Annotated in this window: 53 protein-coding genes, 1 tRNA gene and 1 pseudogene (1 of these 55 only partly in view); 28 read left to right on the top strand and 27 right to left on the bottom strand. The window is 70.5% G+C overall.

The features are described 5' to 3' along the window. Positions 1-278: 278 nt before the first annotated feature. Positions 279-1,100, bottom strand: coding sequence for a class I SAM-dependent methyltransferase (locus OG798_RS25940; RefSeq protein ID WP_261685927.1), 822 nt, complete (start codon positions 1,098-1,100; stop codon positions 279-281). A 267-nt stretch (positions 1,101-1,367) separates the two neighbouring features. Between OG798_RS25940 and mshA the strand changes: the two genes are divergently transcribed. From mshA to OG798_RS25925, 3 genes are all read left to right on the top strand, one after another. Then, the gene (gene mshA, locus OG798_RS25935) at positions 1,368-2,705 is read left to right on the top strand and encodes a D-inositol-3-phosphate glycosyltransferase (protein ID WP_095853927.1); all 1,338 of its coding nucleotides are present in this window, start codon (positions 1,368-1,370) and stop codon (positions 2,703-2,705) included. Between the two features lie 53 nt (positions 2,706-2,758). Further along, positions 2,759-3,250 (top strand): YbjN domain-containing protein, encoded by a 492-nt coding sequence (locus OG798_RS25930; protein WP_095853928.1) that lies wholly within the window; start codon positions 2,759-2,761, stop codon positions 3,248-3,250. Between the two features lie 138 nt (positions 3,251-3,388). Beyond that, positions 3,389-5,071 (top strand): glycosyl hydrolase family 28-related protein, encoded by a 1,683-nt coding sequence (locus OG798_RS25925; protein ID WP_095853929.1) that lies wholly within the window; start codon positions 3,389-3,391, stop codon positions 5,069-5,071. Between the two features lie 6 nt (positions 5,072-5,077). Here OG798_RS25925 and OG798_RS25920 read toward each other — a convergent pair whose 3' ends face one another. Next, the gene (locus tag OG798_RS25920) at positions 5,078-5,878 is read right to left on the bottom strand and encodes a helix-turn-helix domain-containing protein (protein WP_121415728.1); all 801 of its coding nucleotides are present in this window, start codon (positions 5,876-5,878) and stop codon (positions 5,078-5,080) included. Here OG798_RS25920 and OG798_RS25915 point away from each other — a divergent pair. Then, positions 5,877-6,353: a DUF2000 family protein gene (locus tag OG798_RS25915; RefSeq protein WP_179436524.1), complete on the top strand. Its 477-nt coding sequence runs from the start codon at positions 5,877-5,879 to the stop codon at positions 6,351-6,353. The genes OG798_RS25920 and OG798_RS25915 overlap by 2 nt on opposite strands. A 122-nt stretch (positions 6,354-6,475) precedes the next feature. On the opposite strand, the gene OG798_RS25910 is transcribed toward OG798_RS25915, so the two are convergent. Beyond that, positions 6,476-7,729, bottom strand: a complete 1,254-nt coding sequence (locus tag OG798_RS25910; RefSeq protein ID WP_179857107.1) for an MDR family MFS transporter — start codon at positions 7,727-7,729, stop codon at positions 6,476-6,478. A 151-nt stretch (positions 7,730-7,880) separates the two neighbouring features. Between OG798_RS25910 and OG798_RS25905 the strand changes: the two genes are divergently transcribed. Further along, the gene (locus OG798_RS25905) at positions 7,881-8,642 is read left to right on the top strand and encodes a phosphoglyceromutase (protein ID WP_095853931.1); all 762 of its coding nucleotides are present in this window, start codon (positions 7,881-7,883) and stop codon (positions 8,640-8,642) included. A gap of 384 nt (positions 8,643-9,026) precedes the next feature. Here OG798_RS25905 and OG798_RS25900 read toward each other — a convergent pair. The 4 genes and pseudogenes from OG798_RS25900 to OG798_RS25880 all read right to left on the bottom strand — a co-directional run. After that, positions 9,027-9,104: pseudogene (locus OG798_RS25900) on the bottom strand (transposase); the annotation flags it as partial. 1,012 nt (positions 9,105-10,116) lie between these two features. Beyond that, positions 10,117-10,482 (bottom strand): hypothetical protein, encoded by a 366-nt coding sequence (locus OG798_RS25890; protein WP_143669715.1) that lies wholly within the window; start codon positions 10,480-10,482, stop codon positions 10,117-10,119. Positions 10,483-11,973: 1,491 nt separating this feature from the next. After that, positions 11,974-12,498: a hypothetical protein gene (locus OG798_RS25885; RefSeq protein WP_097225493.1), complete on the bottom strand. Its 525-nt coding sequence runs from the start codon at positions 12,496-12,498 to the stop codon at positions 11,974-11,976. A gap of 619 nt (positions 12,499-13,117) precedes the next feature. Beyond that, the gene (locus OG798_RS25880) at positions 13,118-13,528 is read right to left on the bottom strand and encodes a cupin domain-containing protein (protein ID WP_095853934.1); all 411 of its coding nucleotides are present in this window, start codon (positions 13,526-13,528) and stop codon (positions 13,118-13,120) included. Between the two features lie 188 nt (positions 13,529-13,716). Between OG798_RS25880 and OG798_RS25875 the strand changes: the two genes are divergently transcribed. Both OG798_RS25875 and OG798_RS25870 read left to right on the top strand, forming a co-directional pair. Beyond that, on the top strand, positions 13,717-13,848 hold the full coding sequence (locus tag OG798_RS25875; protein ID WP_267062205.1) for a hypothetical protein: 132 nt from the start codon (positions 13,717-13,719) through the stop codon (positions 13,846-13,848). A gap of 193 nt (positions 13,849-14,041) precedes the next feature. After that, entirely contained in the window at positions 14,042-14,314 is a 273-nt protein-coding gene (locus tag OG798_RS25870; protein WP_121415731.1) for a hypothetical protein, read from the top strand. An 84-nt stretch (positions 14,315-14,398) separates the two neighbouring features. On the opposite strand, the gene OG798_RS25865 is transcribed toward OG798_RS25870, so the two are convergent. After that, positions 14,399-14,551, bottom strand: coding sequence for a hypothetical protein (locus OG798_RS25865; protein ID WP_167552125.1), 153 nt, complete (start codon positions 14,549-14,551; stop codon positions 14,399-14,401). Positions 14,552-14,738: 187 nt separating this feature from the next. Further along, entirely contained in the window at positions 14,739-15,428 is a 690-nt protein-coding gene (gene phoU, locus OG798_RS25860; RefSeq protein WP_095853937.1) for a phosphate signaling complex protein PhoU, read from the bottom strand. A 238-nt stretch (positions 15,429-15,666) separates the two neighbouring features. On the opposite strand from phoU, the gene OG798_RS25855 reads away from it, so the two are divergent. Next, a complete protein-coding gene (locus OG798_RS25855; protein ID WP_054232435.1) occupies positions 15,667-16,944 on the top strand; it encodes a sensor histidine kinase in 1,278 nt (425 codons plus the stop codon). Beyond that, positions 16,941-17,621, top strand: coding sequence for a response regulator transcription factor (locus OG798_RS25850; RefSeq protein WP_009340348.1), 681 nt, complete (start codon positions 16,941-16,943; stop codon positions 17,619-17,621). Before OG798_RS25855 ends, OG798_RS25850 begins: the two co-directional genes overlap by 4 nt. 112 nt (positions 17,622-17,733) lie before the next feature. Here OG798_RS25850 and OG798_RS25845 read toward each other — a convergent pair whose 3' ends face one another. Further along, the gene (locus OG798_RS25845) at positions 17,734-18,411 is read right to left on the bottom strand and encodes a DUF461 domain-containing protein (protein WP_095853938.1); all 678 of its coding nucleotides are present in this window, start codon (positions 18,409-18,411) and stop codon (positions 17,734-17,736) included. 646 nt (positions 18,412-19,057) lie between these two features. Here OG798_RS25845 and OG798_RS25840 point away from each other — a divergent pair. From OG798_RS25840 to OG798_RS25815, 6 genes are all read left to right on the top strand, one after another. Next, a complete protein-coding gene (locus OG798_RS25840) occupies positions 19,058-19,540 on the top strand; it encodes a CarD family transcriptional regulator (RefSeq protein ID WP_003953493.1) in 483 nt (160 codons plus the stop codon). A gap of 425 nt (positions 19,541-19,965) precedes the next feature. After that, positions 19,966-20,718 (top strand): 2-C-methyl-D-erythritol 4-phosphate cytidylyltransferase, encoded by a 753-nt coding sequence (gene ispD, locus OG798_RS25835; protein ID WP_121415732.1) that lies wholly within the window; start codon positions 19,966-19,968, stop codon positions 20,716-20,718. After that, positions 20,708-21,217, top strand: a complete 510-nt coding sequence (ispF, locus tag OG798_RS25830) for a 2-C-methyl-D-erythritol 2,4-cyclodiphosphate synthase (RefSeq protein WP_095853941.1) — start codon at positions 20,708-20,710, stop codon at positions 21,215-21,217. The genes ispD and ispF overlap by 11 nt, the downstream gene beginning before the upstream one ends. Positions 21,218-21,340: 123 nt before the next feature. Next, a complete protein-coding gene (cysS, locus tag OG798_RS25825) occupies positions 21,341-22,741 on the top strand; it encodes a cysteine--tRNA ligase (protein ID WP_095853942.1) in 1,401 nt (466 codons plus the stop codon). A 143-nt stretch (positions 22,742-22,884) separates the two neighbouring features. After that, positions 22,885-23,826, top strand: a complete 942-nt coding sequence (gene rlmB / locus OG798_RS25820; RefSeq protein WP_095853943.1) for a 23S rRNA (guanosine(2251)-2'-O)-methyltransferase RlmB — start codon at positions 22,885-22,887, stop codon at positions 23,824-23,826. A gap of 155 nt (positions 23,827-23,981) precedes the next feature. Continuing rightward, the gene (locus OG798_RS25815; RefSeq protein WP_328757741.1) at positions 23,982-25,742 is read left to right on the top strand and encodes a DoxX family protein; all 1,761 of its coding nucleotides are present in this window, start codon (positions 23,982-23,984) and stop codon (positions 25,740-25,742) included. Positions 25,743-25,886: 144 nt separating this feature from the next. Here the strand turns inward: OG798_RS25815 and OG798_RS25810 are convergent, their stop codons facing one another. From OG798_RS25810 to OG798_RS25800, 3 genes are all read right to left on the bottom strand, one after another. Next, entirely contained in the window at positions 25,887-26,618 is a 732-nt protein-coding gene (locus OG798_RS25810) for a nucleotidyltransferase family protein (protein ID WP_054232442.1), read from the bottom strand. A gap of 95 nt (positions 26,619-26,713) precedes the next feature. Beyond that, positions 26,714-27,163 carry a hypothetical protein gene (locus tag OG798_RS25805; RefSeq protein ID WP_095853945.1) on the bottom strand — a complete coding sequence of 150 codons (450 nt, stop codon included), beginning with the start codon at positions 27,161-27,163 and terminating at the stop codon, positions 26,714-26,716. A gap of 246 nt (positions 27,164-27,409) precedes the next feature. Further along, positions 27,410-28,546, bottom strand: a complete 1,137-nt coding sequence (locus OG798_RS25800; RefSeq protein WP_095853946.1) for an ABC transporter ATP-binding protein — start codon at positions 28,544-28,546, stop codon at positions 27,410-27,412. A 225-nt stretch (positions 28,547-28,771) separates the two neighbouring features. On the opposite strand from OG798_RS25800, the gene OG798_RS25795 reads away from it, so the two are divergent. The 3 genes from OG798_RS25795 to fxsT all read left to right on the top strand — a co-directional run bounded on the left by OG798_RS25795 (position 28,772) and on the right by fxsT (position 34,759). Then, positions 28,772-28,848, top strand: a tRNA-Thr gene (locus OG798_RS25795). A 123-nt stretch (positions 28,849-28,971) separates the two neighbouring features. Next, positions 28,972-30,444 carry a VMAP-C domain-containing protein gene (locus OG798_RS25790; RefSeq protein ID WP_143669716.1) on the top strand — a complete coding sequence of 491 codons (1,473 nt, stop codon included), beginning with the start codon at positions 28,972-28,974 and terminating at the stop codon, positions 30,442-30,444. A gap of 412 nt (positions 30,445-30,856) precedes the next feature. Continuing rightward, positions 30,857-34,759 (top strand): FxSxx-COOH system tetratricopeptide repeat protein, encoded by a 3,903-nt coding sequence (gene fxsT / locus OG798_RS25785; protein WP_097225497.1) that lies wholly within the window; start codon positions 30,857-30,859, stop codon positions 34,757-34,759. Between the two features lie 10 nt (positions 34,760-34,769). Here the strand turns inward: fxsT and OG798_RS25780 are convergent, their stop codons facing one another. The 4 genes from OG798_RS25780 to OG798_RS25765 all read right to left on the bottom strand — a co-directional run bounded on the left by OG798_RS25780 (position 34,770) and on the right by OG798_RS25765 (position 38,325). After that, positions 34,770-36,584 carry an HEXXH motif domain-containing protein gene (locus tag OG798_RS25780; RefSeq protein ID WP_328757740.1) on the bottom strand — a complete coding sequence of 605 codons (1,815 nt, stop codon included), beginning with the start codon at positions 36,582-36,584 and terminating at the stop codon, positions 34,770-34,772. Between the two features lie 17 nt (positions 36,585-36,601). After that, the gene (locus tag OG798_RS25775; protein WP_177324000.1) at positions 36,602-36,772 is read right to left on the bottom strand and encodes a hypothetical protein; all 171 of its coding nucleotides are present in this window, start codon (positions 36,770-36,772) and stop codon (positions 36,602-36,604) included. Between the two features lie 131 nt (positions 36,773-36,903). Next, the gene (locus OG798_RS25770; protein ID WP_097225499.1) at positions 36,904-38,019 is read right to left on the bottom strand and encodes an effector-associated domain 2-containing protein; all 1,116 of its coding nucleotides are present in this window, start codon (positions 38,017-38,019) and stop codon (positions 36,904-36,906) included. Between the two features lie 3 nt (positions 38,020-38,022). Continuing rightward, positions 38,023-38,325 (bottom strand): trypco2 family protein, encoded by a 303-nt coding sequence (locus OG798_RS25765; RefSeq protein WP_095853951.1) that lies wholly within the window; start codon positions 38,323-38,325, stop codon positions 38,023-38,025. A 195-nt stretch (positions 38,326-38,520) separates the two neighbouring features. Here OG798_RS25765 and OG798_RS25760 point away from each other — a divergent pair, with 195 nt between their 5' ends. Further along, the gene (locus OG798_RS25760) at positions 38,521-38,691 is read left to right on the top strand and encodes a hypothetical protein (protein WP_159064382.1); all 171 of its coding nucleotides are present in this window, start codon (positions 38,521-38,523) and stop codon (positions 38,689-38,691) included. A gap of 11 nt (positions 38,692-38,702) precedes the next feature. Then, a complete protein-coding gene (locus OG798_RS25755) occupies positions 38,703-40,454 on the top strand; it encodes an HEXXH motif domain-containing protein (RefSeq protein WP_328757739.1) in 1,752 nt (583 codons plus the stop codon). A 13-nt stretch (positions 40,455-40,467) separates the two neighbouring features. On the opposite strand, the gene OG798_RS25750 is transcribed toward OG798_RS25755, so the two are convergent. After that, positions 40,468-41,442, bottom strand: a complete 975-nt coding sequence (locus OG798_RS25750; protein WP_413253556.1) for an aminoglycoside phosphotransferase family protein — start codon at positions 41,440-41,442, stop codon at positions 40,468-40,470. Between OG798_RS25750 and OG798_RS25745 the strand changes: the two genes are divergently transcribed. Together OG798_RS25745 and OG798_RS25740 are read left to right on the top strand one after the other, a co-directional pair. Next, on the top strand, positions 41,441-42,094 hold the full coding sequence (locus tag OG798_RS25745; protein ID WP_179436529.1) for a rhomboid-like protein: 654 nt from the start codon (positions 41,441-41,443) through the stop codon (positions 42,092-42,094). The two genes, OG798_RS25750 and OG798_RS25745, sit on opposite strands and share 2 nt — an antisense overlap. 10 nt (positions 42,095-42,104) lie before the next feature. Next, positions 42,105-43,514 (top strand): NAD(P)/FAD-dependent oxidoreductase, encoded by a 1,410-nt coding sequence (locus OG798_RS25740; protein WP_121415737.1) that lies wholly within the window; start codon positions 42,105-42,107, stop codon positions 43,512-43,514. A 29-nt stretch (positions 43,515-43,543) separates the two neighbouring features. Here the strand turns inward: OG798_RS25740 and OG798_RS25735 are convergent, their stop codons facing one another. Together OG798_RS25735 and OG798_RS25730 are read right to left on the bottom strand one after the other, a co-directional pair. After that, on the bottom strand, positions 43,544-45,052 hold the full coding sequence (locus tag OG798_RS25735) for an MFS transporter (protein WP_328757736.1): 1,509 nt from the start codon (positions 45,050-45,052) through the stop codon (positions 43,544-43,546). A 57-nt stretch (positions 45,053-45,109) separates the two neighbouring features. Further along, positions 45,110-46,090, bottom strand: a complete 981-nt coding sequence (locus tag OG798_RS25730) for a zinc-binding dehydrogenase (protein ID WP_267062198.1) — start codon at positions 46,088-46,090, stop codon at positions 45,110-45,112. Positions 46,091-46,255: 165 nt separating this feature from the next. Between OG798_RS25730 and OG798_RS25725 the strand changes: the two genes are divergently transcribed. Continuing rightward, on the top strand, positions 46,256-46,960 hold the full coding sequence (locus tag OG798_RS25725) for a pentapeptide repeat-containing protein (protein WP_095853957.1): 705 nt from the start codon (positions 46,256-46,258) through the stop codon (positions 46,958-46,960). Between the two features lie 29 nt (positions 46,961-46,989). Here the strand turns inward: OG798_RS25725 and OG798_RS25720 are convergent, their stop codons facing one another. Beyond that, complete coding sequence (locus tag OG798_RS25720; RefSeq protein ID WP_075027404.1) at positions 46,990-47,490, bottom strand: hypothetical protein; 501 nt, start codon at positions 47,488-47,490, stop codon at positions 46,990-46,992. Between the two features lie 143 nt (positions 47,491-47,633). On the opposite strand from OG798_RS25720, the gene OG798_RS25715 reads away from it, so the two are divergent. Beyond that, positions 47,634-49,064 (top strand): M1 family metallopeptidase, encoded by a 1,431-nt coding sequence (locus OG798_RS25715; RefSeq protein ID WP_328757735.1) that lies wholly within the window; start codon positions 47,634-47,636, stop codon positions 49,062-49,064. 1 nt (position 49,065) lies between these two features. On the opposite strand, the gene OG798_RS25710 is transcribed toward OG798_RS25715, so the two are convergent. The 5 genes from OG798_RS25710 to OG798_RS25690 form a co-directional block, all read right to left on the bottom strand. Then, the gene (locus OG798_RS25710; RefSeq protein WP_328757734.1) at positions 49,066-49,584 is read right to left on the bottom strand and encodes a GNAT family N-acetyltransferase; all 519 of its coding nucleotides are present in this window, start codon (positions 49,582-49,584) and stop codon (positions 49,066-49,068) included. Positions 49,585-49,666: 82 nt separating this feature from the next. Beyond that, positions 49,667-50,488, bottom strand: coding sequence for an SgcJ/EcaC family oxidoreductase (locus OG798_RS25705; RefSeq protein ID WP_328757733.1), 822 nt, complete (start codon positions 50,486-50,488; stop codon positions 49,667-49,669). Positions 50,489-50,492: 4 nt separating this feature from the next. Continuing rightward, positions 50,493-50,675: a hypothetical protein gene (locus tag OG798_RS25700; RefSeq protein WP_328757732.1), complete on the bottom strand. Its 183-nt coding sequence runs from the start codon at positions 50,673-50,675 to the stop codon at positions 50,493-50,495. Positions 50,676-50,722: 47 nt separating this feature from the next. After that, entirely contained in the window at positions 50,723-51,136 is a 414-nt protein-coding gene (locus OG798_RS25695) for a hypothetical protein (protein WP_328757731.1), read from the bottom strand. A 199-nt stretch (positions 51,137-51,335) separates the two neighbouring features. After that, complete coding sequence (locus tag OG798_RS25690) at positions 51,336-51,911, bottom strand: TerD family protein (protein WP_054235130.1); 576 nt, start codon at positions 51,909-51,911, stop codon at positions 51,336-51,338. A 204-nt stretch (positions 51,912-52,115) separates the two neighbouring features. Here OG798_RS25690 and arfB point away from each other — a divergent pair, with 204 nt between their 5' ends. The 3 genes from arfB (at position 52,116) to OG798_RS25675 (ending at position 54,024) form a co-directional block, all read left to right on the top strand. Next, a complete protein-coding gene (gene arfB, locus OG798_RS25685) occupies positions 52,116-52,544 on the top strand; it encodes an alternative ribosome rescue aminoacyl-tRNA hydrolase ArfB (RefSeq protein ID WP_328757730.1) in 429 nt (142 codons plus the stop codon). Positions 52,545-52,677: 133 nt separating this feature from the next. Then, complete coding sequence (locus OG798_RS25680) at positions 52,678-52,965, top strand: hypothetical protein (protein ID WP_067371743.1); 288 nt, start codon at positions 52,678-52,680, stop codon at positions 52,963-52,965. Between the two features lie 84 nt (positions 52,966-53,049). Beyond that, the gene (locus tag OG798_RS25675) at positions 53,050-54,024 is read left to right on the top strand and encodes a sigma-70 family RNA polymerase sigma factor (RefSeq protein WP_095853959.1); all 975 of its coding nucleotides are present in this window, start codon (positions 53,050-53,052) and stop codon (positions 54,022-54,024) included. A gap of 25 nt (positions 54,025-54,049) precedes the next feature. Here OG798_RS25675 and OG798_RS25670 read toward each other — a convergent pair whose 3' ends face one another. Continuing rightward, entirely contained in the window at positions 54,050-54,559 is a 510-nt protein-coding gene (locus tag OG798_RS25670) for a flavin reductase family protein (protein WP_267062193.1), read from the bottom strand. A gap of 443 nt (positions 54,560-55,002) precedes the next feature. Here OG798_RS25670 and cdgB point away from each other — a divergent pair, with 443 nt between their 5' ends. After that, positions 55,003-56,388 carry the 5' portion of a diguanylate cyclase CdgB gene (gene cdgB, locus OG798_RS25665; RefSeq protein ID WP_095853961.1) on the top strand. 339 nt of this gene lie beyond the right edge of the window, so only the first 1,386 of its 1,725 coding nucleotides appear in the window; it begins with the start codon at positions 55,003-55,005; its stop codon lies off the right edge, out of view.

The raw sequence follows: 56,388 nt of genomic DNA, 5'->3' as shown, positions 1-56,388 counted from the left end.
GAGCCAGTCACGCAGTTCGTTCCATGCAGCTCACGGGCATGCGGTGGCCACCCCTCCACCGACCAAGCACGCCCGCGCGACCCCCGGCGTCCACCGTCCGCGCGACACTCCGGCCTCGCACGCCCGTGCGTCCCGGTTCGCCGCACCCCAGCCTTCAACGCCCGTGCCTCGCCCGGGTGTCCCGTGTCTGTGCGGCGCTTGACGCCCGCGCGTCATCCAGACGTCGCACGCCTGTCCGGCACCCTCACGACCCGCGTCCCACACCCCGCGCTCCGCGTTTACGCGAAGGCCCCGCGGGGTGCCAACGCCTCCCAGCGCACCGTGACTTCGCCCTGGCGCCAGCGGGATATTCCGTCCGTCACCGGCCAGTCCGCCGTCAGGTCGCCGACCGTGCGTATCCAGCGCTGCCGCGCGCCGTACGAGGCGTACGGCGCGGCCGCGGCCCAGGCGCGGTCGAAGTCGCGGAGGAACGCGTGCACGGGCTCGCCCGGGATGTTGCGGTGGATCAGCGCCTTGGGCAGGCGCTCGGCGAGGTCGGACGGGCGGTCCAGGGAGCCCAGGCGGGTGGCGAAGGTGACCGTGCGCGGGCCCTCGGGGCCCAGGGCGACCCAGACGTGCCGACGGCCGATCTCGTCGCAGGTGCCCTCGACGAGCAGCCCGCCCCGGGAGCCGGGGCCCGCCGGTGCGAGGCGTGCGCACAGACGCTGCCAGACCTCGGCGACCTGCTCCTCGTCGTACTGGCGCAGCACGTTCGCCGCGCGGATGAGCGAGGGGCTGCCCTGCACCGGGACCTCGAAGCCGCCGTGCCGGAAGACGAGTCCCTCGCGCTCGTACGGCCGGGCCGCCGCGACCCTCGCCGGCTCGATCTCCACGCCCACCACGCGGGTGCGGGGGGCGGCCGCGCGCAGGCGGGTCAGCAGCTCGACCGCGGTCCAGGGAGCCGCCCCGTATCCGAGGTCGACCGCCACCGGGTCGGCGCTTCTGTGCAGCTCGGCGCCGTGGGTGGCCGCGATCCAGCGGTCCATGCGGCGCAGTCGGTTGGGGTTGGTGGTCCCGCGCGTCACCGTACCCACGGGGCGGGACGCGGCGCGGGTTGTCATGCGTACGAGAGTAGGCGGCCGGGAGGAAGCCCGTGCGGGCCTGTGGATAACCTCCGGCAGCCCACCGTCGACCTGTGGAAAAGAAGGGAAGAGGGCCGCGCACGCAACACGCCCTCGAACGGTTGAGCGACTCTCGGTAATGATTCGGCAAAGGGGTGCGGGAGGGAACGCGGAAGGGAAATGGAGCGGACCGCTCCGGCGTTGGCGCTCTTTGGAGGGTGCCGTGCGTCCTCCGACCGGCATGCCCGCAGCAAGGAGGAACGCCACGTGAGCCAGTACGTCAGCAGGCTCGGGCGACGCTCCCCGGCGACGCCCTCACGGCTCAGGCTGCACCGAAGGCCCCGTCGCGTCGCGATGCTCTCCGTCCACACCTCTCCGCTGCACCAGCCCGGCACCGGCGACGCCGGCGGCATGAACGTCTACATCGTGGAGCTCGCCCAGCGCCTCGCCGCGATCAACATCGAGGTCGAGATCTTCACCCGGGCCACCACGGCCGCCCTCCCGCCGACCGTCGAACTGGCCCCCGGCGTCCTCGTCCGGCACGTCGACGCGGGCCCGTACGAGGGCCTCGCCAAGGAGGACCTGCCCGCCCAGCTGTGCGCCTTCACGCACGGCGTCATGCAGGCCTGGGCCGGGCACCGCCCCGGTTACTACGACCTCGTGCACTCGCACTACTGGCTCTCCGGCCACGTCGGCTGGCTCGCCGCCGAACGCTGGGGCGCGCCCCTGGTGCACGCGATGCACACCATGGCCAAGGTCAAGAACGCCGCGCTCGCCGAGGGCGACACCCCCGAGCCCGCCGCCCGTGTCATCGGCGAGACCCAGATCGTGCGCGCCGCCGACCGCCTCATCGCCAACACCTCCGAAGAGGCCGACGAGCTCGCCCGCCACTACGAGGCCGAGCCTGGCAAGGTGGCCGTCGTCCACCCGGGCGTCAACCTCGACCGCTTCCGCCCGGCCGACGGCCGCGCCGCCGCCCGCGCCCGCCTCGGGCTCCCGCAGGACGCGCTGATCCCGCTCTTCGCGGGCCGCATACAGCCCCTGAAGGCCCCCGACGTGCTGCTGCGCGCGGTCGCCGTCCTCCTGGACGAGCGCCCCGAACTGCGCGGCAACATCGTCGTCCCCGTGGTGGGCGGCCCCAGCGGTACCGGTCTCGCCAAGCCCGAGGGGCTGCAGAAGCTCGCCGCCCGGCTCGGGATCGCCGATGTCGTGCGCTTCAGGCCGCCCGTCGACCAGGAGCAGCTCGCGGACTGGTTCCGGGCCGCGTCGGTGCTGGTCATGCCCTCCTACAGCGAGTCCTTCGGGCTGGTCGCCATCGAGGCGCAGGCGGCCGGCACGCCGGTCCTGGCGGCCGAGGTCGGCGGGCTGCCCGTCGCCGTGCGCCACCAGGAGACCGGATTCCTGATCCCTGGGCACGATCCCGTCGCCTACGCGCGCGTGCTGCGCGATTTCGCCGACGACCAGGCGCTGTCGGCCCGGATGGGCGAGGCCGCCGCCCGGCACGCGCAGCGCTTCGGCTGGGACACCGCGGCCGCCGCCACGGCGGACGTGTACACGGCGGCGGTACAGGCCCACCGCCGCAAGGTGCGCGCCCACCAGGGCTGACGCGCGCACCGCCCGAGGGCCGGTCCGCCGGACGCCTGACGTACGCTCCCTCCATGGCTGACGCAGCGTCGATCATCGAGCAGGTCCTCACCGAGGCCGAGCTGGAGTGGGAGAGCCCCAAGGCGGGCTCGTACGTCGTGAAACTGCCCGGCACCCGCAAGCTCTCGACGACCGTGTCGCTGATCGTAGGCAAGCACTCCCTGTCGCTGAACGCCTTCGTGATCCGCCACCCCGACGAGAACCAGGAAGGCGTCCACCGCTGGCTCCTGGAGCGCAATCTCAAGCTCTATGGCGTGAGTTACGCGGTCGACCCCCTGGGGGACGTGTATCTGGTCGGCAAACTGCCGCTCGTCGCGGTCACGCCGGACGAGGTCGACCGGCTGCTCGGCTCGGTCCTGGAGGCCGCCGACGGCGCTTTCAACACTCTCCTTGAGCTCGGTTTCGCCTCCGCGATCCGCAAGGAGTACGCCTGGCGGGTGTCCCGCGGCGAATCGACCCGCAATCTGGATGCGTTCACCCACCTGACTCAGCGTCCCGCTGGCTGAATTCCAGGTCCAGTCCAACTAAGTAGTGCATGACCCCTTCCGGGCCGGGGGTCTCAGTGGCATGCTCACCGCCGACGCGGATCTGAACGTCATTCACATCCATGGATATCCATGGAATGCGACGGAAGGCGGGCGGGTATGAGCAAGGAGTACGTGAGCATCACCAGACGGGGCTTGCTCGGCAGCGCCGTGGCCGTGGCGGCCGCCACGGTGACCGGCGGACCGGCGACGGCCGCGACCGCTGTCGCACGCCCCCACGACCCAGGTCGAGTCCCCACCATCTGGCGCGAGTTCACCCGCACCCCCTTCACCCATCCGCAGATCCCGTACGTCGGCAGGGCCGGCCACCGGGGCGGGTCGGCGCGCTTCCCCCGCCACCCCGTCGTGGCCGACGTCCGCGCCTACGGCGCCGTGGCGGACGGCACCACGGACTGCGCGCCCGCGATCAACCGTGCCATCGCCGCTGCCGGGAGGGCCGGCGGTGGCACGGTACTCATCCCGCCCGGCACCTTCCGCATCGACGACCTCATCCGCATCGGCCACTCGAACGTCGTGCTGCGCGGCGCCGGAAGCGACCGTACGAAGCTGTACGCGACCAGGAACCTCACCGAGCTGATCGGCGTCTACGGCTCGCGCTACGGCGGCGACAAGTCGTCCTGGTCCTGGGCGGGCGGCCTCATCTGGCTCGCGCCCACGGCCCGTTGGGACTCCCTCGTCGCCGCCATCAAGGACAAGGCCTGGCCCTTCGAGGGCTGGACCGGCAACAAGCGCGACGAGTGGGAGACCCTGACGACCGTCGCCCCCGCCACCCGCGGCTCCTGGTCGGTGACGGTCGCCGACCCCCGCCCGCTGAAGCCGGGCCGGCTCGTCCTCCTGCGGCTCGCCGACGACGCCGACCACACCCTCCTGGAGCACATGGCGGGCGGCGGTCCGGGTCCTGAGGCGTACTACTGGGACGACAAGACCAAGCTCACGAGTTACGTCCCCTACGAGTGGCCCGTACGCATCACGCGGGTGCGGGGCAGAAAGGTCACCCTGGAGCGCCCGCTGCCCCTCGACGTACGCCCCGAGTGGGACCCGCGTCTGACCACCCACGTCGAGCCGCTGACCGGCTCCGGCGTCGAAGGCCTCACCCTGGAGGCCGTCGAGACGCCGCAGTCCCCGCATCTCCTCGACAAGGGCTACAACGGGGTCGTCCTCCAGTGCGCGTACGACTGCTGGGTCGACGACGTGACGGTCCGCCACGTCGACAACGGCTTCGGATTCGTCGCCGCCTCCGCCTGCACCCTGCGCCGCACCCGTGTGGCGGGTCGTGGCTCGCACCACCCGTACTTCTGCCGCGAGGGCTCGCACGACAACCTCGTCGAGGACTTCACCATCGAACAGCGCACGGTCCCGGCCCCGCCGAACACCCAGCTCCACGGCATCAACGTGGAAGGCCTCTCCTCCTACAACGTCTGGTCGCGCGGCGACCTGCGGATGGGCACCTTCGATTCCCACCGGGGCCTGCCCTTCGCCAACGTCCGCACCGACATCACCGTCGACAACAACGGCCGGCACGGCGGCGACGCGAGCGCCGGTCCGCTCTTCGGCGCACGCTTCACCCACTGGAACGTACGTGTCACGAACGGCCGTGCGGGGCTGATGAAGATCGACGGTCTGGCGCCCTACTCCGCCACCGTCGGCCTCAACGAGGTGACCGAGTTCGACCAGATCGACGTCCCCGACTTCACCGGAGACCTGCACTCCCGCCTGGAGCTGTACGGGACCACGGACGTCGTACGCCCGCGCAATCTGTACGAGGCCCAGCGGGACCTCTGACGGGGGTCACGCCGGCCTCGAGCGTGCGTAGCGCCCCGGAGTCACCCCGACGAACTTCTTGAAGTGCCGGGTGAGATGGGACTGGTCGTAGAAGCCGGTCGCCGACGCCACCTCGCCCGGCGGCCGGCCCTCGAGGAGGAGACGGCGGGCCCGTTCGACACGGCGGGACATCAGGTACTGGTGGGGTGCGATGCCGTAGGCGCCGCTGAACGCCCGTACCAGATGGGCGGGATGCGCGTGCACGAGCCGCGCGGCCTCGTCGAGGCCGATGCCCTGGGTGAGGTGTCCGTCGAGGAGTTCGCGCAGGGTGCGGGCGAGACTGGGGGAGTCGCGCGGGGTGGCGGCGGGAGTGCTGGGCCGTAGATGCGTGCGCAGCCGCTCGGCGATGAGCGTCAGTCTGCTCTCGGCCTCCAGTTCGTCACCGGGGTGACCGAGCGCGGTGTGCAACTGGCCGACGCGCAGTCGCAGCACGGGGTCACGCAGGTCGGGCCCGTCCACCGCGGACCCGATGAGATCCTCGCCCAGATGCGTGCCGTCGAGATAGACGACGCGCTTGCGGAAGCCGTGCGCGGTGACCGGGGAGCCGTTGTGCGGGACGTGCGGCGGCAGCAGGGACACCGTGTCGTGCGGGGTGCCGTGCTCGTGCCGGTCGAGGTCGTACCGTACGGCCCCGTCGTCGACGATGAGCAGCGTCCAGGCCTCGTGCACGTGCATCGGATAGGCGTACTCGGTGAAGTGGGCGTGGAAGACCTCCACGACACCCGGAACGCGCGAGCGCCAGGCGGAGACCTCCGGCTGAGCGACCATGCAAAGAACGTACAAGACGGCGCCGTACGGCGGTCGGCAGTCTCGACGTATGAACAGCGAACCGATCCGCTTCGACACGAAGATCGTCGTCCTGCTGCGGGACGACCTTGAGCCCTGGCAACGTCTGAACGTCACATCCTTCCTGGTCAGCGGCCTGGGCACACAGGTCCCCGAGGTGATCGGGGAGCCGTACGAGGACGCGGACGGGGTGCCGTATCTGCCGATGTTCCGGCAGCCCGTGCTGGTCTTCGAGGGGACGAAGGAGGTCCTTGTGGCGGCACACGGCAGGGCGCTCAGCCGTGCGCTGCCCCGGGCCGTCTTCACGTCGGATCTCTTCAGCACCGGCAACGACCGGGACAACCGGGCGGCGGTGCGGGCTGTCGCCACGGCTGGACTGGATGTGGTGGGGCTGGCCGTGTACGGGCCTCGGAACGCGGTGGACAAGGTGGTGAAGGGGGCGCGGATGCATCCGTGAGGTCAGCCGGGGCGTTTTTCCGGGGGAGCTCTTGATGTACAGACGGCCGTCGACTCCGTAGGCCTCCCGTGCCGCACCTCCCTGTACACCCCGTGGGGTGCAGGGAGAGCAGGGAGTCGGCGTCAGGCCGCGCTGACCTCGGGCTTCGCCACCGCCGGGCCGGCCTCCACCGCCGGTTCCTCCGTGGGCAGCCGTCGCATCAGCAGGCCGTACCCGAGCCCGGCCACCGTGCCCACCAGCGCGCACAGCCCCCACAGCCACTCGGCCCCGAACCGGTCGATGACCACGCCGGACATCAGGGGAGCGATCAGCGCGGCGAGTGACCAGGAGAGGGTGTACATGCCCTGGTAGCGGCCCCGGCCGTGGGTCGGGGAAAGCTGGACGACCAGGCCCGTCTGGGTGGGCGCGTTGACGATCTCGGCCAGGGTCCACACGCACACGGTGAGCGCGTAGACGCCGACCGACCCGGCGAAGGCGGTGAGCCCGAAGCCGTACCCGGCGAGGACCGAGGAGATCACGAGCAGCCGGCGCGGATCCCGGTGCTGGATGAAACGGGTGACCGGGATCTGCAGCACGACGATGAGGACGCCGTTGACGGCGATCGCCATGCCGTAGTCGGCCGGGGTGAAGCCCGCCTCGCCCATCGCGACGGGGAGGCCCACGGAGCCCTGCTGGAAGACCAGGGCGACAAGGAAGGACAGGCCGACGACGCTCATGAAGCGCCGGTCGCGCAGCACGGTCCCGAGGCCGACGTCGTCCTTCGCTTCCTTGGCGTTCTGCACCGGCCGGGACTCGGGCAGCTTCGCGAAGACGACCAGCGCGCAGACGAGGGTCATGCCGGCCTCGATGAGGAAGCCCGCGAGGTAGCTGAACTCGGCGATGAAACCGGCGGCCATGGAGGAGACGGCGAAGCCGAGGTTGATCGCCCAGTAGTTGAGGGAGAACGCCCGGACGCGGTCCTCGGGCCGCACGATGTCGGCCATCATCGCCTGGACGGCGGGCCGGGAGGCGTTGCTGGCCATTCCGACCAGGAAGGCGACCGCGGCGATGCTCACCGGGTCGTGCATGAAGCCGAGCAGTGCGACGGAGGCGGCCGTGGAGGTCTGTGCGACGAGGAGCGTGGGCCGGCGCCCGAGCCGGTCGGTCATCACGCCCGCGCCGAGCGAGGAGACGACACCGCCGAGCCCGTGCAGGGACGCCACGAGACCCGCGTACGAGGCGGAGTAGCCGCGGTCGAGCGTCAGGTACAGAGCCATGAAAGTGGCGACAAAAGCACCGAGTCGGTTGACCAGGGTGCTGGTCCACAGCCACCAGAACTCGCGGGGGAGCCCCGAGACGGTCTCTCGGGCGGCGCGTCGCATGACGGCGAGTGGCATCGGTCGTCCCCCACGGATGTAAGCGGCTCATGTACTGATGGCAACTTACGAGCGGGAGGTCTCCGGGGCCACTCAATTAGCAGATGCCGTCAACTGTCCGGCTTCTGGGCAGGGGCGCGAGGGGACGAAGGCTTCCATTACGCTCGGACGTATGGCCGACGCACCGTACAAGCTGATCCTCCTCCGCCACGGCGAGAGCGAATGGAACGCGAAGAACCTGTTCACCGGATGGGTGGACGTCAATCTCAACGAGAAGGGCGAGAAGGAGGCAGTCCGCGGCGGTGAGCTGCTGAAGGACGCCGGCCTGCTGCCCGACGTCGTGCACACCTCGCTCCAGAAGCGCGCGATCCGCACCGCCCAGCTCGCGCTGGAGGCCGCCGACCGCCACTGGATCCCCGTCCACCGCTCCTGGCGTCTGAACGAGCGGCACTACGGCGCTCTCCAGGGCAAGGACAAGGCCCAGACCCTCGCCGAGTTCGGCGAGGAGCAGTTCATGCTGTGGCGCCGCTCGTACGACACCCCGCCGCCGCCCCTCTCCGACGACAGCGAGTTCTCGCAGGCGAACGACCCGCGCTACGCGTCGATCCCGCCGGAGCTGCGCCCCCGCACGGAGTGCCTGAAGGACGTCGTCTTCCGCATGCTGCCGTACTGGTACGACGGCATCGTCCCCGACCTCCTCACCGGCCGCACGGTCCTGGTCGCCGCCCACGGCAACTCGCTGCGCGCCCTCGTCAAGCACCTCGACGGCATCTCCGACGCCGACATCGCGGGCCTGAACATCCCGACCGGCATCCCGCTCGCCTACGAGCTCGACGCCGACTTCAAGCCGCTCAACCCCGGCGGCACGTACCTCGACCCGGATGCGGCCGCAGCCGCGATCGAGGCGGTCAAGAACCAGGGCAAGAAGAAGTAGCCTTTGTGATCATGCCCCCGACCTGCTCTTATGGCGCGGATCGGGGGCGTTTTCACGGCCAGGGCCCGCTCTGGGCCCTCAGCGCCCCGGCTCTTGCGGCCGGAGTGCCAGGCCGAGAGCTTTCCGGGCGTGGTCCCGGCTACTGGGCATGACGTGCGCGTACAGGCGGGGCGGCATGAGTCCCCCGCCCTGGATTGCCGTCCTGAGGCACGTACGGGCTGCGGTGTCAGGTCGGGTTCAGAGAGCGTGACGCCGCGTGTGCCTAGGGGTTTGAGTGCCAGGACCACCTGACTGTCAGAGGGCTCTACCTTCTCGATCGACCCGATCAAGAAGGTAGAGCCCTCTGACAGCACCGCGGCTTGCTTGCCGGTGGCAGTAGCCCTCGGGCCGTCCGCCCCTCCCCTGAAGCCAGGCCGGCACCGGCAGCAACGGCCGGATGGCCGCCCACTCCGCGTCCGTCATGTCCGACGGATACCGGCGCGCCCGATCGGGTCGGCAGCGATGCCGAACACGTGCGCGTGGCAATCACACGATGCTGCAGCCGAGTTGAACCGGACGGGCTTGGACGCGCACAACAACGACACCAGGGACTCCCGGCCTTGCTCGGTCAGATTCGCATCCCCGAGCTACCGAGAGGCCCTGTCATCATGCGCGATCACCGACGGCACTTGCACGCCTCCCCGAGAGGACAACACGACGCGTCATCCCTGCCGCAGGGCCGACGGTGTCATGCCTGACCAGCGGAAACACAGCAGTCACGTTCGGAAGACAACGGCTTCTCAGGTGATGCTTGACGTCTGCCCTAGACGATCTTCCGGCGGTTGTGTTCGCCGGACTTGCGGACGGCCACCTCTTTCCTGGTCGCTCGGGGGACGGTGGTGATCAGGTCGGTTCCGAGGAAGACCCGGACGGTGTCCTCGGCCAGGCGGACGGTGACGACCTGACGGGCATGGGCCCGGCCGAGCTGGATGCGCCGATCAGACCCCTCACTTCTCGATCACCTAAAAATGCGCTGACCGCATGGACCTGCTAGGGGTAAACACGAAAGGCGCCACCCGGAAAGCCATAGTCGGGTGACGCCTTTAATTGCCCTAGATCTCTCCAAGGATAGATGATGCACCCTGCGAGAGATTTTATTCCGAGTGCCCAAGAAGTTGTCGATCAAGCGGAGATCGATTTACCCCTCGCGCGACTCGCCTTCGCGAGCAGGATGAACATGAGCAGACTGGAAGCGAACGTGAATGCATATTCTGGCCAGCCATCCGCAAGTATGAACTTGTTGACAGAGAAGAGAACTGCCGCCCATGCGACGAATATTGCGAGCTTCGACATAGTTGCCGCCTTTCATGGTCTCCCAGCTATTCCGCGAGCCAGAGACACGTTTGTGGGTGCGACTGCACTATGGGCAGATGCTCCGGCAGGCTGGACGGGGCCTGCCGGAGCGAGCTTGGCGCCATAGAGACGAGATCAGAGTCTAGCCAGCGAGAGCCGAGATGCAGGCGGTCGCACCGGCGGCCACCGTGTTGCGGGCTATCTTCTCGGCCAGGTCCTTGTTGAACCGCCCCACTATGAGAGCTCCGGCCCCTGCGACGGCTCCCTTGATCAAGCAGTCCTTGGCCTTCTTGGACATTTTGAGACCCTTGATCATGATCTCGCAGGACTCTTTGTCGCCGTAGTAGCACTTCCCTGCCGCAATATCCTGCCAGGTGTCGATCGCTGGCGCGGCAACGACAGAAGAGGTCTGCCTGCTGGGCACCTCATCCTGAGTTTGGGCATATGCAGGAGTTACCCCAATTGCCAACGCGCCCAATACGGCCATCGAGGCGAGCTTGGTCTTCAACTTTCCCCCAGTTTCTTATTGCGTGGCGTGAATGACGCCTGTGCTGCGCCGTGGTCAGCGGCGCAGTGGATGAGATCAACCTAGGGAGATCGCGCACGCAAGATCAACTCAATTGATCAATATTTGAGGTTGCCGCGGGCAACGGGAAACTGCTGGCTCCGAGGTTGTCCCTGGGGCCGTCTCTGGGCCGTCTCTGGGTCGTCCGAGGGTGGCCGACGTCGACAACTGACGACAGTCGACAACAGCGGCGCCCCTGTTCAGAGGTGGCGCAACGGGCACTTGCGCAGGTGTCCGTCGGCATAGGTGAGTTGAGACGGGACTCGGCCCATTGCAGGCGCCATCTAGCAGTGAACGCGGGACGGCTCTTCAGAGAGGGGGGAGCATGGTGTGCACGGCCGCCGACCCCTGCTGAAGGGCCTCGGAAAAGCCCATAGGGCGGCACGGGGGCACGCCACGGGCTCAACTCGGACAGCGGCCGGCGCGCGAGCGCAGTACGAGGCATACCGGGCAACCCAGGGCGATGCCTGAGCGGTCAGGAAACCTGACGGCCCCTGGCGGGAGCTCCGGGCAATAGCAGCGCGGGCCACCGTTCCGGAAGCCTGCGGCGGGCTGCTTCCAGAGTCTGCGAGGATCGGCCGCTATCCGCTATCCGCTATCCGCTATCCGCTATCCGCTGACGCCCAGGTCGTGCGGTTTTGGTTGCTATCAGGGCCGCTAACGTTAGCGGCCCCGCCCGCTGGCGATAGCGTCTCGGATGTGTTCAGGGCTCAAATGACTGCTCCTTCAGGGGCAGCCGCATTCGACCCACTTCTGCTCACAGATGCTGCATGTCACGTCGGCCGTCCTCGGGCAGACAACGTGCTCGTACCGCTCGTACCGCCCGACGCTGTGGGTCTGAATCTCTTGGCCAGCCTCGATCGGGGTCGCTACAGAGAGGGCAGGTGCTGTCGTACTTCGCGACGAAACTCACTGCGCCCCCACGCAGCACAGGTCTCGACGGACGTAACACCCCACGAGTCGCCGAACGACAAACAACCACCAGCAACAACGTTTCAATTGCAGGTCAGTTGAGCTGGATACCCCGCTGATCAGCGCCAAAAGGCGGGCGGTCGAAACCCAGGGCAAGAAGAAGAAGTAACTCCGACTGATCAAGTCCCCTACCTACGGGTTCTCCGTCGGTCTGCCGCAGTCGTGGGCTGGGGACTGACGATCTTCCTCCTTTCGCTTTGAGAGACCCCGTACCGGATCCGGAGTAGCGGTCGAGCTCACTGCTTGAGGGAGCGAGAAGCGAACTCGCCAAGCCCGCGCGTCGCGGCTGGCATCAACGCCTGACACCAACAGGCCCGGACAACGGCGGTCAGTGCCGAACCCCGGTGGACAATCAGCCGAGGGCTATGGCCGGTTGACCGACGTCGGCGACGCCCCGTCCCACGGGATGGCGTTCCGGCTGCCGGCAACTGGGTCGTCTGGCCGGGACGGTGATGCCAGGGACTACGGCTCACCTCTCTGCAGGATGTAGGTGCTGCGCGAGTCCGGGTCGCCGAAGAAGAAGTAGAGCTTCAGCGCTTCCTTGTCGTCGCGCCGCAACTCGAATGTCCACGTGTAGGTCTTGGGTGTCTGAGGGCGGTCCGCCGACGGGTCAAGCGGCTCGTTCGGCTCCGGCGCACGGGTCGCGACCGCGGTACGTGAGGTGAGAGTCAGTCGGACATGCTGGCCGTCGTTCCATCCGGTCCGCTTGTCAGTCAGCTTCCAGGTTCCCGTGCCTGACAGGCGCCACCTGTCGTCGAAGTCCCATTCCTGTCCGTCCAAGAGACGGATGTCGGCCTTCCCGTCAGGCCAGAAGACAACGTTCGTCCGGTCGTAGCCGATCCATGACCCCGATACTTCTGCCCGCTTCGCGTCATGCAGCGCGGGCACTTCGTCATACATGCGGGGATTGCATCCCGCGAGCGCGAGCAGACAGGCGACGAACACCGCATGCCACCCCCTGGCGAGGCCGGATGAGTGGGTCAGCACGGCCCTTCCCTCCCCAAAAGAAGCCGCACCACAGGCGACTGCGACCAACCGCTTACCGATCACGGCTCCGTCATGCTGGCACCATTTCTGAACACGTTCAACTCCTGTGCTGAGCCGAGTGGTCGCGGGCGATGGCACAGCAGCGAAGAGCGCCGGACAAGGTGAGTGTCCAACTGCGTGACGACGCCCACGTGCGGCGGCAGACAACCACGGGCGGCAGACAACCACGTACGCGTGCGGAGCCACGTACGCGTGCGGAGCATCGGTGGCGGCCGCCACGCCGGCCAGTCGCCCGTGCCGCCCGGCCTGGCGGGACGGAGCAGCTCCCAGCCGCCATGGCCGAGGAAGACCGGCAAGGCACCACCCGCACCCCCGGTGACAAGCAGGCTGCGCCCCATCCGCAGACGAACGCCCGAGCCGGACCCGCCACGGCAAGGCAGGCGACCGCCGTCAGCCCAGGGAAGAGCGCTCAAGGCCATCCGCAACGACGCCGGACGGAGACGTACACCAGCGACTCTGTCCGGCCGTCGCATCGGCCCACGGCGGCAGCCGGGGTGGGCTCGGATCGAACTCCTACGGCGGTGCTCGCCCGATACTGATGGTCATCTACTGATGGTCATCAGGGCTGGGTAACTCGCAGGTGCCGTCGTTCGGCCAGTTCCTCCGCGCCGACCACGGTCAGAACCGGGGTACCCGGCGGCGCGAACATGGTCACCACCAGCTGCGACTGCGCGTCCGAAAGGTTGTTGGCGCCCTGGTAGTGGATCACGTCGCCCCCAGGCTCGAACACGGCGTCACCGGCCTTGAGTACCCGGGGCGGCTGCCCCTCCAGCTCGAAGAGGATCTCGCCCTGGGTCACGTAGCCGAAGAGCGGCCCGGGGTGCCGGTGCGGCGGCGCGCCCGGGTCACCGGGCCGCAGGGTGACCCGGACGGTCCTGGCCTCGGCGCCGGCCGGGATCCGGGCCGCCGCCTCCGGCAGGGTCGTGATCACCTCAACGCCTGGGTGCGGGTGTGCGTGCTCAGCGCTCATGTATTCCTCCAAAGGGACTGTCCACAGAGAGGACAAGACGGCTTCCTCGTTTGTGACAGCCCTACGCGGCGAACCTGCCCAGGGCCGTGCCGGAGATCCGGCCGATCGAGCGGATCAGGGCGCTCGGGTCGCCGGCGGCAATCTCTACAGCTCCACATGGCCGTTCACCCTCGGGGTGCCTGCTCGGCATGGACCTACGTCGCGTCGGCAGCGGCGAGCGCATGACCTTCGGCAAGCCCGGAGCGACTCTTGGCCAGTGGATGTCGGAGCACGCCCTCGACAACCCGGCGTTGGGCGCACCGCCCGGCCGAGCGGAATGAGCCGGTCAGGAGTGTCCACGGTCGGGCCGCGGTGCGCGCGGCGGCGGGTTGTTCTAGCGTCGAACAGAGGAGGGGCAGTCCTGCCGAGCCGCCGGGTGGGGGCCCGTGGCCATGGTCGTACGCCAGGCGCGTTCGCTGCTCGGCGCCTTGAATCCGCGCATCCCCGACCAGTCCCGGAGAGCAGGTGCCTCCCATGCACACGGCGGCCCGTATCGCCGGTGTCCTCACCGGTTTGACCCTCACACTCGGCGGCGTGGCCTTCGCCGCCCCCGCCGCCCACGCGGACATCCCGGCCTGCACGAACATGGTCCAACAAGCGGGCGTCCACGTCTCGGACGCCGTCAGGACGGCGTGCACCCAAGGTGTGCACGGTGATCTGCGGGGCTGTGTGGGCGCCCTGACCCAGGCCGGCACGCCGGGCGGCGCCGCGAACGGCGCCTGCCGAATGGCGGCCAACCCTCCGTGACGGCCGCTGCCGGCATACGCCACCGCGCTCATGCAGAAGGGGCCCCGTCATGGTGACGGGGCCCCTCTGGGTGGGGCTGTGCGATCAGCCGCACTGGCACGGGTTGCCCGACTGGCACCCGCACCCGCAGCCGGAGCCGCAGCCGCAGGCACCGAACAGCGGGAGGCTTTTGATGTCGGCGGGCTGGTCGGTGTCGCGGTCCAGGGTCGGGTCGGGCGTGGCGGGAGAATCGGCCATGGTGTCCTCCTCAATGAGGCCTCAATGAGGCATCGAGGCCGGGTGCCTACGCCTGTACGCCTAGGCGCCTAGGCGTAGGCGCGGGTACCTACCCCCATTGCATGCCCGCTCCCCTGGGCGCATCAACGGCGCACTGAGGCTCGCCCGCGCCCCCGGAGTGAGACGGGAGCCCCGGGTGCTCCCGGCCTCAAGCGCCCTCGGCCCCCGTGACCGGCTGAATGTCGGGCTGGAGCTCGTCCGCGTGCTCACCCGTCACCAGGTACACCACGCGCTTGGCCACCGACACCGCGTGGTCGGCGAAGCGCTCGTAGTAACGGCCCAGCAGGGTGACGTCGACGGCGGTCTCGATGCCGTGCTTCCAGCGGTCGTCCAGCAGGTGCTGGAAGAGCGTGCGGTGCAGCAGGTCCATCTCGTCGTCGTCCTGCTCCAGCTGGAGCGCCAGGTCGACGTCCTTCGTGATGATCACCTCGGCCGCCTTCGCCATCAGGCGCTGCGCGAGCTGACCCATCTCCAGGATCGTGGCGTGCAGGTCGTGCGGGATCGCACGCTCGGGGAAGCGCAGCCGGGCCAGCTTCGCCACGTGCTGGGCCAGGTCGCCGGAGCGCTCCAGGTCGGCGGACATGCGCAGCGAGGTGACGACGATACGCAGGTCCGTTGCCACCGGCTGCTGGCGGGCCAGCAGGGCTATCGCGCGGGCTTCGAGCTCGTGCTGGAGATCGTCGACCTTCTGGTCGGCCGCGATCACGCTCTCGGCCAGCTTCAGATCGGCGTCGAGGATGGCCGTGGTGGCGCGCCCGATCGCCGACCCGACGAGCCGGGCCATCTCGACCAGGCCGTCGCCGATCGAGTCAAGTTCCTCGTGGTACGCGTCACGCATGTGGTTTGTCCCTCTCTTACGTCACCTTGGGGTCCGGGGGCCGGGCTGCCCTGACCGCCGGACGGACCGCCGGACGGGCCCCGTGAACCCCACGCTCCCACGTTCCGGCCCGTACGCGTCCGTTTCCGGCATCCCAAATGAACCATCCCTGGCTCCTGGGTGAACTCTGGGCGACGAGTGTTCGAGGTCGCACTCCGATGGCTGTGGCCTGGCGTGTCGCCATGCCTAACCTGGGGGCATGGACGTGAACGCGGCGGTCGCCGCAGCGGCAGCGATCGCCGGAGTGCTCACCGGTGTTATCGCCATGCTGGCGTTCCGCTGGAGCGAGCGCGACCAGAAACGCCCCACCCGCACATCCCTGCACACGGACCCGGTGCTTCCGCCGGGCGTCGACACGGTGCTCTCCGTGCTCCGGTCCTCGGCCGTCGTCCTCGACGAGGCCGACGCCGTGGTCAAGGCCAGCTCGGCCGCGTACGCCCTCGGGCTGGTGCGCGGCGGCAAGCTCGCCGTCGAGCCGATGATGCAGATGGCCCGCGACACCCGTCGCGACGGGGAAATACGCCAGGTCGAGCTGGATCTGCCGAGGCGGGGGACCGGACGGGGGGAGGCCCTGGCCGTCTCCGCGCGAGTCGCCCCGCTGGGCTCCCGGCTCGTGCTGCTCCTCGTCGAGGACCTCACCGAGGCCCGGCGGATCGAAGCGGTACGGCGCGACTTCGTCGCGAACGTCAGCCACGAGCTCAAGACGCCCGTCGGCGCGCTCTCCCTCCTCTCCGAGGCCGTCATGGACGCCTCGGACGATCCGGAGGCCGTCGAGCGCTTCGCCGGACGTATGCAGATAGAGGCCACCCGGCTCACCAACCTCGTCCAGGAGCTCATCGACCTGTCGAGGGTGCAGAACGACGATCCCCTCGAGGACGCCGAGCCGGTCCGCGTGGACGAGCTGGTCGCCGAGGCCATCGACCGGTGCCGCCACCAGGCCGGCACCAAGCAGATCACCATGGCCGCCGGCGGCACCGCCGACCTGAGCATCTGGGGGAACCGGGGCCAGCTGGCCGCCGCCCTCGGCAACCTCGTCGAGAACGCCGTCAACTACTCGCCCGCCCGCACCCGGGTGGGCATAGCCGCGCGCCGGGTGACCGCGCCCGGCGGAGACCTCATCGAGATCGCCGTGACCGACCAGGGCATCGGCATCTCGGAGAAGGACCGGGAGCGCGTCTTCGAGCGCTTCTACCGCGTCGACCCGGCCCGTTCCCGCCAGACCGGCGGTACGGGTCTCGGTCTCGCGATCGTCAAGCACGTGGCCGCCTCGCACGGCGGGGAGGTCACCGTGTGGAGCTCCGAGGGTCAGGGCTCCACGTTCACCCTGCGGCTGCCTGAGGCGGCCGCGGCCCGCGATCGCGGGATCGACCACGACATGCCCGGACTCGACGATGAGGACGAGAACGGGCAGCCCGACGGGACGACCACCGTCACATCCCCGTATGAACCGCTTCCCGCTCCGGAGGTCCTTCCGTGACCCGTGTGCTCGTCGTCGAGGACGAGGAGTCCTTCTCCGACGCCCTGTCGTACATGCTCCGCAAGGAGGGCTTCGAGGTCGCCATCGCGACCACCGGGCCCGACGGACTCGACGAGTTCGAGCGCAACGGCGCCGACCTCGTCCTCCTCGACCTGATGCTGCCGGGGCTGCCCGGCACGGAGGTCTGCCGCCAGCTGCGCGGCCGCTCCAACGTTCCGGTGATCATGGTCACCGCCAAGGACAGCGAGATCGACAAGGTCGTCGGGCTGGAAATAGGAGCCGACGACTACGTCACCAAGCCCTTCTCCTCCCGCGAACTGGTCGCCCGCATCCGGGCCGTCCTGCGTCGCCGCGGGGAGCCGGAGGAGGTCACCCCGGCCGCTCTCGAGGCGGGTCCCGTCCGGATGGACGTCGACCGCCACGTGGTGACCGTCTCCGGCTCCAAGGTCGACCTGCCCCTGAAGGAGTTCGACCTCCTGGAGATGCTGCTCAGGAACGCGGGCCGCGTGCTGACCCGTATGCAGCTCATCGACCGGGTGTGGGGGGCCGACTACGTGGGCGACACCAAGACGCTGGACGTCCACGTGAAGCGCCTGCGCGCCAAGATCGAGCCGGACCCGGGCGCGCCGCGGTACCTGGTCACGGTGCGTGGCCTCGGCTACAAGTTCGAGCCGTAAACCGAACCCGTCCCACGGCGGCACGTACGACGCGACCCGCCCGTACGACAAAGGGCGGCACGTACGACAAAGGGCGGCACCCTTCGGGGTACCGCCCTTCGCGCGTGCTGGATCAGTGGCCGGCCGACGAGGAGGCCGTGGCCGTCGCGCTCGCCGAGGCCGCGTCGGTGGGAGTGCCGGTGGGCGTGCCCGAGACGGAGTCGGACGGCGAGGTCGAGGCCTTCGGCGACTTCGAGGAGGTCGCGGAGCCGGTGGCCGTCGCGCCGGGCGCCGCGGGCAGGGTGGTGGGGCCCCACTTGGTGAAGTAGCTCTCGGCCGGGACGACGAACGCGCGCAGCTTCACGTCACCGGTCTTGCTGAAGGTGAAGGTGATCGGCTGGGCGTTGCCGTCCTTGACCGCCGCGCCGGGGTTGCTGAGGGCCGCGGAGGCGTTGCCCTCGCCGCCCAGGATGACGTGGCCGCCGGCGGGGATGGTCAGCTTGCCGCCGCCCTTGGCGGGCGTGATCTGGGCGACGCCGTCGCCGCCGATCTTGACCGAGTCGAGGGTCTGCGGGGTGCGGCCGTTGTTGAAGACGGTCGCGGAGACCACCGCCGGGCCCGTGGACGTCGTGTCGGGCTGGGTGATGACGAGGACGTTCTGGATCTTGATGTCGCCGACGCTGGTCGCCGCGTTGTCCGGCTTGACCTCCAGCGTCTGTGCGTTGTTGCCGGCCCCGCACGCGGCGAGCGAGGCGATCGAGAACGCAATGGCGGCGGCGGCGAGAGAGCCGCGTCGAAGGCTGCTGCTCACGGCGGCGGCAACTCCTTGAACGTGGGCGAAGCAGAGCGGCTCCGGTGTAAAGCCGCCCTAAGGGTCTGTCAGCGGCCTTAGGTTACCGAGCCGTTCCCACGCCGCCGCACCCGACCCGCCCCTTGGCGCCCGCGAGCCCCGTTGCGCCGCTCGTGCGCCCCGGTCCTCGAGTGGTTCCGGTCCGCCTCATCAGCTACTTTGAGCTTCCGTTCGTCCACCATTCACATAAGCGGCTGTACGAGTTGCCGCGAGAGTAGTGACGAGATCCGCTTGGGGTTTTCCGGTAAGGAATCCGGGGCGGTCCGGAAAATTGATCATCGGTAGATCGGCGCGGTCCGTGATCAATTCCGGATTCGTCTCGTACCCGACTCCGCTCACCGAACGGAGTAGCGGAAGTCGAGCTCCTGGAGCGGGACAAACCGGGATGTTCAGACCCTGGTCAGGAACGTCCGGTGTGTGTAACGTACGCGTTTCTCTTGCCCTGGACAGCCGCTCCCACCTGCGAATACCCTCTTCCGCTCCCCCTTCGCAGCACGTTCCAGTCGCGGTTGTCAAGCCCCGAGATATGCCCTGACCTGCGAAAACGCCATTCAGAAGACGCCGTTTCCGTGTTACCCTGGATAGCCACGGAAGGGGTACCTGTCACATGACGTTCAAGGTTGGCGACACCGTGGTCTATCCCCATCACGGGGCCGCGCTGATCGAGGCCATCGAAACTCGCCAGATCAAAGGCGTGGACAAGACCTACTTGGTGCTGAAGGTCGCCCAGGGCGACCTGACGGTGCGTGTGCCAGCGGACAATGCGGAGTTCGTCGGCGTGCGTGATGTGGTCGGTCAGGATGGGCTGGACCGGGTCTTCGAGGTGCTGCGCGCGCCGTACGCCGAGGAGCCCACGAACTGGTCTCGTCGTTACAAGGCAAATCTGGAGAAGCTCGCCTCCGGCGATGTCATCAAGGTCGCGGAAGTCGTGCGTGACCTGTGGCGTCGTGAGCGCGAACGCGGACTCTCCGCCGGAGAGAAGCGGATGCTCGCCAAGGCCCGCCAGATCCTGGTGAGTGAGCTCGCCCTCGCGGAGAACACGAACGAGGACAAGGCCGAGGCCCTGCTCGACGAGGTTCTCGCGTCCTGACGCAGACAGTCGAGACGGTGGCCGCTCACCCGGCGGTCGTCCCGGCGTCCACACAAGGCCGCACAGCTGCGCAATGAAATGCCGCGGTGCCCGATGACGTAATTGCTGTCGCTCCACACGATGGCTGTCGCCGGGCGCTGCGGCATGTTCGTACCCGCGCGATTTCGGAAACGCGTGGCCCGAATACACCTGCGTCCCATGGAATACACCTGTGTCCCATGCGCTTGCGTCCCCGATGCCGCGTCGATACCCGCGTCCCCGATACTTGGCGTGCCGGGCCCGGACAGCTTGCTCGACCGGATGTCACGGAAGGGTCCGGTCAGGGCTCGCGCCCGGCACTGCCCCGAGCTCTCGGCTTCGCTCGAGCAAGGGGCACGCCCAGGCCATACCCAAGCACGCCGAGTACACAAACCTGACAGGAACCGATGTCTGACGATTCGCGCTCCTCGCTGCCCGGAGGCCGCACGGCGGCCGTGATTCCGGCCGCCGGACGGGGCGTGCGCCTCGGTCCGGGCGCCCCCAAGGCGCTTCGCGCGCTGAACGGGACCCCCATGCTCATCCACGCGGTGCGCGCCATGGCCGCCTCCCGCGCGGTGTCGCTGGTCGTCGTCGTGGCCCCGCCCGACGGTGCCGCCGAGGTGAAGGCGCTGCTCGACACGCACGCGCTGCCCGAGCGCACCGACTTCCTCGTCGTCCCCGGCGGGGACAGCCGTCAGGAGTCCGTGAAGTACGGGCTCGACGCGCTGCCCCCCGGCGTCGACATCGTCCTCGTGCACGACGCGGCCCGCCCGCTCGTGCCGGTGGACACGGTCGACGCCGTCATCGAGGCCGTACGCGACGGCGCGCCCGCCGTCGTACCCGCGCTGCCGCTCGCGGACACCGTCAAGCAGGTCGAGCCGGCGAGCGAGCCGGGGATGCCGGAGCCCGTCGTCGCCACGCCCGAGCGGGCGCGGCTGCGGGCCGTGCAGACGCCGCAGGGGTTCGACCGCGCCACCCTCGTCCGCGCCCACGAGACCGTCACCGACAACGTGACCGACGACGCGAGCATGGTCGAGCAGCTCGGGGAGCGGGTGGTGGTCGTGCCGGGGCACGAGGAGGCGTTCAAGGTGACGCGTCCCCTGGACCTCGTCCTCGCGGAGGCGGTCCTCGCGCGCAGGAGGGCCAACGATGGCTTCTGAGTCGCACGCGCCGGTGCCCTTCGTGCTGCCGCAGGTCGGCATCGGTACCGACATCCACGCCTTCGAAGAGGGGCGGGAGCTGTGGTGCGCCGGGCTGCTGTGGGAGGGCGAGGGGCCGGGGCTCGCGGGGCACTCCGACGCGGACGTCGTCGCGCACGCCGCCTGCAACGCGCTGTTCTCGGCGGCGGGGATCGGTGACCTCGGCGCCCACTTCGGGACCGGGCGGCCCGAGTGGTCCGGCGCGTCCGGGGTCACGCTGCTGACGGAGGCCGCGCGGATCGTCCGCGCGGCGGGCTTCACCATCGGCAACGTCGCCGTCCAGGTCGTCGGGCCCCGCCCGAAGATCGGGAAGCGACGGGACGAGGCGCAGAAGATCCTCTCCGAGGCGGTCGGGGCACCGGTGTCGGTCTCCGGCGCCACGACGGACGGCCTCGGCTTCCCGGGCCGCGACGAGGGCCTGATGGCGATCGCCACGGCCCTGGTGGCCCGCACGCCCTGACGCGCGTCGGCCACGGCGCCGGCCCTGGCCCCGGTGCCGGTGGCCGCGCGCAGATGTCACGAATAAGTCCTCCTTGCGAGGGAAGGTCGCGGGGCACTCCCCGTGGCCCACTACCCTGGAGTGGTGACCATTCGCCTGTACGACACCAGCGCCCGGCAGATCCGTGACTTCTCCCCGCTCAAGCCGGGTTGTGTCTCGATCTACCTGTGTGGTGCCACCGTGCAGGCCGCACCGCACATCGGGCACATCCGCTCGGGCCTCAACTTCGACATCATGCGCCGCTGGTTCGACTACCGCGGGTACGACGTCACGTTCATCCGCAACGTGACCGACATCGACGACAAGATCATCACCAAGTCGGCGGACCAGGGCCGCCCTTGGTGGTCGATCGGGTACGAGAACGAGCGCGCGTTCAACGACGGGTACGCCGTGCTCGGCTGCCTGCCGCCCACCTACGAGCCGCGGGCCACCGGGCACATCACCGAGATGGTGGAGATGATGCGCGGGCTCATCGAGCGCGGGCACGCCTACGAGGCCGACGGGAACGTCTACTTCGATGTGCGGTCCTTCCCCGGGTACCTCCAGCTGTCCAACCAGGAGCTGGACAACCTCCAGCAGCCGTCCGGCGTCGGTGAGACCGGCAAGCGGGACCCGCGCGACTTCGCCATGTGGAAGTCCGCGAAGCCGGGCGAGCCGAGCTGGGAGACGCCGTGGGGACGGGGCCGACCCGGCTGGCACCTGGAGTGCTCCGCCATGGCCCACAAGTACCTGGGCCCCGCGTTCGACATCCACGGCGGCGGGATCGACCTGATCTTCCCGCACCACGAGAACGAGATCGCGCAGGCCAAGGCCTTCGGCGACGAGTTCGCCAAGTACTGGGTGCACAACGCCTGGGTCACCATGAGCGGCGAGAAGATGTCCAAGTCCCTGGGCAACTCCGTACTCGTCTCCGAGATGGTCAAGACGTGGCGTCCGATCGTGCTGCGCTACTACCTCGGCACCCCGCACTACCGCTCGATGATCGAGTACAGCGAAGAGGCCCTGCGCGAGGCCGAGTCGGCGTTCGCGCGCATCGAGGGCTTCGTGCAGCGGGTCGTCGAGAAGGCGGGGGGCGTCGTCGAGCCCGCCGCCGAGGTGCCGCCGGCCTTCGCCGAGGCCATGGACGACGACCTGGGCGTCCCGCAGGCGCTCGCCATCGTGCACACGACTGTGCGACAGGGGAACTCGGCCCTGGCCGCCGACGACAAGGAAGCCGCCGTCGCCCGCCTCGCCGAGGTGCGGGCCATGCTCGGCGTCCTCGGGCTCGACCCGCTCGACGAGCAGTGGGCCGGCGAGGGCGACCGCGGTGAGGATCTGCACGGCGTCGTCGACACCCTCGTCCGGATGGTCCTCGACCAGCGCGAGGCCGCCCGCACCCGCAAGGACTGGGCCACCGCGGACGCCATCCGCGACCAGCTCAACCAGTCCGGTCTGGTCATCGAGGACGGCCCGCAGGGGCCGCGCTGGACGCTCGGCCCCCGCTGAGCGGGCCCCCTCGGGCCCTCCGCAGGGCCTCCTCGGGGCCTCTCGGCCTTGATCGATTGTGCCGCCCGGGCCTCCGGGCGGCACACTGCATATACGACACCTCAAGAACGTACGCACGCTCGCCTCACACAGACAGGTAGGTCATGGCCGCTAACAACCGCCGCATGTCCGGCAAGAAGGGCGCGCAGGTCGGCAGTGGCGGCCAGCGACGCCGGGGCCTGGAAGGCAAGGGCCCCACCCCGCCCGCCGAGATGCGCAAGGGGCACAAGAAGAACCGCATCGCGGGCGCCAAGGCGAAGCAGGTCGCACGCCGTCCCGTCCCGCGCGGACGCGGCGGCAAGGGCACGTCCGAGATGGTCGTCGGGCGCAACTCGGTCGTGGAGGCGCTGCGCGAGGGCGTGCCCGCGTCGATGCTGTACGTGCAGCAGTTCATCGACAACGACGAGCGGGTGCGCGAGGCGCTCCAGCTCGCCGGTGAGCGCGGCGGCATCCACCTCATGGAGGCCCCGCGCCCCGAGCTCGACCGCATGACCAACGGACTCAACCACCAGGGTCTCGTCCTCCAGGTCCCGCCGTACGAGTACGCGCACCCCGAGGACCTCGCGGCCGCCGCGTACGACGAGGGCCAGGACCCGCTGATCGTCGCCCTCGACGGCGTGACCGACCCCCGGAACCTGGGCGCCGTCGTCCGTTCCGTCTCGGCCTTCGGCGGCCACGGCGTCGTCGTGCCCGAGCGGCGCGCGGCCGGCATGACCGCCGGTGCCTGGAAGACGTCGGCCGGCGCCGCCGCCCGTACGCCCGTCGCCCGCGCCGCCAACCTGACGCGAGCCCTTGAGTCGTACAAGAAGGCCGGGCTCGTCGTGGTCGGACTCGCCGCGGACGGCGAGGTCGAGGTCGGTGATCTGGAGGCCCTCGGCGGTCCCGTCGTCATCGTCGTCGGCAGCGAGGGCAAGGGACTGTCCCGACTGGTCGGCGAGACCTGCGACTTCCGGGTGCGGATCCCGATGCCGGGCGGCACCGAGTCGCTGAACGCCGGTGTCGCGGCGGGAGTTGTGCTGTACGAGGCCTCACGCCGACGCGTCTGAACAGACGCCCGAACGGATATCTGAACAGGTGTTTGAGCAGACGTCTGAGTGAGTCACCCCCCGTGGGGCAATCGGGATGTTCGCGATGACCTTGACGCGGTCCGGACAGATCGGCGCAGTCAAGGCAGTGTCCTAAACACACATCACTCGGTTAGATGAGTGTGGACACCAGAACACCCCGCACACCCACGGGGGACCGCTCGTCGGGATTCGACGACGCTCCCGCGCTGAGCATGGTGAAGGTGCCGAGCGATCCGGCGCAGGTCATCGTCAATCATGCGAGCTTCCGCGTGCAGCTAGGCGGCGCGACGCGAACCCCATCCTCGCGCGTCGCACGGCACTTGGGCGCCGACGACACCGCGCGGATCCCCGTCGTCGGTACGGCGGGCAGAGCGGGCGGCCCGGCCGCCGGGGCCCGCCGCCGCGCACCCGTCGTCTGGAGCGGGCGGTCCGACCCCGACGACACCGGCGCCCACCGCCTGCTGCAGGCCGTGCGCAGCACCAGCGTGCGCCACGGCGCCGTCGACCCGACGGGCGACGCCGGCGCCACCCGGGTCATCCCCCGCGTCGACGAACACCTTGGCTACGCGGACGAACACCTTGGCTACGCGGACGAACACCAGGGCTACGCGGGCGACTTGACCGTCGAAACGGTCGAGACGCCCCTCGTCGGCAGCCAGCGCGGCCACGACCACGACTCCGCGGGGACCCGGCTGCTGCCGAACATGCGCAGCGTGGACAGCGCGTACGACGAACCGCGCTACACGGGCGGGCAGTTCGCGGTGGAGAACCCCGACGACTACGGCGACGACGGCGACGACGGCGGCACACCGGCCAGGCGGCACGGCTCGGACCCGGTCCGGCACGCCTACTACCCCGGGCGCCGGATGAACCTCGGCGTGGTGCTGCTCCCGCTCCGCGTCTTCCTCGGCTTCATCTCCATCTACGCCGGCATGGGCAAGCTCTGCGACCCCGTCTACTTCGACGGCGGCAAGCGCGGCTCCATGGTCAAGTGGCTGAACACGCTGCACCCTTGGGACGTCGCCGAGCCGCTGCGGCAGTTCGCGCTCCAGCACCCCGTCGGCTCCGGGCTCGTCATCGCCTTCCTCCAGGTCATCGTGGGCGTCCTCACGGTGCTCGGGCTGTGGCAGCGGGTCGCCGCCGTGGTCGGCGCGATGCTGTCGGCCGCGCTCATCGTCACCGTCAGCTGGAAGACGGTCCCCGCGTACGACGCGCCGGACATCATCTACCTCGCCGCCTGGTCGCCGCTGATCATCGCGGGCGCGCCCGTCTACTCCGTCGACGGACGCCTCGCGAGCGAGGCGTGGCGCACGCTCGGGCCCCGCGCCGACATCTGGGACCTGCGGCACCGGGTGCTGCGCCGCGGCGCGCTCGTCTCGGCCGTCGTCGTCGGCCTCACGCTCCTCATCGGCTCGCTCCTCGGCGGCGCCGTCCGTGACGCCGACCGGGTGGTCGTGCCGGGACCGGGCGAGGCCCCGCGCAACGAACTGCCCGGTTCCCCGCTTCCCGAGGAGCCCGGCACGCCCCAGCACAAGACCACCACTCCCTCGGCCTCGGCCAAGGCGCCCACCCACGGCAGTTCCTCCTCGCCGTCGGGCGCGGCCACCACGCCGGGCGCCGCGGTCCGTGAGACGGGCGGCACGGTCACCAGCGGCCCCAGCCAGACCCAGGGCACCGGCCAGGCCCCGCCCCAGCAGTCCTCGCCGGTCCACCAGGCCCCGAGCACCAGCGCGGGCCCGACGTCCAGCGGCGGCAGCTCCAGCACCGGTGGCAGCGGCTCGAGCGGCGGCACCTCCTCCGGCGGTTCGAGCGGCGGCAGCGGCGGCAGCGGCGGCGGCGGTGGTGGCGGCACCTCCGGCGGCTCGGACAAGCTGGTCGGCGGTCTCCTCGGGTAACGCGTCACGCCCCCTGGCCGTACGAGGACGGGCCCCGCACATCAGATGTGCGGGGCCCGTCCTCGTACGGCCGGAAAGGGGCTCTCAGCCCTCGTGCTGCCAGGAAGGGGCTTCTCCAGCCCCCGTGCTGCCGGAAGGGGGCTCTCAGCGCCCCAGGGCCGCGAGTTCCTTCGCCGCCTCCGTAAGGTCCTTAGCGGTGTCGATGGCGCGCCAGTAGGCGCCCTGCGGGAGCGGGAAGCCGGCCAGGCGGCGTTCGCGGGCCAGGTGCGGGAACGTGGTGCGCTCGTGGTCGCCGCGCTCGGGGAGCAGGTCGGCGAACTCGGCGGAGAAGACGTAGACGCCCGCGTTGATCTCGTACGTGGTCGGCGGGGACTCGATGAAGTCCGTGACGCGTCCGAAGCCGTCGGTCTTGACGGCGCCCCACGGGATGCGCGGACGGGCGAGGGCGAGGGTCGCGACGGCGTCGCGCTCGGTGTGGAAGTCCGCCATGTCGCGCAGCGAGAAACGGGTCCAGATGTCGCCGTTCGTCGCGTACCAGGGCTTGTCCGGGTGGGGGAGGTGCGCGGCGGCGTACTTCAGGCCGCCGCCCCGGCCGAGCGGTTCCGTCTCGACGACCGTCGTGATGTTGACCGGGAGGTCGGCCGAGTCCAGCCACTTCTGGAGGACCTCGGCGAGGTGGCCGCAGGAGACGACGACGTCGGTGACGCCCTCCTCGGCGAGCCAGGTCAGCTGGTGACCGATGATCGGGGTCCCGGTGCCGGGGATCTCGACCATCGGCTTGGGCCGGTCGTCGGTGTAGGGACGCAGTCGGGAGCCCTGACCACCGGCCAGGACAACGGCTTGAACGGGGCGTGACGCGGCGTTCGGATGGGTCATGCCCGAACTGTACGTGGCGCCCCGCTCACGACTTCTGTCGGCAACCGTTCCCTTAAGCAGCTGTTACCTGACAGAACAGGTGGGGCCGGTGGGGCTCAGAGATGCGTGGCCGCGACCCCCGATGCGAAGGACGTGTCGCAGACAGGGCGCGCGAACGCCTGGGCGCGCGTCGGGCCGTACGCGCGGACCGCGGCGCGGCCGAGGGCGCGGGCGATGGAGACGCAGTGCTTGGCGAGCGACGGGCGGCCGTTCACGGCCTCCTGGAGGTGGGTGAGGGCGACGCCCGGGTTCTTCTCCTGGAGCTCCAGCAGGAGCCGGTCGCGCAGCACGTCCTGCGGGGCACGGGAGACGGCATGCGAGGAGACGTCCGAGGAGGAGGCGGTGAGCACCGAGTCCGAGGAGTTCCCCGACCAGTTGACTCGGGTGACCGCCAGGGTCCCGGAGAGCACCAGGACGACAGGCAGAACGAGGGCGAGGGTGCGACCGATTCGGCGCGCGGGGCCACGGCCACGCCGGGTCCGTTGGTTAGTGGTGGAGTGCTTCACGCGAGTGAGGGTAGCGCGGGGTGATGATTTGGCGACATTTAGTAATCAGTTCGGGGGATAGGGGAACGGGTTTCGCTGGGTGGTGAGTTGACGTACAGGGATCGAAATGACCGGCTTGCCGGGGTATTTGTCGACAACGAAGAGGGCCCCACAGCAGGCTGTGGGGCCTTCTTCGTCAGCTTGGGTGAATTCGACCGCGGCGCGGTTTTCGTCCGCCCGATTTGCTTTTCGTGATGATCAGGGCGATCAGTCGGAGAGGCGCTCGCCCGTGGAGGTCGAGAAGACGTGGGTCTCGCCCGGCCGCGGCACGACGTGCAGCGTGGCGCCCTTGTCCGGGACCGCGCGGCCGCTGACGCGGACGACCAGGTCCGTGAGCTTGTCGTCGACCTTGGCGCTGCCGTAGACGTAGCCGTCGGCGCCGAGCTCCTCGACGACGTTCACCGAGACGGCGAGGCCGGCCGGGGCGTCCGCGCTGTCCTTGGTCAGCGACTTGGCGGCTTCGCCGTTGTGCTCGACGATGTCGAAGTGCTCCGGGCGGACGCCGACCGTGACGGTGCGGTCGCCCTTGTCCGCGGCGGCCTTCAGGGCCTCGCGGTTGACCGGCACGACGGAGTTGCCGAACTTCACGCCGCCGTCCGTGATCGGGACCTCGACGAGGTTCATGGCGGGGGAGCCGATGAACCCGGCGACGAACAGGTTCGCGGGGCGGTCGTACATGTTGCGCGGCGAGTCGACCTGCTGGAGCAGACCGTCCTTGAGTACGGCCACGCGGTCGCCCATGGTCATGGCCTCGACCTGGTCGTGGGTGACGTACACGGTGGTGATGCCGAGGCGGCGCTGCAGCGAGGCGATCTGCGTACGGGTTGAGACGCGGAGCTTGGCGTCGAGGTTCGACAGCGGCTCGTCCATCAGGAAGACCTGGGGCTCACGCACGATGGCGCGGCCCATCGCGACACGCTGGCGCTGACCGCCGGAGAGGGCCTTCGGCTTGCGGGCGAGGTAGTCCGTGAGGTCGAGGATCTTCGCCGCGTCCTCGACCTTCTGGCGGATCTCGGCCTTCGGGACACCGGCGATCTTGAGCGCGAAGCCCATGTTGTCGGCGACCGTCATGTGCGGGTAGAGCGCGTAGTTCTGGAACACCATGGCGATGTCCCGGTCCTTGGGCGGCAGGTGAGTGACGTCGCGGTCACCGATGCGGATGGCGCCGGCGTTCACGTCCTCGAGCCCCGCGAGCATGCGGAGCGAGGTGGACTTGCCGCAGCCGGAGGGACCGACGAGGACGAGGAACTCGCCGTCCTCGATGTCGATCTCCAGAGCATCGACGGCGGGCTTCTCGGAACCCGGGTAGATCCGGGTTGCCTTGTCGAACGAGACAGTGGCCATGGTGAGGGGCCCCCTTCACCGGCAGGAACGTGCCGGACGATCCGTTGTAAAGGTGGTGTCCACCGCGAAGCCTTCGCGGTGGTGTAGTCCACGAGAGTGAACTGGCTCAGGACGGTACCTGGCGTTCACCTGGTCTGTCAGTAGCCAGGGGGCTGTGAACTTCGCGGAAATTTTCGAGAGGGCGCGGCTGGGGCATGGGTACACTGCACGGGCACACGCGTGCAGGCCTCCTTAGCTCAGCTGGTCAGAGCGCCGCTCTTGTAAAGCGAAGGTCGTCGGTTCGAATCCGACAGGGGGCTCCAACAGCGTAAACAACACGGGCATCCCGCGGCGATGCCCGTGCTTTTCCCTGCCGTGCCCCGCTTTACGGCCTTACCCTGTTGGGCACCATCAGGGTGCCGCGCCAGCTGTGTGGAGGTAACGGGGTGAGAGGGCGCAGTCCGGATCGGGTCCGCAACGAGCTCATGGTCTCCATCGTGGACGCGTTGCAGGGGTCGGCCACGGTGAGCCAGGTGAGCAGCCGCGAGGTTTGGCGGGATCTGCTGGCCGGTGAACTGGCCGCGCCCGTGGAACCCTTCGGCGGGGACCGGCTGCGGCCGTGGCTGTTACAGGTGGTGAAGGAATGCACCGCCGTCGGTGACGGCCTGGCCTGCCTGGTGCGGTCGCTGGAGTACGTGGAACAGCAGTCGGCGACGGTGGCCGAGCTGTGGCCGCTCGTGGACGAGTGGGAGGCCGTCGACTTCTTCAACAACGCCGATCTCGGTCACCTGCGGCCCGTCCTGCTGGCGATGGGCTCCACGGATCTGGCCGTCATGGCGCGCCGAGCGAGCCGCTCCCGGGTCCAGGAGCTGCCCGGGTGGTGCCAGACGGGGTGGCAGGTCTTCCTGCGGCTGGCGGGTGAGAATTCCCCGGCGGGTGAACTCCCGCCCAGCATGGCCTTCCTGGCGCTGTCGGCCGATCGGCTGATGGAGGACGGCCAGTCGGAGGCCGCCGAGGTACTGCGCCGCTTCAACCGCACCCAGACGCTCGCCCTGGGTATGGAGGGCCTGCTGGCGGACTGGCAGCAATCGGACTTTCCGCAGCCCGCGCCCTCCCTCGTCCCCGCGTATCTGATGATCCAGTTCGAGCCGGACCGCATCGAGCCGGACAGGTACTACCTCTCGCACTGGCGTCAGTCCGACTCCGAGGGCTGGCATCCCGTGCGCGGCGAGACCGTCCACCTGGGCCGGGAGGAGCTCCCGGGCGCGGTGGAGCGGCTGATAGAGGAGGCCGAGGAGAAGTGGGCCGACCTGCGGCAGCCGGTGATCCTGGAGTTCATCCTGCCCTGGGAGCTGCTCAACGAGCCCGTGGAGTGGTGGTCGAAGGAGTCCGGCTCCGAGGCCCCGACCCCGCTGGTCATGGACTATCCGGTGGTGGTGCGCAGCATCGAGCGCCTGCAGCGGGCCGCCTGGCACCGGCCCTGGCACCACAAGTGGCGGCAGCTGCGGGAGCGCCCGGCGGACAGCCACCCGCACTGGAGCAGTCCGGCGGAGGACGAGGCGTACTTCTTCCATCTCGAGCGTGAGCTGAAGGAGGACCGGCACGCGGTGTGCCTGGTGCTCAGCCAGCCCCCGGGCGACGAGTCGGGCGCCGGCCGCCGCGAGGTCCTCGCCGGGCTGCGGGCCGGGGTGCCCGCGATGATCTGGCACCGCAACGACTGCGGGGACCCGAAATTCAAGGACGCCATCGGCGAGATACTCCAGGACCGAGGGCTGGGCAGCCTGGCGGAACGGGTCGGGGAGTGGCGCAAGGACGCGCTGGCCCTCGGCCCGGGGGCGTGGGACCTGCACGTGGGTCGCCATCTGGCCATTCTGCTCGACGACCCCGAGCGCAAGCCGAGTCCGCCCGGACCGGTGTAGGTCATCATGCGCCCATCGCCCGGAAGGGGCCTCCGACCGGCGCGCGGAGGCGGATGGCACACGGTCTTGCACACGCAGACGCCGACTGTCAGGCTATTGGCGAGACAGCGCCACCGGCTGTCCCCAGGGGGCAAGTACCACCCGGCGATTGACTTTCGGACCCTTCTACCGTCTCCTGTGGCCTGCCATGTTGCACCGCAAGCAGACCACTGCCAGGCTTGGCACGTGGATGTCACGCATGCCCGCGGACTGCGGGACTCCTCCTCGGTGCTCCCTCCGTCGTCGGGCATGACCGGACGTTCTGAGGGCGCTTATGCAGTGTGACGACGGTCCACGACCACCATCCGCATCGGCATCGGTATCCACATCGGTATCCGCACCGGCACCGGCTTCTGACGAAGCGTCACTCGACGTGGTGTCGCGCGCCCTGCGTGGCCTCGGACGGGCTTCTTCCGCGGACCGCTCGGACGTGCCGCCGGACGTACTGCTCGTGGTCGACGACTACGTGACCATGCGGGTCTGGGACGAGACGGTCACCCGACTGGCCGACGAACTCGCCCGCCAGGAGACGCTGGGCCCGATCACCCGCTTACGGCTGCTGAGTTCGGACGACACCGAGCCGGGCCGGATCCGCCTGGAGCACCTGCCCCCGCCCGTGGGTGAACACCGGGTGGTGCTGGTGCTGACCGACGGGCTGGCCGCGGGCTGGCGTTCGGACGCGGTGCTGCCGCTGCTGCGCGAACTCGGCCGCTCCGAGCCCCTCGCGGTCATGCACCTGCTGCCCCAACGGCTCTGGTTCCGTACCGGCTTGGACGTCTACCGCATGCGCCTGCGCTCCGGGCACCCCTGGGCGCCCAACGACTCCCTGGGCTGGGAGCTGCGCACCTCTCCCCTCGAACCGGTGGACGACGACCCGGCGGCACGGGCCGGCGTGGTGCCCGTCCCGGTCCTGGAGCGGACCGGTCACTCCCTCACCGGCTGGGTCGACCTGGTGACGGGCCGGGCCTCGGAAGGCGTGGAGATGTCGGGCGTGCGGGCCCGCGACTGGAAGCGGCGGCCGGACGCCGCGCGTGCCGTGCCCTGGGTCGACGACGTGCCCGACCCCGCCAGCGCCGTACCCCCGTGGGAGCGCGTCTCGGAGTTCCGGGCCGCCGCCTCGCCCACCGCGTTCGCGCTGGCCAGCCGCCTCGCGGCGGCTCCTCTGACGCTGCACGTCATGAGCGCCCTGACGGCCTCGGTGCCGGGTGCCGGACCCGCCCACCTCACCGAGCTGCTGATGAGTGGTCTGGTGCGGCCCGCGGGCGCGGAGGCCGAACGCGCGGGCGACATGGTCTTCGCCTTCGGCCCGAACATCCGCCAGGAGTTATTGGCGCTGGCCCGCCGCCGGGACACCGTGCGGGTGCTGCACGACGTACGGGTGCTGATGGCGGTCCCGGAGGGCTCCGACCCGGTCCTGCCCGCCGCCGACGAACTCCTCGAGACGACCGACGTGCCGCCCGTGACCCCGCGGAACGTGGCGTTCCTGCGCATCGAACTGGCCGCGCTGCGTGCCCTGTCCGGACGCTTCCTGCCCCCGGCCGAGCGTCTCGCGCGGGCACTGCGCGCGTACGACCTGCAGAACACGGTCAACCTGGGCAAGGACGCACGTACCCATACGCGGCACCTGGACCCCGCCACCCGGGCCCACGGGGATGCCGCACACGCCCCGAGGGGGCCCGAGACAACTTCAGAAGGAGCCACGAACATGGCCACCACGCAGCAGCCCACGGTGGAGAACGCGCGCTCGACGCAGCCGCGCATCTGGGGGAACATCCCCCCGCGCAATCCGAACTTCACCGGCCGCGTGGACCTTCTGGAACGACTGCGAGAGCGCCTGCGGGAAGGCACGACCACCGTGCTGCCCGAGGCCATCCACGGCATGGGTGGTGTCGGCAAGACCCAGATGGCGATCGAGTACGCCTACCGGCACCAGTCCGAGTACGACGTCGTCTGGTGGATCCCCGCCGAGCGCCCCGGGCAGATCGGCCAGGCGCTGGTGGAGCTCGCCCAGCGGCTCGGCCTGGGCACCAGCGCCGAGGCCAACATCGCCGGACCCGCGGTGCGCGAGGCGCTGCGCGAGGGGCGGCCGTACTCGCGCTGGCTGCTGATCTTCGACAACGCCGACAGTCCCGAACGCGTCCGCGACTACTTCCCCACCGGCGGCAGCGGCACCATCCTCGTCACCTCCCGCAACCGGCGCTGGAGCGTCGTGGGTCCCTCCCTGGAGGTCGATGTCTTCACCCGGGAGGAGAGCAAGGAGTTGCTGCGGCGTTCGGGTTCCCCCGGGGACCTCGACGACGCCGAGGCGGACCGCCTCGCCGATGCCCTCGGGGACCTCCCGCTCGCGCTGGAACAGGCCGCCGCCTGGCGTGCGGAGACGGGGATGCCGGTATCGGAGTACCTGCGCCTGTTCGAGGACAAGCGCAGTGAACTCCTTGAGGTGTCACCGCCGCCGGACTACCAGCTTCCGGTCGCGGCCGCGTGGAACGTCTCGCTGGACCACTTGGAGACGCGCAGCCTCGCCGCGCTGCGGCTGCTCCAGCTCTGCTCGTACTTTGCGCCGGACCCCATCTCCCGTTCGATCTTCTCCGGCCTCGGCGGTTCCAGCATCGACCCCGAACTCGACCGGGCCCTCAACGACCCGATGCGGCTCGCCCGCGCCATTCGGGAGATCAACCGCTACTCTCTCGCCCGCATCGACCACCGGACCAACTCGATCGAGATGCACCGCCTGGTGCAGGCCGTGCTGATCAACCGCATGACCCCCGAGGAACAGAAGCGCATGCGCAATGGCGCCCACACCCTTCTGGCCGCCTCCGACCCCAAGGGACCCAACCAGTCGGCCAACTGGCCGCGCTACGCGGAGCTCTACGGCCATGTCATCGCGTCGGGCGCCGTCGAGTCCGACCAGCCGTGGGTGCGCGAGCTCGTGATGAACGTCGCCAAGTACCTCTGGTACTGGGGGGATCACAAGGTCGCCCGTGAGTTCTCGGAGCAGGCCTGGGAGGTGTGGCAGCGGCTGTTCGGGGAGGAGGACCAGCAGACGCTTCTGATGGGTTGGTGGCTGGGCTTCCTGTACCTGATGGTCGGGCGCTACGACGACGCCTCCCGGCTCGTGGCCCAGCTCAGGGCCGTCTACGACCGCACCGCGCCCGCGAACCAGGAGGACACACGCGAGGACGCACTGGTGGCGCTGAACCTCGAAGCCGCGGTACGCCGCCACCAGGGGGACTTCGGTGCCGGTGCCGAACTGGACGAGATGGCCTACGAGCGTGCTCGGCGCGCCTTCGGCGAGGACGACCCCACCACGCTGGTCACCGCCCACAACCTCGGGGTGAGCCTCCGGCTGGTCGGCGAGTTCCAGCGCGCGCTGGAACTGGACCGGCACACGCACGCGATGAAGACACGGCTGTTCGGCCGCGATCACCAGCAGGCACTGGTGACCGAGGCGAGCGTCGCCGTCGACGTGCGCGAGACGGGTGACTACGTCGGCGCGCGGTCGCTGCAGCAGGCGGTCGTCGACGGCTACCGGGCGGCCTTCGGAGCCGGTAACCCCACGACTCTGCGGACCGTGCGGCAGCTGAGCGAGGCCTGCCGCAAGGAGGGCGACCACACCACCGCGCTGGAACTGGCGCGCGACACGTTCGACCAGTTCACCCGCCGTTACGGCGACACGCACCCGGAGTCCCTGACCGCCGCGCTCGCCCTGTCGGTGGCGTTGCGGCAGAACGGTCAGCTGGAGGCCGCCAGGGAGCGTGGCGAGAAGGCCAGCGAACGCTTCCGCACCATCTACCAGCACGACCACCCGCATGTCCTGGCTGCCGACGTCGACCTGGCGGTGACGCTGCGGCTGCTGGGACGGGCGCAGGAGGCCAGGCAACTCGACGAGGCGGCGCTGGAGTCGCTGACCGGGCGCCTCGGGGAGAGCCATCCGATCGTGTTGGCCTGTGCCATCAACTTGGCGAGCGATCTGAGTGCGCTGGGGCGGGTGGAGGAAGCCCGCGAACTCGGCGAGAAGACCGTGGCGTTGTGCCGGACGCGGCTGGGTGAGGACCACCCGACCACGTTGGTGGGTGCGGCGAACCTCTCCCTGGACCTCGTCGCCCTCGGGGAGGAGGCGGCGGGCGAGGCGCTGCGCGCGGACACCCTGAGCCGTATGGAGAGGGTCCTGGACGGGCCCCGCCTCAGGTCTGCCGAGTCCGCTCCCCACCCGGCGACCGTGCAGGCCCGGGCCAGGAAGCGGACCGACTGCGACATCGACCCGATGCCGATGTGATCCGTCCCGGTCAGGCCGGAGCCGAGCCGAGCCAGGTGGCGAGGTGGATCGGGTCCGGTGGGGTGTCCGTGACCTGCCGCAGGGAGCGGTGCACCGCTCGCGCCCGTTCGGGGTGGTGGCACAGCAGGTGGGCCGCCGTCGGTTCGGTGTCCGCCGCGGCGAGGGCACGGCCGAGGCCGGCCCAGGCTCCGGCCCGGTCGGGCTGCACGGCCAGGTCCGCCAGGTAGGCGTGCCGGGCAGCTGTGGCGTCGCCCGCGGCCAGGAGGGCGTCGCCGGCCAGTGCTCCGGTGACGCGGGCCGCGGCCTTCTCGGGCCAGTCGGGCGAGGGCCGGTCGTCGTCCGTGTCGCCGAGGCGGTAGCGGACGAGCATCGCCAGGCTGTCCAGCCAGCGCGCCGAGGGATCGGGCACGACCTCGGGCTCGGCGGCCAGGGCACCGGGCGGGCCGCTCGCCCCGTCCAGCCAGGCGCGTACGGCCGCGTCGACCGCAGGCGCGGCGGGCCGCAGGTGGTGTGCCCGCCAGCGCGCGACGTGGTCGTCGGTGCACAACCGAGCCAGGGCCCGTTGCTCCTCGGGAACCGGCTCCGCCAGCCACTGCGCGCAGTGGCCGCGCAGCGTGTCCAGCAGGGCCGTGCCGAGCGGTGTGAAGCGCGGATGCCGGTGGATCTGCTCCATCGCCGTCGCCACATGGGTCCGCCACAGCGCGAACTCGAACTGCGCCATGGCGGTCTGCGCGGCCGCGGCCGTGCGGTGCGCGCGCCAGAAGCGGGTGATCCCCACAAACGCGTAAATGCCTTGCAGCAGCCCCCCAAGAGGCCGGGGATCGTCCCGCCAAGGCGCGTACCACAGCTCCGTACCGCCGTCGGAGCCGTCCGTCAGCAGCGGCGTCAGATGGAGCAGTCCGCCCAGTTTGGTGTGCTGGAACTCGTGCACGAGGGTGACGGCCAGTTCGATGGCGTCGTCCGGTTCCGAGGCCTCGATGCCCCCGAAGGCCTCCCCGGCTGTCACACTGCGTGGCCGAAACCTTTCCCTGGCCGCTGTCGGCGTCAGTGAGAACACGCTCCGCCGCATGGCCTCCGCCGTGCCGGTCTGCTCTCTCAGTAACACCGCCCAGGCCCGCTCCAGCAGTTGCCCCCAGTGCGCGGCGGCCTCCTCGGACAGGGGACGCGGCTCGGTCGGCTGCGGATACGTCCGGTACGGATCCACGTCGTCCAGCGCGATCTCGAGCCGTCGGCCTGCCGGGCCGACCGTCAGCCGGCGCACCGGATGCCACCCCGCTCCCGCCGAACCGAACGGGAGCGGTATCACGACCCCGGCCCCGGACGCTTCCACCACGGCGCGCCCGGCCTCGGCCCGCACGGTGGCCGTCGTCCATGGTTCGGTCGTGGGCAGCACCGCACAGCCCAGGGTCGGCAAGGGCACCCGGCCGTGCCGCACCGGCACCTCGATGCCGAAGTCCAGCTCCGCGCGTAGCGCTGCCGCCGCAGCGAGCGCCGAGAAGTGGCCGAGCACCACCCATAGCGGCGGCTCCGCCTCGGACGCCGTCCCCCGCAGCCGGTGCAGCGCGGTGGCCAGCCACATGCCCGTCTGCGGATACATGAGCAGGTCGTCGACAAGGGCGGGCGCGCGTTGCTGCGCCTGGCTGAGGAGGTCCCACGCGGGGCCGAGATCCGTGGCGTCGTCGAGCATCCTCAGCAACAGCAGACGACGGCTGCGTTCGGCCCCGAGCAAAGAGGTGAGGGTGGCCGGGCCGCCCTCACCACGGACCAGTTCGGCCAGGCTGTCCGGCGGCAGGCGATGATGCGGCAGGGACGGCTCAGCACTCACGAGCGACCCCGGCGGTGTCAGTCGAAACGCTCGGCACCGCCGTCGATTCCGCTGACGCTGGCCATCTGGTGGTCGATTCTTCGCTGCAGTTCCTCCAGCGACGTGGCGAGGACCCGGCTGTCAATGGAGCGCAGCGTTTCAAGAGATACCCCCGCGAGATCGACCAGGCTGGACTCGACGGCGGCCACAGACGGCTCCATGACGGCCAAACCCCTTCCCCCCGGCTGCATTTGTGGATGCGGGCTGCTCACATCCCCCTGATAATGGCCCGCCGTGCCGAGGATGAAACCCCGCACCCGCTGGGCGGCGCGATATCAGGTCAGCGGCTCTCACCGGCTCGACGGTGGCGCCGGGACAACTCCACCGCCTCTTCGTCCATGCGGGCCACCCCGGCGGAGTCGCCCTCCATCAACCGTATCGCTTCGAGGAGTTGGTCCAAGGTCCCCGGGTAGCGAAGGCAGGTCCGCAGGATGGCGAACACGTCCGGTCTCAGCGCCGGTGTCCTCGGACTCATGGCCGCGACGGCCGGGTTGATGCTGCCCAGGACCAGGGCCAGGGTGGTGCGGTCGCTCACCGTGGGCAGTGCCGTCAACGCGCCCACCAGCCCGTCGAGTTCGCGCAGCGGCAGGTCGTCGCGCAGGTCGGCCAGGGTGACCGGGCCCGCCGCGGCGGGCCGTGCGGACGGGATGCGGGGCAGCTCGGACGCCGACGCGGGCAGGCCGGCGCACTCGTGCAGCAGGGCCAGTTCGGACCTGGTCAACAGCTCGTACCAGCGGTCCACGCGGACGGCGGCGAGGCGGCCGAGACCGTCCGTGCGGTGGTGCGCGCTGACCAGGCCGACGATCGCGTCGTCGTGCCAGACCGCCGCGCCCGACATGCCCTCCCAGGGCGACCGGTCCGGCTCGGCGTCCGACTCGGGCGGGGTGACGGCGAGTTCGAGCGTGCCCTCGCGGCGATTGGACAGCACCGAGGTCATGCCCGTCGCATGGCAGGAGTCGCGGTACTGGGACGCCGAGCCGTCGTCGAGCCGTCGCATCCGGTCCTCGCGCAGCTTGAACCGGGGGAAGCCCATCGCGCTGCACGGCAGGACGAGGTCCGCGTCGGGCACGGCCCCGTACGAGGGGGGTTCGGTCACGGCCGCGTGGACGCCGTGCGGCGCGGATCCGTCCAGTTCCAGGAGCGCCACGTCGGCCTGCTCCGAGGCCAGTACCACCCGGGCGGCCACGGTCCACTCGTCGGCGCGGTCGGCCTCGAACCGTACGTCGGTGGTTCCCGTTCTCGCGTCACGGACGACGTGCGCGGCGGTGAGCACCCACCAGGGACCCACCCGGTAGCCGGAACCGCGCCGCCCCGGGCCCCGCCCCGCGAGCGGTCGCACCATCACCTCCGCCACCCGGACCGGATCCAGTCCGCGGCGCGGATCCTGTGGCGCCACGGCTCAGCGCTCTCGTTCGGTCTCGGCCCCGCCCACCCACGGGGCCCGTCCGCCGCCGCTGTGGGTGCGCGGGTCGAGCGTCAGCTTCACCCGGTGCGTGACGCTGTCCGCCACCCGTCCGTCCGCGCCCGCCTCCACCACCCAGAAGCGGATCTTGCCGCCCGCCGTCGCCGACCGCTCCACGACCACGGCCGCCTCCAGCTCCACCGGACCCACCTCGAAGTACAGATCCTCCCCCTCCGCGGCCGTCCGGGCCGCGGTCAGTTCCCTGCGCAACTCCTCGATCAGTTCAGCGAGTTCAATCACACCCGGTCCCTACCCCCACCGCCCGTGCTCCCACCGCCCTTCCGTCACCCGATCCGGGCCGATTCCGCGCTGTGGCCCCGTGTGACGACGTTGATGCAATAGGGTCACCCAAGTAGCCTGAAATCCCTGGAAACGCCATATTCAGTGATATCTAAGGCATAGATCGCATCACCTCACTGTCACAGGGGCGCCGCCATGGAGAAGTCCGGAGTCGAGTCCGAGCTGATCGACCTCAGCGACGTTCCGCTGGACGCGTGGCCCCAGCTGGACCTGCCGCCCGCGCAGGGCTCCATGCGCCGACTGCTCAGCCGTATCGACGACCCCGCGAGCAGCCTCGGCGGCTACAACCCGCAGCGCGACGCGTAGCGGCGCGAGAGGTGCACCAGACGGCCCGGTCCCACGCCCTGCCCCACGTTCTGTCCCACGTCCTGCCGACGCAGTCGTTCGACGAACTGCTGTGCGGTGGGGGCGGCCCCGCGACGGTGGACCGTCTGCGTGTGAGCGAGCGGAGCTGGCGGCTGCTCGTCGTCCGGGCCCTGCTGGACTCGGCCGCGACGGCACCGGCCGCCCCCCTGCCCCCCTTGGCGGACGGCTGGAAGTTGCTGTCGCGCGCCTGGGCCGTGTCCAAGGAGGCGGTGGAAGACCTGCTGGCGTATCCGGCCGTGGGTGTGTGGGCGGCGCACACGCTGCGTCGGCTGCGCGGGACGGCCCAGGACGACGCACCCCTCTGGGCGGACACCGGGCACCTCCACGCGATCGCCGCGGTCGCGGCCGTTCGCGTCGGCCTGGAGTTCCGTACCGACGTCCCGGTCCGCCACGGCTGGGTGGTCCTGCCCGCGCTCGGGGCGATGCGGGTGCCCGGCCGGGCGGACTGGGACGTGGCCGAGGTCAGCGCCTCGGCGGGATCCGTGCGGATCGCCGGGCGCCCACTCGGGGGGCCGGACTGGCACGCCCTGACCGAGCTGCGCGCCGACGGCTGCACCATGCTCCTGGACGACACCGACCCCTACCGCGACCTGCGCGGACCGACCGGGGTGGAACCGATCGACTCCGCCGCCGAGTGGCAGGACCTGTTCGGCCCCGCCTGGGACATCCTGCGGCGCACCGACACCGAGGTCGCCGAGGCACTGGCCGGCGGGCTGGTGTCGGTGGTGCCCCGTCCGCGCGCCGAGAGGTTCCGGCCGCACAGCGCGTCCTCGGGCGACGCCTTCGGCACCGCCCTGGCATCGGCCCCGGACGACGCCGAGCAGTTCGCCTCGACGCTGGTGCACGAGTTCCAGCACAACAAGCTCAGCGCGTTCATGCACCTGTTCACCCTGTACGACGACCAGGGCACCCGGCTCCACTACGCCCCCTGGCGCGACGACCCCCGTCCCCTGGGCGGGCTGCTCCAGGGCGTGTACGCCTTTTTCGGCGTCACCGCGTTCTGGCGGCGGCGCGGCCACGCCCTCGGACAGTTCGAGTTCGCGCTGTGGCGCAGCCAGACCGCGTACGCGCTGCGCGCCGTCGGTTCGGCGGACGGGCTCAACGAACTGGGGCGGCGGCTGGTGGCCGAGCTGACGCGGCGCATCGAGCCCTGGCTCGACGAACCGGTCGAGGCCCGGGTCCGGGCCGCGGCGGCCCTGGCGGTCGCCGACCACCGTGCCACCTGGCGCGCCTGCCATCTGCGGCCCGCGCCGGGGACCCTCCGCGCCCACGCGGCAGCCTGGGCCGACGGAAACCCGCTGCCCAGGACGACGGACGAGCCCGAGCCCGTGCCCGTCCCGGGCAGTCCGGCGCGGGGCATCGACACGCGGGCGGTGCTGCTGCGATGGCTGCTGGCGGACCCCGCGGGCTTCGCGGCGCTGCGGGACGACCCCGGCGCGGTGGTCGCCGGCGCGCGCCTCGAGGACATCGCCCTGGTGGAAGGCCGCACCGCCGAGGCCCTGAGCGCGTTCCGTGCGCGCATCGCCCGCGGCGAGGGCGACCCCGAGACCTGGGTCGGGCTCGGCCTCGCGGCGCGGGCCGCCGGAGACCCGGCGGGAGACGGTCTGCTGGCCCGCCCGGAACTGGCGATGGCCCTGTACGGCGAACTGAACGAGCAGGCCGATCCACTGGCACTGGGGCGCGCCCTCGCGTACGGGGCCTGAGCCAGAGGAGGACCTAGGTTCCGCGCGGGGCGCCCCGCAGCCGACGCGCGATCTCCAGCTGGACCGCCTCCAGCGGGCGGCCGTCCTCGATGTCCCACAGAGTGTTCTGTAGGACACGACCGAGGGTCCAGGCACGGGCCCGCTCGCGATCCAGGCCCATGACGTCGGTCATCGCGTCGAAGCGCCAGCGGATCTCGGCGGGCTCGAAGCGGTTGCCGAGCGCCGGGCAGAGGTCGAAGCCGGGGTCGCCCGCGAGCGGCTTGGGGTCAATGGCGACCCAGCGCCCGCGGCCGACGGAGCGGGCGTCCCCGTCCTGGAGACCGTCGGGGTCGCGGAGGTCCTGCAGGACGTTGTCGTAATGGAGGTCCCAGTGGAGGAGACGGTCACCCGGCTCGGTCGCCACCTCGCGCACCGCCGCCGCGCAGTCCTCGACGAGACGACGCTCGGCCTGGTCCGCGATCAGTTTCAGGGCCCCCGGCACCCGCTCCAGCATGGCCCCCGCGATGTCACCGAGCCGCCGCATCCCCTCCGGCGCCGGCACGGCCGTCAGCCGGGCCAGCAGCCGCGCGACGACCAGCGCGGCCTCGCGTGTGTCGGGGAGGTGCGTCAACATGCGGGTCTGATCGAGCCGTTCGAGCAGCAGGGTGCAGGTGGCCTCGTCGTGGGCGAGGAGACGTACGGCCGCGCCACCGTCCCAGACACGCAGGGCGGCCGGCTCACCCGCGCTCTCCTCGTCCAGGAGCTGGAGCTTGAGCACGGCCGGGGTGCCGTCGGCCCGCAGCACCGGCAGGACCAGCGCCGTGACACCGTGCATGGAGGGGCCGTCGAGGCGCAGCTCCCAGCGCTCCAGGAAGTGCGCCGCCCGCTCGGGCAGCCCGGCGACGAAGGCGCGCCCCGCCGCTCCGTTGTACTTGTCCTGCGAGGCGGTCAGACCCACCGGAACGTCGATCACAGAGCCGAGCCTACGTGCGGCGGTGAGGCGGCTCATGCGCATTGACGGGGCCCTGCACCGCGTCGGGAGCTACATACGCAGTGCCCCCGGCACTTACGTGTGGCTTGGGATCCTCTTCGTCACCACAGTGGCTCTGCACCACATGTCTCCGGATTTCGAAGAGGACTTCCTGCGCCAGCGGTCCACGAACATCCACGAGCTGTCGGACAGCCCCGTACGGGTGCTGATCACCAGTGCGATGTGGATCGACGGCGGTCTCTGGCTGCCGTACGCCGTCCTGTTCACCGCCTTCCACGCCCAGGCGGAGCGCTGGCTGGGCACCCTGCGCTGGCTGGCGGTCGCGGTGGCCGCGCACGTCCTGGCGACGCTGATCAGTGAGGGAGCGCTGCTGGGCGCGATCAAGCGCGGGGCGGCGCCGCACTCGGCGGTCGACACCCTGGACATCGGGGTGAGCTACGCGCTGGCGGGCGTCATAGGGGTCCTCACCTACCGCGTCGCGGTGCCGTGGCGGTACCTCTGGCTGGCGGTCATCCTCGCGGTCTACGGCCTGCCGCTGGTCACCGGCCGCACCTTCACCGATTTCGGGCATTTCATATCGATCCTGATAGGTCTCTGCTGCTATCCGCTGGTCAGAGGCCGCGGAAAAGCATGGAATCCGAAGGAGACACTGGCCACCCTCAGGGGTTAACGTCCCGGCCATGAGCAGCAGCACAGGCAGCGGCACGGCCAACGGCGGCATCTCCTTCTGGTACGCGGACGACGGTCTGCCCGAGCCCCGCGAGCCCCTCCCGGGCGACGCGACCGCCGACGTCGTGATCGTCGGAGGCGGCTACACGGGCCTGTGGACCGCGTACTACCTCAAGAAGGCGGCCCCCTTCCTGCGCGTCACCGTCCTGGAGCAGAAGTTCTGCGGCTACGGCGCCTCCGGGCGCAACGGCGGCTGGCTCTACAACGGCATCGCGGGCCGCGACCGGTACGCCAAGCTGCACGGCCACGAGGCGGCGGTCCGTCTCCAGAAGGCGATGAACGAGACGGTCGACGAGGTCGTCCGGGTCACCGCCGAAGAGGGCATCGAGGCGGACGTCCACCAGGGCGGCGTCCTCGAAGTGGCCTACACGCCCGCCCAGCTGGCCCGCCTGAAGGCCTTCCACGCGCACGAGCTCTCCTACGGCGAGAAGGACCGCGAGCTCTACGGCGCCCGGGAGACCGTCGAGCGCGTCCGGGTCGCGGACGCGGTCGGCTCGACCTGGACCCCGCACGGGGCGCGTCTGCACCCGGTGAAGCTCATCAAGGGGCTGGCGGCGGCCGCCGAGGCACTCGGCGTCACGATCCACGAGAAGACGCCGGTCACCGAGATCCGCCCGAAGCACGCGGTCACGCCGTACGGCACTGTGCGCGCCCCCTACGTCCTGCGCTGCACGGAGGGCTTCACGGCCTCCTTGAAAGGCCAGAAGCGCACCTGGCTGCCCATGAACTCCTCCATGATCGCGACCGAGCGGCTGACCCCGGAGCAGTGGGCGACGATCGGCTGGGAGGGCCGCGAGACACTCGGCGACATGGCGCACGCCTACATGTACGCCCAGCGCACCGCCGACGACCGCATCGCGCTCGGCGGCCGGGGCGTCCCGTACCGCTTCGGCTCGCGCACCGACAACGACGGCCGCACCCAGCAGGCGACCATCGACGCCCTCCACGAGATCCTGGTCCGCTTCTTCCCGTCCCTGGCCGGCGTACGGGTGGCGCACGCCTGGTCGGGCGTCCTGGGCGTCCCCCGCGACTGGTGCGCCACCGTCACCCTGGACCGCTCCACCGGCCTCGGCTGGGCGGGCGGCTACGTCGGGTCGGGCGTCGCGACGACGAATCTCGCCGCGCGCACCCTGCGGGACCTGATCCAGCAGGACTCGGGCCAGGCGGGCCCGACCGACCTGACCGCCCTCCCGTGGGTCGGCCACAAGGTCCGCAAGTGGGAGCCGGAGCCGTTTCGCTGGCTGGGCGTGCAGGGCATGTACGCCACCTACCGCACGGCCGACCGCCGCGAACTCACCACGCACAGTGCGCAGTCGTCGCGGCTCGCACGGATGGCGGACCGCGTCGCGGGCCGGCACTGACCACCCCTGCGGGAGCTGGGGAAGCGGGTTCAGGGGACCGACTCGGGCACGGGGGCCGGTGCGGTCGCGTGTCTGGGGGTCCTCGCGGTGACCATGAGGCCCGCGACCAGACCGGCCAGGAGCGTGATTCCGGCGGCCCACCAGATGGCGACCGTGTAGCCGTGCACGATGCCCTCGCGGACGATCAGGGCCTTCCGGGTGGGGCTGGCGAGGTGCGCGGCGATGTACACCGCGCCGCTGGTGGTGGCGATCGTGTTCAGCAGGGCCGTACCGATCGAACCGCCCACCTGCTGTGAGGTGTTGACGGTCGCGGAGGTCACGCCGGAGTCCTGTGGGGCGACCCCGGCGGTGGCGGTGGCGAAGACCGGCATGAAGATCAGGCCCATGCCGAGGCCCATCAGGATCAGACCGGGCAGCAGCCGGCCCGCGTAGTCGGCGTCGACCGTGAGGTGGGTGAAGAACAGCATCCCGGAAGCCGCGAGGAGCGCTCCGGGGACCATCAGCACGCGCGGTGCCACGCGGCGCAGCAGTCGCGCCGAGATCTGCGTCGTACAGATGACGATCGCGGCGGTCATGGGCAGGAAGGCCAGGCCCGCCCACACGGGCGAGTATCCGAGGACGACCTGCAGGTAGTAGGTCATGAACAGGAAAATGCCGAACATGCCGATGACGGCGAGGGCCATCGTCAGGAAGCAGCCCGCGCGCGTGCGGTCCTTGATGATGTGGAGCGGGAGCAGCGGGCTCGGGGCCCTCGTCTGCCAGTACACGAACGTGGTCAGCAGCACGATTCCGCCCGCGAGGAGGGCCAGCACCAGCGGGTCCGTCCAGCCGCGCGGCTCCGCCTCGCTGACTCCGTAGACGATCGTGACCAGTCCGCCGCAGCCGAGCAGCACACCGGGGATGTCGAGCCGGGCGCGGGTGTTGCCCGGGGGGTCGGGCAGCAGCGCGAACGCGCCGAAGACCCCGACGACGGCGATGGGGATGTTGACGTACAGGCACCAGCGCCAGTTCAGGTACTCGGTCAGCAGCCCGCCCATGATGAGTCCGATCGCCGAGCCGCTGCCCGCGAGGGCGCTGTAGACGCCGAAGGCCTTTCCGCGTTCCTTCGGCTGGGTGAAGGTGGTGGTCAGCAGGCTGAGCGCGGAGGGGGCCAGGACGGCGGCGAAGGCGCCTTGGAGGGCGCGGGCGCCGTAGAGCATGGCGGAGTTGGCCGCCGCGCCGCCGATCGCGGAGGCGGCCGCGAAGCCGATGAGGCCGAAGACGAAGGTGCGTCTGCGGCCGACGAGGTCCGCGATCCGGCCGCCGAGCAGCAGGAGACCGCCGAAGGCCAGCGTGTACGCGGTGATGACCCACTGCCGGTTGCCGTCGGACATGCCCAGAGCGCGCTGCGCGGAGGGAAGCGCGATGTTCACTATGGTCGCGTCGAGGACGACCATCAGCTGCGCGAGGGCGATGACCACCAGGCCCCACCAGCGGCGGGAGTCGGCGCCTTGGGAGGTTCCAGGGGCGCCGCGTTCACCTGATCGGGTGCGGCTCACTTGCCCAGAAGACCATGAATTGGTATGTATCGCATCTTTCCGGATGGTGATCCCGATTCATGGCTCCAGAACCACCTTTCCGAGGGTGGCGCGGGTCTCCAGGGCCCGGTGGGCCTCGGCCGCCGCGGCCAGCGGGAAACGGGTCACGGCCGGGGTGAGGCGGCCCGCGGCGGCTTCGGCGAGAGCCCTCAGCTCCAGCGTGCGGACGGGGTCGGGACCGCCCGCCGCGCGCAGCATCACGGGGCCGAGGACCTGCTCGGACACCCCCTCCACGAGCAGTGGCCCGCCGCTCTGGATGCCCTCGCCGGACCAGCCGAAGACGAGGTGTTTCCCGCCGGGGCCGAGGAGGTCGACGGCGGCGCGGGCGACGTCGCCGCCGACGCCGTCGAAGACGACGGTGACCGGCTTCCCGCCCAGATGGGCGCGGACCCGGTCCGGCCAGCCGCCGTCCTTGTAGTCGACGGCCAGGTCGGCGCCGTTCTCGTGGACGCGGGCCGCCTTCTCCGGGCCGCCCGCGAGACCGATCACGGTGGCACCCGCGTGCCGGGCGTACTGCACGAGCAGGGTGCCGATACCGCCCGCGGCGGCGGGGATCAGGGCCACGGAGCCGGGGCCCAGCTCGGCGAACTGGAGGATCCCCATCGTCGTACGGCCCGTGCCGATCATGGCGACGGCTTGGGCGAAGTCCAGGTTCTCCGGGATCTCGTGCAGGCGGTCGACGTCGGTGACGGCCAGTTCGGCGTAGCCCCCGGGGGCGAACCCGAGGTGGGCGACGACGCGCCTGCCGAGCCAGTGGCCCTCGACGCCCGCACCGAGGGTCTCGACGGTGCCGGCGACCTCACGGCCGGGGATCGTGGGCAGCGGGGTGGGGGCGGGCGCCGGGCCCCGGGCGCCCGCGCGCAGGGCGGCGTCCAGGAGGTGGACACCGGCCGCGGCCACGGCGATACGGACCTGCCCCGGGCCCGGCTCGGGATCCTCGGTCTTCTCGTAGGTGAGGTTCTCGGCCGGGCCGAAGGTGTGCAGGCGGATGGCGTGCATGACGGTCTCCCTCGCTGACGTCCTGAGGCGTGCTTGATCGCTCGGTGGTGGTGCGGCTCAGCGTTCAGCCTCAAGCGCGCTTGAGGTCAAGGCGCGGGTGAGGGGTGTGCGGGGTCGGAGGCGCGGGTCGGGGGCGTTGTCAGTGGCGGCGTGCAGGATGGGGGCATGGTGCGAAAAGCGGCGGGCGGGGCGAGCGGGCGGGGCCAGGGGGCGCGGCGGCCGGAGGTGCGGTTGCCGCCGCTGGAACCCCATGACGGCTCCGAGCTGGAGCCGGACGGGGACTATGACGGGCTGGAGTTCCGGGAGGCGGACTTCGTCGGGCAGGACGGCGGAGGAGCGACCTTCATGGACTGCGCCCTGACGGGGTGCGCGCTGGACGAGACGCGACTGCACCACGCGCGGGTGCTGGACTCGGTCCTGACGGGCATACGGGGTGTGGGCACCGATCTCGCCGAGTCGACCTGGCGCGACGTCGAGTTGGTGGACGCCCGCTTGGGCGGGGTGCAGTTGCACGGGGCGGTGCTGGAGCGGGTCCTGATCCGCGGCGGCAAGATCGACTATCTGAACCTGCGCAAGGCCCGGCTCAAGGACGTCGTCTTCGAGGGATGCGTGCTGGTCGAGCCGGATTTCGGGGCCGCCCGGCTGGAGCGCGTGGAGTTCGTGGACTGCGTCCTGAAGGGGGCGGACCTCACCGCGGCCACCCTGACGGACGTGGACCTGCGCCACGCGGCGGAGCTGGACATCGCGCGGGGCGTGGACCGGCTGGCGGGGGCGGTGATCAGTCCGAGCCAGTTGCTCGACCTGGCGCCCGTGTTCGCCGCGGCGCTGGGGGTGCGGGTGGACGGGGGACCGGGACCGGGAGCGTCCTGAGCCGGCGTCGAGTGGGGGGTACGGGGGTCTCAGCCCACTCGGGGGAAGCGGGCCTGGAGGGTCCAGATCGCCGGGTTCTCGGCGAGGTCGTCGTGCAGGTCCGTGAGGTCGGCGATCAGGTCGTGCAGGAAGTCGCGGGCCTCGCGGCGCAGTGCGGAGTGGGAGAAGGTCAGTGGCTCCTCGTCGCCCGGCATCCAGTCGGCCTCGATGTCCACCCAGCCGAAGCGCCGCTCGAAGAGCATGCGGTCCGTCGACTCGGTGAAGTCGAGCTCCGCGTGCTGGGGGCGCGAGGCCCGGCTGCCGCGCGGGTCCCGGTCGAGCTGCTCCACGATGTCGCACAGGGCCCACGCGAAGTCGAGCACCGGCACCCATCCCCAGGCCGTGGACAGCTCCCGGTCCGCCTTGGTGTCGGCGAGATAGACGTCACCGCAGAACAGGTCGTGCCGCAGCGCGTGGACGTCCGCGCGGCGGTAGTCGGTCTGCGGGGGGTCGGGGAAGCGGTTGGAGAGGGCGTAGCCGATGTCGAGCACGTAGGTGATGGTGTCATGGGCCCGGGGGAGGGGACACGGTTCCGCGGCGCGGGCGTGACCGGCCCCCACCGGCCGGCGGCCGGGCCCTCGGGCGGGGCGCGCGGCCTGGAGTGGGGTTGTCGGAGCCTCGTAGGATCGCCGGTGTGCCCCGATCTTCCGTCACCGTCCGCTTTGCTCAGGCCCCGGCTCTCGCCCTCGCTCTCGCGCTCACCCTCACCGCGTGCGGCGGCGGCGGTGGTGTGCACGGCAAGCCCGGTGCCACCGGGGCCCGGGATCCGTACTTCCCGAAGATGGGCAACGGTGGCTACGACGTCACGCACTACGCCCTGACCCTCTCCTACGACCCCAAGGCGCACCATCTCGACGGCACCGCCGAGATCACCGCCCGGGCCACCCAGAACCTCAGTGCCCTCAACCTGGACCTGAAGGGCCTGGACGTCACCGCCGTCACCGTCGAGGGCAAGGAGGCCCGCTGGAACCGGGCGGGCCAGGAGCTGACCGTGCGCCCGCACTCCGACCTCGACAAGGGCGAGACGTTCCGCGCGACGGTGCGCTACTCGGGCACCCCCGAGACACTCACCGACCGGGACGGCTCGCAGGAGGGCTGGCTGCCAACCGCCGACGGCGCCCTCGCCCTCGGTGAACCCACCGGCTCGATGGCCTGGTTCCCCGGCAACCACCACCCCTCCGACAAGGCGACGTACGACATCGCCGTCACCGTCCCGAAGGACCTGCGGGCGGTCTCCAACGGCGAGTTGACGAGCGAGACGACGGCGGCCGACGGCCGCAGGACCTTCACCTGGCACACGGCCGAACCGATGGCGAGCTATGTCGCCACGGTCGCGATCGGCCGGTACGTCATCACGCGCTCGACGACGAAGAACGGCCTGCCCGTGTACGTGGCGGTGGACCCGACGCAGACCGCGGCCGCGAAGAAGGTGCTGGCCGAGATCCCCGAGATCATGGACTGGGAGGCGTACAACTTCGGCCCGTACCCCTTCTCCTCGACGGGCGCGATCGTGGAACGCCGCGACGACGCGGGCTACGCCCTGGAGACCCAGACCCGCCCCGTCTTCCCCGGCGCCCCGGACACCGGCATCCTCGTCCACGAACTGGCCCACCAGTGGTACGGCGACTCCGTCACGCCCAAGTCCTGGCAGGACATGTGGCTCAACGAGGGCTTCGCCACGTACGCGGAGTGGCTGTACCAGGAGGACCACGACGGCGAGAGCGCCGACGAGATCTTCAACTCCCTCTACCGGGGCGACTACTACGACACCCCCGAGAAGAACAAGGCGGTCTGGGCCTTCCCGCCCGCCAAGCCCTCCAGCGCGGCCCACATCTCCGACCCGCCCGTCTACGAGCGTGGCGCGATGGTCCTGCACAAGATCCGCCGGACCGTCGGCGACGACACGTTCTACGACATCATCCAGGGCTGGGCCGCCGCCCACCGCCACGCCAACGTGTCCACGGCCGACTTCACGGCCTACGTCGAGAAGAAGGCCCCGGGCAAGGACTTCAGCGGCATCTGGAAGGACTGGCTGTACGGAGAGGGCAAGCCGCCCCGGGCATGACTCAGGTCCTCCCGTTCAGTGCTTTGCGCAGTACCGCGCAGGGGCGGCCCAGTTGGCGGTCCTCGCGGTGTCCGATGGTCTCGTAGCCGAGGGCGGTCCAGAAGGCGAGGCCCTGGGGGTTGTTGTCGAGGACGGCGAGGCGGGTGGCGTCTCGGCCGGTGCGGCGGAAGCGCTCCTCGACGAGTGCCGCGAGTTCACGTCCGTATCCCTTCCGCCGCTCCCGTGCGTCCACGATCAGCAGGCCGATCCACGGATCCGGATCGGTGGGGTCGGGATGGTGCGCGAGGGTGATCGCGACCCCGACGAGTCGTCCCGCGCTCCGCGCGAGCAGCACCTCGGCCCCCGGATGCGCCATCTCCTCGGTGAGCGCCGCCGCGACCTGCTCCGGCCGGATGTCGTGGGCGTCGGGGAAGTCCCCGCTGAGGGAGAAGAACTCGTGCTGGGAGGCGTAGAGGGAGGCGAGTTCGGTGAGGACGGTGACGGGGATGTCCTGGCCGGGTACGAGGGCTTCGAGAATCACCCGGTGCAGGCTAGCCAACGGGCTGGCCGGCCGGTCCCGTGCCCGGTGGTGGCCGGGCACGGGTGGGCAGGAGCGGGGACGGTCAGGTCTCGTCAGGGGTGGACGGGGGGCGGGGGCCGCCGAAGCCGTGTGCGGAGAGGTCGAACCAGTTGCCCTCCGGGTCCATGGCCCGGTACCCGGCGAAGGGGCGGTCGGTGAAGCGTTCGGCGGGCTTGTCCGCGCCCGCTTCGACCAGCGCGGCCGAGGTGGCTTCCGTGTCGGAGACGTGGAAGCCGAAGTGGTTCATGCCGAGCGGGGTGTCGCCGTCGAGGCGGTGCTTGATGAGGGCCAAGGAGAGATAGCCGTCGGAGAGGAAGCAACTGCCGTCGGGGTCCCGGTGGAAGAGTTCCATCGAGAAGACCGAGGTGTAGAAGGCGGCCAGTTTCTCCGGGTCCTTGGCGACGATCGCCAGGTGGCGGAGGCTCGGACGGGCCTGTTCGGACGCGGTGGGCTGCGGCACGGCGGCTGTCTCTTTCGGGATCGCCAAGATCATGTTGTGGAACGCGATGAGGTGCCAGTCCCCGGTGGCGGTCCGCTCCGCCATCGCCAAGGCGTGTGTTGTCGCCAGGGGCGCGCCCGTGGCGGTGAGGATCGTCGACTCGGCCTCGACCGTCGCCAGGTCGGGACGCAGGTGACGGACCGCGACGATCCTCGCGTCCAGCCGCGTCGAGGCGTACTGCGCACGGAACAGGCGGTCGTGGCCGGCCGCGATGCCCGCCCGGCCCGGTGGCTTGTCCCCCCGCACGGTGGTGAAGTCGCAGTCCGGGGAGAAGACGGAGGCGAAGAGCGCGGCGTCGGCCGATGCCCAGGCGCGGGCCATCGTTTTCCACAGGGTGTGGATCGCGTGCGTTTCGGCGGTCGTCATGACGTCAGACACCTACCGCGGTGCTCGTACGGACGCGCAGGGGGAGTTCGGTGCAGTCACTGTCGAGATGTTCGGCCGGGGGCGGAGCCCAGGCCGCGAGCGCGTGGTAGAACGCGTCGGCCCGGCGCTCCAGGTAGCAGATGATGTTGATCGGCCAGGCCGTCCGCCCGAAGACGTGGCGGTCCATGGGGGTGGGGCGCTCGCTGAGAACGAAGGCGCGTTCCCGCGGCGGCCCTATGCGGTGCCGGGGTGCATGTGGATGGAGCCCAGCAGTTCCAGGCCCAGGGCGTCCGCTTCCTTGGAGGCCTTGAGGAGGTCCCGGGAGTCGATCCACCAGGCGCGGTGCTCGTTCTCGTAGGCCGGTCCGAAGCGGGGCACGATCGTCTCGCTGAACTCGAGGCGGGCGGCCGGGTCCGAGGTGCGGGCGTTGCGGCCGAAGGCGACGCGTTCGACGTGGAGGGTGCCCCGGCCGGCGTTGCCCAGGAGGAGGGCGAAGCAGGGGAGGGGGGTTTGGGGGGTGATGAGCTGGTACTCGGTGACCGCGGCGGTGAGGAAGTCGTCGAGTGCCTGGTTGTCCATCAGGACGGTGGGGGGAGCGCTGTCGTTCGTACAGTGCTCGTCCGATAAGTCGGACAGGGAGTGGGACATGAGGTGGGGGCTCCGTTTCCCGTGGGGGGTGAGCGGGACGCCTGGGAGCCTAGAGGTGAATGCTTGAAGGTTTCAGTACCTTGCTCGGAACGTGGAGATATCCCTACGGAGGCAGGGGGCGGGGCGCGTGTGGTGGGAACGCGAGGAGCCCCTGGCCCGGTGTCCCGGGTCAGGGGCTCCTTCAACCGCCTTGTACGGATCAGACGTTGACGCCGAAGTCCTGGGCGATGCCCACGAGGCCCGAGGCGTAGCCCTGGCCGACCGCGCGGAACTTCCACTCCGCGCCGTTGCGGTAGAGCTCGCCGAAGACCATGGCGGTCTCGGTGGCGGCGTCCTCGCTCAGGTCGTAGCGAGCGATCTCGGCGCCGCCGGCCTGGTTGATGATGCGGATGTAGGCGTTGCGGACCTGGCCGAAGTTCTGCGAGCGGTTCTCCGCGTCGTAGATCGAGACCGGGAAGACGATCTTGTCGACGTCGGCGGGGAGGCCCGCCAGGTTGACGTTGATCGCCTCGTCGTCGCCCGCGCCCTCGCCCGTGCGGTTGTCGCCGGTGTGGACGATGGTCTGGTCCGGGGTCTGCTTGTTGTTGAAGAAGACGAAGTGACCGTCGGAGTAGACCTTGCCCTGGGTGTTGACCGCGATGGCCGAGGCGTCGAGGTCGAAGTCGGTGCCCGTGGTGGTGCGGACGTCCCAGCCGAGGCCCACGGTGACGGCGGTCAGGCCCGGAGCCTCCTTGGTGAGCGAGACGTTGCCACCCTTGGACAGGCTTACAGCCATTGTTGGGAGTCCCTTCCCTCGTTGCGTACGTGCGCTGTGCCCGTACGTATGGGCTTCGTACGGGCACGAAGCTACAGCTACACCTAAGAACGCCGAGAGGGGCGTAGAAGGTTCCTGCCCTCTTTACTTTCTTTACCCTCTTGGCGGACACCTGACGGCGAAAACGGGGTGACGTGGACCGGACATCCACGCGACCATGGACTCATGCCTGGTCCTTACGTCATCCGCGGCTCCGTCTCCCTCCCCGAGGCCGAGCTCCTGTGGCGTTTCTCCCGCTCCAGCGGGCCCGGCGGACAGCACGTCAACACCAGTGACTCGCAGGTCGAGCTGAGGTTCGACCTCGCGAAGACCGAGGCACTGCCCCCGGTCTGGAAGGACCGCGCCCTCGCCAAGCTCGCCGGGCGGCTCGTCGACGGCGTCATCGGCGTCCGCGCGTCCGAGCACCGGTCGCAGTGGCGCAACCGGGAGACCGCGGCCGTACGGCTCGCCTCCCTGCTCGCCGAGGCCACCGCGCCACCGCCCAAGCCCCGCCGGGCCACCCGCATCCCCCGGGGGATCAACGAGCGGCGGCTGCGCGAGAAGAAACAGCGCTCCGACACCAAGCGGGGCCGCTCCGGACGCGACTGGGGTTAGGAGCACCCGAGGCACCCCGCGGCACCCGAGGCACCCGCGTGTCTTCCGTGGGTGTCTCTTCTGTGGGCGTGTCGGCCACTGCGTGGGTATGAGGTGACAGGCCTTTGTGCCGAGTTGTCGCTAATCTCATGGAATGGACGGATACGAGGACAGGGCGCACCTGGAGTGGTGGGCCAATCGATCGACCTGCCTGGCGCGGATCCCCGTCCGGTTGCGGCAGGCCGCCGTGCCCGACGCCCGTGCGTGGGACGCCGTCGTCTCCGCGCCGCTGGACAGCGGCGCGCGTGAGGACATGCAGTTCCTGATCGAGGCCAGTCCGTACTTCACCCTCCGCTTCGCGGACGATTCCGTGAACGAGGTCGAAGTGGAGCGCTCCGGGGACGGCAGCCGACTGCGACTGAGCGCCGTCCCGGAGACGTGACGTCACATCAGGGGGCCGCGGTCCGTCAATGCCATGACGGGCAAGTCCGTGCCGGACCGCGGCGGCGACCAGGAGATGTGACGTATGAGCGACAGCGAATTTCCCGGAGAGAACGGGAATGACGACAAGAATGCGAAGAACGCGAACGCGAAGAAGGCCGAGAACGCGAAGGACGGCGCGAACGCGAACGAATTTCTCGCCGCGCGATTCGAATCCCACCGCGGTCACCTCCGCGCCGTCGCCTATCGCATGCTCGGCTCCCTCTCGGAGGCCGACGACGCCGTCCAGGAGGCCTGGCTCAAGCTCAGCCGCGTCGACGCCGACCGGGTCGACAACCTCGGCGGCTGGCTGACGACCGTCGTCGGCCGGGTCTGTCTCGACATGCTGCGCTCCCGCCGAAGTCGCGGTGAGGAGCCGCTCGGCCCCCTGGCGGAGGGGCCCGGTGTCCGGATGCCGGAGCCGGTGCTCAGCCCCGTCTCGGGCATCGACCCCGAACAGGAGGCGCTGCTCGCCGACTCGGTGGGCCTCGCCCTGTTGGTCGTACTGGAGACGCTGACGCCCGCCGAACGGCTCGCCTTCGTGCTGCACGACCTGTTCGCGGTGCCCTTCGAGGAGATCGCGCCCCTCGTGGGCCGTACGTCGGCGGCGTCCCGTCAGCTCGCCAGCCGGGCCCGGCGCAGGGTCCAGGGCGGGGCGCCCGTGCCCGATCCCGACCTGGGGCGGCAGCGGGCGGTCGTGGACGCCTTCCTCGCGGCGGCGCGGGAGGGCGACTTCGACGCGCTCGTCGCCGTGCTCGACCCGGACGTGGTGGCCCGGAGCGAGGGCGGGGTGACGGCCGGTGCCATCGCCGTGGCCTCGGGGGCGAGCGGGTACGCGCACCTGGCCCGGATCGCCCGGCCCGCGCTCGTCAACGGCGCCGCGGGTGTGGTCGTGGTCGTGGAGGGGCGCCCCGTCGGTGTCCTCGCCTTCACGGTCGTGCACGGCAGGATCGCCGTCATCGACATCCTCAACGACCCGGAGCGGCTGGCCGGGCTGGACGTCACCGTCCTCGACCGGTAGCCCCCCGGCCCTCGAAGAAAGGGCGTCAGCCCAACTGCCGGTAGCGCCCCTTGAAGTGCAGCAGCGGTCCGCCGTCCCCGCTCGGTACCGACGCGGCCAGCACCCGCCCGATGACGAGGGTGTGGTCACCGGCGGCGACCCGCTGCTCGGTGCGGCACTCCAGGGTCGCCAGGGCGCCGCCCACCAGGAGTGCCCCGGACGCCTCTCCGCGGACGTACGGGATGTCCTCGAAGAGCAGGCGGTCGCTGATGCGGCCCTTCATGGCGAAGCGGCCCGCGATGTGGCGCTGGCTCTCGGAGAGCACGGAGACGGCCCACAGGGGCTGTTCGTCGAGCAGGTCGTCCATGCGGGAGCCCTCACGCAGGCTGACCATGACGAGTGGCGGGTCCAGGGAGACGGACAGGAAGGCCGTCGCCGTCATGCCGACGTCCTCGCCGCCGGGGCCTTCCGGGTCCAGCGCGGGCTCGTGTGCGGTCACCAGGACCACACCCGCGGCCAGCCGGGACATGGCGGCACGGAACTCGTCGTTGCTCACCCCCTCAGCATGCACGGAGGGGGTGAGCGGAGCGGCAGAGGGAGTGTTCAGCACGCCGAAACGCTAGTCTCCGACCCCGGGGAGCCGCATCGGGCCTCGGCCCGAGCCGAGTCCTAAGTCTGGTCCTAAGTCTGGCCCTGAGCCGAGTCCTAGGTCTCGGGACGGACACAACTGCTCACAGTGTCTACACAGCGTCCAAATAAGCGTTCAGTAAACGCACGGGGGAAATGCAGAAACCCCACTCAATTGCTCATCTTCCGCTGTGACTTGAGTCACAGGAGCCATATTTTGTTGACCCTGTGTACCGAGTGGGCAGCGCGCTGTGATTCAGTGGCGTGGAAGCTATGCACGAAGCTACCAAGTAGTACGCGAGAGAACCGTAAGAGAACCAGGTACGCCGAAGACAACCCTGGAGTTGCTGCGAGGTCTCGAGGGGAGGGCGAATGGAGACCGAGTCGGAGCCCTACGTCCGTCTTGCGACCCTGCGGCAGCTCCATCAGGTGATGGCGGACATGAACACCGCGCGGAGCCTGGCGGACACGCTGCAGACCGTCGCCGACGGCGTGGTCACGGGCCTCGGCTACGAGCTGGCGTGTGTCAATCTCGTACGCCCCGACGGCGACCTCGTGGTCGCCGCGCTCGCCGGCAACTCCGCCGCCGAAGCGCTGATCACCGGCCGGGTCGGCTCCCGCACCTCCTGGGACCGCCGGCTGAACATGGGCGAGGCCTGGGGCGATCTGCGCTTCATTCCGCACACCGAGGGCTGGGTCCTCGACGACGACGACGTACCTCAGTGGTACACCGACGGGCCCGCGCCGCGCTTCGAGGACGAGTGGCACCCCTCCGACCGCCTCTTCGCCCCCATGTACACCCCGGGAATCTCCGGGGGCAGCACCGGTGAGCTGATCGGCGTCCTGTCCGTGGACCGGCCGCGCAACGGGCGGCGCCCCGGCGCGTGGGGACGCGAGGCGCTCCAGATGTACGCCTTCCAGGCCGCCATCGCCATTAGCAACGCGCGTCTACGAGCCAATATGCAGCGCGCCCTGGTCCGGCTCGAGCGGGAGCAGCAGGCCCTGCGCGCCAGCGAGGAGAGCTTCCGGCAGGCCTTCGAGTACGCCCCCTCCGGCATGGCCATCGCCGAGATGGGCGGCGACCAGCACGGCCGCATCCTGCGCACCAACGACGCCCTGTGCCGCCTCCTGGGCCGGCCCGCCTCCGCGATGCGCCGCTACTCCTTCTCCGACCTCGTGCACCCCGAGGACATCGGCACCCTGCTCCGGACGTCCGCCGAGGGCGGGCGCGCCGAGCTCAGACTCGGCCGCCGCGACGGCACCTACGTCTGGGTCTCGCTGCGCAACTCCGTCGTCGCGGACGCCGCCGACGGCCCCCGCTTCCTGCTCACGCACGTCGAGGACATAGAGGAACGCAAGCGCCGCGAGCTCCAGCTCGCCCACCGCGCCTCGCACGACTCGCTCACCGGCCTGCCGAACTCGGCCGAGCTGCGCTCCCGCCTCGGCTCCCGCCTCTGCCAGCGCCCCGGGGCCCTTCAGCCGGGCACGGTCGAGTCGCTGGACGCGGCGTACGGGCACGGCCCGTTCGCGGACCAGGCGGCCGAGCACAACTCCTACGACAACCACCTCGGCGGCGGCGCGGGCAGCGCGGGCAACGGGAGCGGGCACGGGTTCGACCTCGGGCCGGGCTTCGAGGCGTACGACGCCTTCGACCACCATGTGCACACCATCGCGCCCGAGGGTGAGACGGACGACGGCACCAAGGGGCTCGCGGTGCTCTTCTGCGACCTCGACGGCTTCAAGTCGATCAACGACCGC

This window comes from Streptomyces sp. NBC_00271 (assembly GCF_036178845.1).
GTDB lineage: Bacteria > Actinomycetota > Actinomycetes > Streptomycetales > Streptomycetaceae > Streptomyces.
Note: the sequence above shows the minus strand (reverse complement) of the source record. Positions and strands in the feature narration are given on the sequence as shown.

Excerpts from the sequence above, each read along its gene's own strand:
- OG798_RS25730 (WP_267062198.1), bottom strand. The coding sequence starts at position 46,090 with ATGCACGCCATCCGCCTGCACACCTTCGGCCCGGCCGAGAACCTCACC.
- OG798_RS25855 (WP_054232435.1), top strand. The coding sequence starts at position 15,667 with ATGGACGTGAACGCGGCGGTCGCCGCAGCGGCAGCGATCGCCGGAGTG.
- OG798_RS25940 (WP_261685927.1), bottom strand. The coding sequence starts at position 1,100 with ATGACAACCCGCGCCGCGTCCCGCCCCGTGGGTACGGTGACGCGCGGG.
- OG798_RS25925 (WP_095853929.1), top strand. The coding sequence starts at position 3,389 with ATGAGCAAGGAGTACGTGAGCATCACCAGACGGGGCTTGCTCGGCAGC.
- OG798_RS25905 (WP_095853931.1), top strand. The coding sequence starts at position 7,881 with ATGGCCGACGCACCGTACAAGCTGATCCTCCTCCGCCACGGCGAGAGC.
- OG798_RS25910 (WP_179857107.1), bottom strand. The coding sequence starts at position 7,729 with ATGCCACTCGCCGTCATGCGACGCGCCGCCCGAGAGACCGTCTCGGGG.
- ispD (WP_121415732.1), top strand. The coding sequence starts at position 19,966 with ATGTCTGACGATTCGCGCTCCTCGCTGCCCGGAGGCCGCACGGCGGCC.
- OG798_RS25740 (WP_121415737.1), top strand. The coding sequence starts at position 42,105 with ATGAGCAGCAGCACAGGCAGCGGCACGGCCAACGGCGGCATCTCCTTC.
- OG798_RS25675 (WP_095853959.1), top strand. The coding sequence starts at position 53,050 with ATGAGCGACAGCGAATTTCCCGGAGAGAACGGGAATGACGACAAGAAT.
- OG798_RS25810 (WP_054232442.1), bottom strand. The coding sequence starts at position 26,618 with ATGACCCATCCGAACGCCGCGTCACGCCCCGTTCAAGCCGTTGTCCTG.
- ispF (WP_095853941.1), top strand. The coding sequence starts at position 20,708 with ATGGCTTCTGAGTCGCACGCGCCGGTGCCCTTCGTGCTGCCGCAGGTC.
- OG798_RS25915 (WP_179436524.1), top strand. The coding sequence starts at position 5,877 with ATGCAAAGAACGTACAAGACGGCGCCGTACGGCGGTCGGCAGTCTCGA.
- OG798_RS25760 (WP_159064382.1), top strand. The coding sequence starts at position 38,521 with ATGGAGAAGTCCGGAGTCGAGTCCGAGCTGATCGACCTCAGCGACGTT.
- OG798_RS25800 (WP_095853946.1), bottom strand. The coding sequence starts at position 28,546 with ATGGCCACTGTCTCGTTCGACAAGGCAACCCGGATCTACCCGGGTTCC.
- OG798_RS25920 (WP_121415728.1), bottom strand. The coding sequence starts at position 5,878 with ATGGTCGCTCAGCCGGAGGTCTCCGCCTGGCGCTCGCGCGTTCCGGGT.
- OG798_RS25840 (WP_003953493.1), top strand. The coding sequence starts at position 19,058 with ATGACGTTCAAGGTTGGCGACACCGTGGTCTATCCCCATCACGGGGCC.
- arfB (WP_328757730.1), top strand. The coding sequence starts at position 52,116 with ATGCCTGGTCCTTACGTCATCCGCGGCTCCGTCTCCCTCCCCGAGGCC.
- OG798_RS25815 (WP_328757741.1), top strand. The coding sequence starts at position 23,982 with ATGAGTGTGGACACCAGAACACCCCGCACACCCACGGGGGACCGCTCG.
- OG798_RS25930 (WP_095853928.1), top strand. The coding sequence starts at position 2,759 with ATGGCTGACGCAGCGTCGATCATCGAGCAGGTCCTCACCGAGGCCGAG.
- OG798_RS25690 (WP_054235130.1), bottom strand. The coding sequence starts at position 51,911 with ATGGCTGTAAGCCTGTCCAAGGGTGGCAACGTCTCGCTCACCAAGGAG.
- OG798_RS25700 (WP_328757732.1), bottom strand. The coding sequence starts at position 50,675 with ATGGACCGCCACGTCTTCGGGCGGACGGCCTGGCCGATCAACATCATC.
- OG798_RS25680 (WP_067371743.1), top strand. The coding sequence starts at position 52,678 with ATGGACGGATACGAGGACAGGGCGCACCTGGAGTGGTGGGCCAATCGA.
- OG798_RS25725 (WP_095853957.1), top strand. The coding sequence starts at position 46,256 with ATGGTGCGAAAAGCGGCGGGCGGGGCGAGCGGGCGGGGCCAGGGGGCG.
- OG798_RS25750 (WP_413253556.1), bottom strand. The coding sequence starts at position 41,442 with ATGAGCCGCCTCACCGCCGCACGTAGGCTCGGCTCTGTGATCGACGTT.
- OG798_RS25705 (WP_328757733.1), bottom strand. The coding sequence starts at position 50,488 with ATGACGACCGCCGAAACGCACGCGATCCACACCCTGTGGAAAACGATG.
- OG798_RS25870 (WP_121415731.1), top strand. The coding sequence starts at position 14,042 with ATGCACACGGCGGCCCGTATCGCCGGTGTCCTCACCGGTTTGACCCTC.
- OG798_RS25880 (WP_095853934.1), bottom strand. The coding sequence starts at position 13,528 with ATGAGCGCTGAGCACGCACACCCGCACCCAGGCGTTGAGGTGATCACG.
- phoU (WP_095853937.1), bottom strand. The coding sequence starts at position 15,428 with ATGCGTGACGCGTACCACGAGGAACTTGACTCGATCGGCGACGGCCTG.
- OG798_RS25695 (WP_328757731.1), bottom strand. The coding sequence starts at position 51,136 with ATGTCCCACTCCCTGTCCGACTTATCGGACGAGCACTGTACGAACGAC.
- rlmB (WP_095853943.1), top strand. The coding sequence starts at position 22,885 with ATGGCCGCTAACAACCGCCGCATGTCCGGCAAGAAGGGCGCGCAGGTC.
- OG798_RS25865 (WP_167552125.1), bottom strand. The coding sequence starts at position 14,551 with ATGGCCGATTCTCCCGCCACGCCCGACCCGACCCTGGACCGCGACACC.
- OG798_RS25745 (WP_179436529.1), top strand. The coding sequence starts at position 41,441 with ATGCGCATTGACGGGGCCCTGCACCGCGTCGGGAGCTACATACGCAGT.
- OG798_RS25875 (WP_267062205.1), top strand. The coding sequence starts at position 13,717 with ATGGACCTACGTCGCGTCGGCAGCGGCGAGCGCATGACCTTCGGCAAG.